General features: G+C 59.6%; 54 protein-coding genes and 4 pseudogenes (1 of these 58 only partly in view). 31 read left to right on the top strand and 27 right to left on the bottom strand.

Annotation, left to right across the window (positions count from 1 at the left end; genetic code table 11):
* Both DM373_RS17075 and radA read right to left on the bottom strand, forming a co-directional pair.
* On the bottom strand, positions 1–139 hold the beginning of the coding sequence (locus tag DM373_RS17075) for an RNA polymerase sigma factor (protein WP_110994689.1). Its footprint begins 365 nt before the window's first position; the window shows 139 of its 504 coding nt (coding positions 1–139); it begins with the start codon at positions 137–139; its stop codon lies off the left edge, out of view.
* 71 nt (positions 140–210) lie between these two features.
* Positions 211–1,578, bottom strand: coding sequence for a DNA repair protein RadA (gene radA / locus DM373_RS17070; protein ID WP_110994688.1), 1,368 nt, complete (start codon positions 1,576–1,578; stop codon positions 211–213).
* A 178-nt stretch (positions 1,579–1,756) separates the two neighbouring features.
* Between radA and mscL the strand changes: the two genes are divergently transcribed.
* Positions 1,757–2,176, top strand: coding sequence for a large-conductance mechanosensitive channel protein MscL (gene mscL, locus DM373_RS17065; RefSeq protein WP_110994687.1), 420 nt, complete (start codon positions 1,757–1,759; stop codon positions 2,174–2,176).
* A gap of 209 nt (positions 2,177–2,385) precedes the next feature.
* Here mscL and DM373_RS17060 read toward each other — a convergent pair whose 3' ends face one another.
* Positions 2,386–3,162 (bottom strand): ferredoxin--NADP reductase, encoded by a 777-nt coding sequence (locus DM373_RS17060; protein ID WP_110994686.1) that lies wholly within the window; start codon positions 3,160–3,162, stop codon positions 2,386–2,388.
* Positions 3,163–3,374: 212 nt separating this feature from the next.
* Between DM373_RS17060 and DM373_RS17055 the strand changes: the two genes are divergently transcribed.
* Together DM373_RS17055 and DM373_RS17050 are read left to right on the top strand one after the other, a co-directional pair.
* Positions 3,375–4,076: an autoinducer binding domain-containing protein gene (locus DM373_RS17055; RefSeq protein ID WP_110994685.1), complete on the top strand. Its 702-nt coding sequence runs from the start codon at positions 3,375–3,377 to the stop codon at positions 4,074–4,076.
* Positions 4,077–4,164: 88 nt separating this feature from the next.
* Entirely contained in the window at positions 4,165–5,289 is a 1,125-nt protein-coding gene (locus DM373_RS17050; protein WP_110994684.1) for a methyltransferase, read from the top strand.
* 170 nt (positions 5,290–5,459) lie between these two features.
* On the opposite strand, the gene DM373_RS17045 is transcribed toward DM373_RS17050, so the two are convergent.
* From DM373_RS17045 to DM373_RS17035, 3 genes are read right to left on the bottom strand one after another with little or no spacing between them, the layout of a single operon-like run.
* Entirely contained in the window at positions 5,460–5,600 is a 141-nt protein-coding gene (locus tag DM373_RS17045) for a DUF2474 domain-containing protein (protein WP_208642803.1), read from the bottom strand.
* 12 nt (positions 5,601–5,612) lie between these two features.
* Positions 5,613–6,620, bottom strand: a complete 1,008-nt coding sequence (cydB, locus tag DM373_RS17040; RefSeq protein WP_110994682.1) for a cytochrome d ubiquinol oxidase subunit II — start codon at positions 6,618–6,620, stop codon at positions 5,613–5,615.
* Between the two features lies 1 nt (position 6,621).
* Positions 6,622–8,058 (bottom strand): cytochrome ubiquinol oxidase subunit I, encoded by a 1,437-nt coding sequence (locus tag DM373_RS17035; RefSeq protein ID WP_110994681.1) that lies wholly within the window; start codon positions 8,056–8,058, stop codon positions 6,622–6,624.
* A 345-nt stretch (positions 8,059–8,403) separates the two neighbouring features.
* Between DM373_RS17035 and DM373_RS17030 the strand changes: the two genes are divergently transcribed.
* The 3 genes from DM373_RS17030 (at position 8,404) to trmA (ending at position 12,340) form a co-directional block, all read left to right on the top strand.
* Positions 8,404–9,624: an MFS transporter gene (locus tag DM373_RS17030; RefSeq protein WP_110994680.1), complete on the top strand. Its 1,221-nt coding sequence runs from the start codon at positions 8,404–8,406 to the stop codon at positions 9,622–9,624.
* Between the two features lie 338 nt (positions 9,625–9,962).
* Positions 9,963–11,258, top strand: coding sequence for an NCS2 family permease (locus tag DM373_RS17025; RefSeq protein WP_110994679.1), 1,296 nt, complete (start codon positions 9,963–9,965; stop codon positions 11,256–11,258).
* Positions 11,255–12,340, top strand: a complete 1,086-nt coding sequence (trmA, locus tag DM373_RS17020; protein WP_110994678.1) for a tRNA (uridine(54)-C5)-methyltransferase TrmA — start codon at positions 11,255–11,257, stop codon at positions 12,338–12,340. Before DM373_RS17025 ends, trmA begins: the two co-directional genes overlap by 4 nt.
* 84 nt (positions 12,341–12,424) lie before the next feature.
* Here trmA and pcaG read toward each other — a convergent pair whose 3' ends face one another.
* Together pcaG and pcaH are read right to left on the bottom strand one after the other, a co-directional pair.
* Positions 12,425–13,030, bottom strand: a complete 606-nt coding sequence (pcaG, locus tag DM373_RS17015; RefSeq protein ID WP_110994677.1) for a protocatechuate 3,4-dioxygenase subunit alpha — start codon at positions 13,028–13,030, stop codon at positions 12,425–12,427.
* A gap of 11 nt (positions 13,031–13,041) precedes the next feature.
* Positions 13,042–13,761: a protocatechuate 3,4-dioxygenase subunit beta gene (pcaH, locus tag DM373_RS17010; protein ID WP_110994676.1), complete on the bottom strand. Its 720-nt coding sequence runs from the start codon at positions 13,759–13,761 to the stop codon at positions 13,042–13,044.
* Between the two features lie 201 nt (positions 13,762–13,962).
* Between pcaH and ypfJ the strand changes: the two genes are divergently transcribed.
* Positions 13,963–14,853, top strand: a complete 891-nt coding sequence (ypfJ, locus tag DM373_RS17005; RefSeq protein WP_110994675.1) for a KPN_02809 family neutral zinc metallopeptidase — start codon at positions 13,963–13,965, stop codon at positions 14,851–14,853.
* Between the two features lie 277 nt (positions 14,854–15,130).
* Positions 15,131–17,050, top strand: coding sequence for a methyl-accepting chemotaxis protein (locus DM373_RS17000; protein WP_110994674.1), 1,920 nt, complete (start codon positions 15,131–15,133; stop codon positions 17,048–17,050).
* A 79-nt stretch (positions 17,051–17,129) separates the two neighbouring features.
* Here the strand turns inward: DM373_RS17000 and ggt are convergent, their stop codons facing one another.
* From ggt to mdaB, 3 genes are all read right to left on the bottom strand, one after another.
* Positions 17,130–18,797: a gamma-glutamyltransferase gene (gene ggt / locus DM373_RS16995; protein ID WP_110994673.1), complete on the bottom strand. Its 1,668-nt coding sequence runs from the start codon at positions 18,795–18,797 to the stop codon at positions 17,130–17,132.
* Positions 18,798–18,906: 109 nt separating this feature from the next.
* Positions 18,907–19,812, bottom strand: coding sequence for a LysR family transcriptional regulator (locus DM373_RS16990; protein WP_110994701.1), 906 nt, complete (start codon positions 19,810–19,812; stop codon positions 18,907–18,909).
* Positions 19,813–19,949: 137 nt separating this feature from the next.
* Positions 19,950–20,540: an NADPH:quinone oxidoreductase MdaB gene (gene mdaB, locus DM373_RS16985; RefSeq protein ID WP_110994672.1), complete on the bottom strand. Its 591-nt coding sequence runs from the start codon at positions 20,538–20,540 to the stop codon at positions 19,950–19,952.
* A 177-nt stretch (positions 20,541–20,717) separates the two neighbouring features.
* Between mdaB and DM373_RS16980 the strand changes: the two genes are divergently transcribed.
* On the top strand, positions 20,718–21,032 hold the full coding sequence (locus tag DM373_RS16980) for a putative quinol monooxygenase (RefSeq protein WP_110994671.1): 315 nt from the start codon (positions 20,718–20,720) through the stop codon (positions 21,030–21,032).
* Here the strand turns inward: DM373_RS16980 and DM373_RS16975 are convergent.
* A complete protein-coding gene (locus DM373_RS16975) occupies positions 21,022–21,786 on the bottom strand; it encodes a sulfite exporter TauE/SafE family protein (protein WP_110994670.1) in 765 nt (254 codons plus the stop codon). The genes DM373_RS16980 and DM373_RS16975 overlap by 11 nt on opposite strands.
* 77 nt (positions 21,787–21,863) lie before the next feature.
* Here DM373_RS16975 and DM373_RS16970 point away from each other — a divergent pair, with 77 nt between their 5' ends.
* A complete protein-coding gene (locus DM373_RS16970; RefSeq protein WP_110994669.1) occupies positions 21,864–22,748 on the top strand; it encodes a LysR substrate-binding domain-containing protein in 885 nt (294 codons plus the stop codon).
* A gap of 40 nt (positions 22,749–22,788) precedes the next feature.
* Here DM373_RS16970 and DM373_RS16965 read toward each other — a convergent pair whose 3' ends face one another.
* Positions 22,789–23,199 carry a type II toxin-antitoxin system HicB family antitoxin gene (locus DM373_RS16965; RefSeq protein ID WP_110994668.1) on the bottom strand — a complete coding sequence of 137 codons (411 nt, stop codon included), beginning with the start codon at positions 23,197–23,199 and terminating at the stop codon, positions 22,789–22,791.
* 311 nt (positions 23,200–23,510) lie between these two features.
* Between DM373_RS16965 and DM373_RS16960 the strand changes: the two genes are divergently transcribed.
* A complete protein-coding gene (locus DM373_RS16960) occupies positions 23,511–24,116 on the top strand; it encodes a CDP-alcohol phosphatidyltransferase family protein (protein ID WP_110994667.1) in 606 nt (201 codons plus the stop codon).
* Between the two features lie 80 nt (positions 24,117–24,196).
* Here the strand turns inward: DM373_RS16960 and DM373_RS16955 are convergent, their stop codons facing one another.
* Positions 24,197–24,670: a DUF2059 domain-containing protein gene (locus DM373_RS16955; protein ID WP_110994666.1), complete on the bottom strand. Its 474-nt coding sequence runs from the start codon at positions 24,668–24,670 to the stop codon at positions 24,197–24,199.
* A gap of 32 nt (positions 24,671–24,702) precedes the next feature.
* A complete protein-coding gene (locus DM373_RS16950) occupies positions 24,703–24,921 on the bottom strand; it encodes a hypothetical protein (RefSeq protein WP_110994700.1) in 219 nt (72 codons plus the stop codon).
* Between the two features lie 265 nt (positions 24,922–25,186).
* Here DM373_RS16950 and DM373_RS29505 point away from each other — a divergent pair.
* The 7 genes and pseudogenes from DM373_RS29505 to DM373_RS16915 all read left to right on the top strand — a co-directional run.
* Positions 25,187–25,270, top strand: a pseudogene (locus tag DM373_RS29505) (CDP-alcohol phosphatidyltransferase family protein); the annotation flags it as partial.
* Positions 25,271–25,299: 29 nt separating this feature from the next.
* On the top strand, positions 25,300–27,054 hold the full coding sequence (locus DM373_RS16940; protein WP_110994665.1) for a bifunctional alpha/beta hydrolase/class I SAM-dependent methyltransferase: 1,755 nt from the start codon (positions 25,300–25,302) through the stop codon (positions 27,052–27,054).
* The gene (locus DM373_RS16935; RefSeq protein ID WP_110994664.1) at positions 27,054–28,436 is read left to right on the top strand and encodes a phosphatase PAP2/dual specificity phosphatase family protein; all 1,383 of its coding nucleotides are present in this window, start codon (positions 27,054–27,056) and stop codon (positions 28,434–28,436) included. Before DM373_RS16940 ends, DM373_RS16935 begins: the two co-directional genes overlap by 1 nt.
* On the top strand, positions 28,433–28,852 hold the full coding sequence (locus DM373_RS16930; protein ID WP_110994663.1) for a hypothetical protein: 420 nt from the start codon (positions 28,433–28,435) through the stop codon (positions 28,850–28,852). Before DM373_RS16935 ends, DM373_RS16930 begins: the two co-directional genes overlap by 4 nt.
* A 10-nt stretch (positions 28,853–28,862) precedes the next feature.
* Positions 28,863–29,486 carry a lysophospholipid acyltransferase family protein gene (locus tag DM373_RS16925; protein ID WP_110994662.1) on the top strand — a complete coding sequence of 208 codons (624 nt, stop codon included), beginning with the start codon at positions 28,863–28,865 and terminating at the stop codon, positions 29,484–29,486.
* A gap of 1 nt (position 29,487) precedes the next feature.
* Positions 29,488–30,420 carry a phosphatidate cytidylyltransferase gene (locus tag DM373_RS16920; RefSeq protein WP_110994661.1) on the top strand — a complete coding sequence of 311 codons (933 nt, stop codon included), beginning with the start codon at positions 29,488–29,490 and terminating at the stop codon, positions 30,418–30,420.
* Positions 30,421–30,424: 4 nt separating this feature from the next.
* Positions 30,425–30,904, top strand: a complete 480-nt coding sequence (locus DM373_RS16915; protein ID WP_110994660.1) for an HIT family protein — start codon at positions 30,425–30,427, stop codon at positions 30,902–30,904.
* A gap of 38 nt (positions 30,905–30,942) precedes the next feature.
* On the opposite strand, the gene DM373_RS16910 is transcribed toward DM373_RS16915, so the two are convergent.
* Positions 30,943–31,218 carry a metal/formaldehyde-sensitive transcriptional repressor gene (locus DM373_RS16910; protein ID WP_110994659.1) on the bottom strand — a complete coding sequence of 92 codons (276 nt, stop codon included), beginning with the start codon at positions 31,216–31,218 and terminating at the stop codon, positions 30,943–30,945.
* 69 nt (positions 31,219–31,287) lie between these two features.
* Between DM373_RS16910 and dmeF the strand changes: the two genes are divergently transcribed.
* On the top strand, positions 31,288–32,211 hold the full coding sequence (gene dmeF / locus DM373_RS16905) for a CDF family Co(II)/Ni(II) efflux transporter DmeF (RefSeq protein ID WP_110994658.1): 924 nt from the start codon (positions 31,288–31,290) through the stop codon (positions 32,209–32,211).
* A 152-nt stretch (positions 32,212–32,363) separates the two neighbouring features.
* Positions 32,364–32,567: pseudogene (locus DM373_RS16900) on the top strand (cupin domain-containing protein); the annotation flags it as partial.
* Between the two features lie 139 nt (positions 32,568–32,706).
* On the opposite strand, the gene gmtX reads toward DM373_RS16900, so the two are convergent.
* Together gmtX and DM373_RS16890 are read right to left on the bottom strand one after the other, a co-directional pair.
* A complete protein-coding gene (gene gmtX / locus DM373_RS16895) occupies positions 32,707–33,339 on the bottom strand; it encodes a gamma-mobile-trio protein GmtX (protein WP_059183340.1) in 633 nt (210 codons plus the stop codon).
* A complete protein-coding gene (locus DM373_RS16890) occupies positions 33,329–36,973 on the bottom strand; it encodes a VPA1269 family protein (RefSeq protein WP_167409842.1) in 3,645 nt (1,214 codons plus the stop codon). The genes gmtX and DM373_RS16890 overlap by 11 nt, the downstream gene beginning before the upstream one ends.
* Positions 36,974–37,255: 282 nt before the next feature.
* Between DM373_RS16890 and DM373_RS16885 the strand changes: the two genes are divergently transcribed.
* Positions 37,256–37,600, top strand: coding sequence for a cupin domain-containing protein (locus DM373_RS16885; RefSeq protein WP_004577665.1), 345 nt, complete (start codon positions 37,256–37,258; stop codon positions 37,598–37,600).
* A 272-nt stretch (positions 37,601–37,872) separates the two neighbouring features.
* Here the strand turns inward: DM373_RS16885 and DM373_RS29245 are convergent.
* The 3 genes and pseudogenes from DM373_RS29245 to DM373_RS16875 form a co-directional block, all read right to left on the bottom strand.
* Positions 37,873–38,136: pseudogene (locus DM373_RS29245) on the bottom strand (hypothetical protein).
* Between the two features lie 225 nt (positions 38,137–38,361).
* On the bottom strand, positions 38,362–38,490 hold the full coding sequence (locus tag DM373_RS29435; RefSeq protein ID WP_003253468.1) for a hypothetical protein: 129 nt from the start codon (positions 38,488–38,490) through the stop codon (positions 38,362–38,364).
* 122 nt (positions 38,491–38,612) lie between these two features.
* The gene (locus DM373_RS16875) at positions 38,613–40,310 is read right to left on the bottom strand and encodes a phosphoethanolamine transferase (RefSeq protein WP_059183342.1); all 1,698 of its coding nucleotides are present in this window, start codon (positions 40,308–40,310) and stop codon (positions 38,613–38,615) included.
* A gap of 490 nt (positions 40,311–40,800) precedes the next feature.
* Between DM373_RS16875 and DM373_RS16870 the strand changes: the two genes are divergently transcribed.
* The 3 genes from DM373_RS16870 (at position 40,801) to DM373_RS16860 (ending at position 42,608) form a co-directional block, all read left to right on the top strand.
* The gene (locus DM373_RS16870) at positions 40,801–41,139 is read left to right on the top strand and encodes a zinc ribbon domain-containing protein (RefSeq protein ID WP_080635014.1); all 339 of its coding nucleotides are present in this window, start codon (positions 40,801–40,803) and stop codon (positions 41,137–41,139) included.
* 54 nt (positions 41,140–41,193) lie between these two features.
* On the top strand, positions 41,194–42,099 hold the full coding sequence (locus tag DM373_RS16865) for a cation diffusion facilitator family transporter (RefSeq protein WP_004577663.1): 906 nt from the start codon (positions 41,194–41,196) through the stop codon (positions 42,097–42,099).
* A 158-nt stretch (positions 42,100–42,257) separates the two neighbouring features.
* On the top strand, positions 42,258–42,608 hold the full coding sequence (locus DM373_RS16860) for a DUF3147 family protein (protein ID WP_004577662.1): 351 nt from the start codon (positions 42,258–42,260) through the stop codon (positions 42,606–42,608).
* Between the two features lie 32 nt (positions 42,609–42,640).
* Here the strand turns inward: DM373_RS16860 and DM373_RS16855 are convergent, their stop codons facing one another.
* Positions 42,641–42,967, bottom strand: a complete 327-nt coding sequence (locus DM373_RS16855; RefSeq protein WP_004577661.1) for a DUF2790 domain-containing protein — start codon at positions 42,965–42,967, stop codon at positions 42,641–42,643.
* A gap of 680 nt (positions 42,968–43,647) precedes the next feature.
* Between DM373_RS16855 and DM373_RS16850 the strand changes: the two genes are divergently transcribed.
* Both DM373_RS16850 and DM373_RS16845 read left to right on the top strand, forming a co-directional pair.
* Complete coding sequence (locus tag DM373_RS16850) at positions 43,648–44,322, top strand: heavy metal response regulator transcription factor (protein ID WP_059183343.1); 675 nt, start codon at positions 43,648–43,650, stop codon at positions 44,320–44,322.
* Positions 44,319–45,737: a heavy metal sensor histidine kinase gene (locus tag DM373_RS16845; protein ID WP_059183344.1), complete on the top strand. Its 1,419-nt coding sequence runs from the start codon at positions 44,319–44,321 to the stop codon at positions 45,735–45,737. The genes DM373_RS16850 and DM373_RS16845 overlap by 4 nt, the downstream gene beginning before the upstream one ends.
* A gap of 58 nt (positions 45,738–45,795) precedes the next feature.
* Here DM373_RS16845 and DM373_RS16840 read toward each other — a convergent pair whose 3' ends face one another.
* Positions 45,796–46,383 carry a hypothetical protein gene (locus tag DM373_RS16840; RefSeq protein ID WP_004576065.1) on the bottom strand — a complete coding sequence of 196 codons (588 nt, stop codon included), beginning with the start codon at positions 46,381–46,383 and terminating at the stop codon, positions 45,796–45,798.
* Between the two features lie 266 nt (positions 46,384–46,649).
* Between DM373_RS16840 and DM373_RS16835 the strand changes: the two genes are divergently transcribed.
* Complete coding sequence (locus tag DM373_RS16835; RefSeq protein WP_003253450.1) at positions 46,650–46,871, top strand: hypothetical protein; 222 nt, start codon at positions 46,650–46,652, stop codon at positions 46,869–46,871.
* Positions 46,872–46,953: 82 nt separating this feature from the next.
* Here the strand turns inward: DM373_RS16835 and DM373_RS16830 are convergent, their stop codons facing one another.
* Genes DM373_RS16830 through DM373_RS16820 form a run of 3 tightly spaced genes read right to left on the bottom strand, consistent with a single transcriptional unit; the run spans position 46,954 to position 49,770 of the window.
* A complete protein-coding gene (locus tag DM373_RS16830; protein WP_004576064.1) occupies positions 46,954–48,408 on the bottom strand; it encodes an ArnT family glycosyltransferase in 1,455 nt (484 codons plus the stop codon).
* Positions 48,402–49,385: a glycosyltransferase family 2 protein gene (locus DM373_RS16825; RefSeq protein ID WP_033726583.1), complete on the bottom strand. Its 984-nt coding sequence runs from the start codon at positions 49,383–49,385 to the stop codon at positions 48,402–48,404. Before DM373_RS16825 ends, DM373_RS16830 begins: the two co-directional genes overlap by 7 nt.
* Positions 49,351–49,770 carry a GtrA family protein gene (locus DM373_RS16820; RefSeq protein WP_004576062.1) on the bottom strand — a complete coding sequence of 140 codons (420 nt, stop codon included), beginning with the start codon at positions 49,768–49,770 and terminating at the stop codon, positions 49,351–49,353. The genes DM373_RS16825 and DM373_RS16820 overlap by 35 nt, the downstream gene beginning before the upstream one ends.
* A 257-nt stretch (positions 49,771–50,027) precedes the next feature.
* Between DM373_RS16820 and DM373_RS16815 the strand changes: the two genes are divergently transcribed.
* The 4 genes from DM373_RS16815 (at position 50,028) to DM373_RS16800 (ending at position 54,191) form a co-directional block, all read left to right on the top strand.
* Positions 50,028–50,996, top strand: a complete 969-nt coding sequence (locus DM373_RS16815) for a LysR family transcriptional regulator (protein ID WP_059184118.1) — start codon at positions 50,028–50,030, stop codon at positions 50,994–50,996.
* 210 nt (positions 50,997–51,206) lie between these two features.
* Positions 51,207–52,514 (top strand): OprO/OprP family phosphate-selective porin, encoded by a 1,308-nt coding sequence (locus tag DM373_RS16810; protein ID WP_009395904.1) that lies wholly within the window; start codon positions 51,207–51,209, stop codon positions 52,512–52,514.
* Between the two features lie 297 nt (positions 52,515–52,811).
* Positions 52,812–53,837 (top strand): hypothetical protein, encoded by a 1,026-nt coding sequence (locus DM373_RS16805; RefSeq protein WP_059183345.1) that lies wholly within the window; start codon positions 52,812–52,814, stop codon positions 53,835–53,837.
* Positions 53,838–53,966: 129 nt separating this feature from the next.
* Complete coding sequence (locus tag DM373_RS16800; protein ID WP_059183346.1) at positions 53,967–54,191, top strand: hypothetical protein; 225 nt, start codon at positions 53,967–53,969, stop codon at positions 54,189–54,191.
* A 444-nt stretch (positions 54,192–54,635) separates the two neighbouring features.
* Here DM373_RS16800 and DM373_RS16795 read toward each other — a convergent pair.
* Positions 54,636–54,981: pseudogene (locus DM373_RS16795) on the bottom strand (heavy metal translocating P-type ATPase); the annotation flags it as partial.

The following is a 54,981-nucleotide window of genomic DNA, read 5'->3' as shown; positions in this document are numbered from 1 at the left end:
GCTGCTGCTCGGCCAGGCGCAGGAAACTGTCCTGCACCAGGTCGGCGGCCAGCTGCGGGTCGCGCACCTTGCGCGAAAGCATGGCCTGCAGGTTTTTCGCGTGCTTGAGGAACAGCCGCTTGAGGTCGAACTCCGCCACACGCACTCCATACGATGGTCGCAAGGTGGCGGCATGCTACTAGCTATTGAGAATCACTTGCAAGAAGCCGACTATTCGAACAACGCATCCAGGGCCTGCTCCAGACGGGTCACGGCAATTACCTGCAACCCCGGCGGCGCCTCTTTCGGCGCATTGCCCTTGGGCACGATGGCCCGCTTGAAGCCATGCTTGGCGGCCTCCTTGAGGCGCTCCTGGCCGCTGGGTACCGGGCGTACCTCGCCAGACAAGCCGATCTCGCCGAACACCAGCAGGTCGTGGGCCAGCGGCCGGTTGCGCAGGCTCGACATCACCGCCGCCAGCAGCGCCAGGTCAGAGGCGGTCTCCAGCACCTTGACCCCGCCGACCACGTTGAGGAACACATCCTGGTCGTGGGTGGGGATGCTGCCGTGACGGTGCAGGACCGCCAACAGCATGGCCAGGCGGTTCTGGTCCAGGCCCAGGGTCACCCGCCGCGGGTTGGCCAGGTGGCTGTCATCGACCAGTGCCTGCACCTCCACCAGCATCGGCCGGGTGCCTTCCCAGGTAGCCATCACCACGCTGCCGGGCACCTCTTCCTGGGTACGGTTGAGGAAGATCGCCGAAGGGTTGGAGACTTCCTTGAGGCCGCGATCGGTCATGCCGAACACGCCCAGTTCGTTGACGGCGCCGAAGCGGTTCTTCACCGCCCGCAGCAGGCGCAGGCGCCCGTCCGACTCACCCTCGAAATACAGCACGGTGTCGACCATGTGCTCCAGCACGCGCGGGCCGGCCAGCGAACCCTCCTTGGTGACGTGGCCAACCAGGAAGATCGCCGTGCCGCTCTGCTTGGCATAGCGCACCAGCAGCGCCGCGCTTTCGCGGACCTGGGCCACGCCACCCGGGGCCGATTGCAGCTGCTCGGTGAAAATGGTCTGGATCGAGTCGATCACCATCACCCGCGGTTTCTCCTGGCGGGCGGTGGCGATGATCGCCTCGATGCAGGTTTCGGTCATGACCTTGAGCTGGTCCTGGGGCAGCCCCAGGCGCCGCGAGCGCATGGCCACCTGCTGCTGCGATTCTTCGCCGGTGACGTACAGCGCCGGCATCTGCGTGGCGATGTTGCACAGGGTTTGCAACAGGATGGTCGATTTGCCGATGCCCGGGTCGCCGCCGATCAACACCACCGAACCATCGACCAGGCCCCCTCCGAGCACCCGGTCAAGCTCGGTGCTGCTGGTGGTGAAGCGCGGGATCTCTTCGACACTGACTTCGGCGAGGGTCTTGATCTGCGCCTGCTGCCCGGCCCAGCCGGCCCGCCCGCTGGGGGCCGCCGCGCCGCCGCTTTCGATCATGGTCTCGACCAGGGTGTTCCAGGCGCCGCACTCGCCGCACTGGCCGGCCCATTTGGGGAAAGTTGCGCCACATTCGGTACAGCCATACAAACGCTTGGCCTTGGCCATGGGCGCAGTCTCCTGGAAAAAACCGCCATGATAGCCCAAGCCGGACGTGTCCCGAACGCACCGAAAGGCGACAAAACTATTCGCTCTAACCGCAGTCAGTAGCCCTGAATGCCACGCATGAAGCGTTTAAGTGGCTTACACTGCGTCTACCTCACCATTTGTTACAAGGAAATCGCACATGGGCATGCTCAGTGAGTTCAAGGCCTTCGCCGTCAAAGGAAATGTCGTGGACATGGCCGTCGGTATCATCATCGGCGCCGCCTTCGGCAAGATCGTCTCGTCGTTCGTCGGCGACGTGATCATGCCCCCCATCGGCCTGCTGATCGGTGGGGTGGACTTCAGTGACCTGGCCATTACCCTGAAGGCCGCCGAGGGTGACGTACCGGCCGTGGTGCTGGCCTACGGCAAGTTCATCCAGACCATCCTCGATTTCATCATCGTCGCCTTCGCCATCTTCATGGGTGTGAAAGCGATCAACCGCCTCAAGCGCGAAGAAGCCGTGGCACCGAGCGCACCACCGGTACCGAGCGCCGAAGAGAACCTGCTGACCGAGATCCGCGACCTGCTCAAGGCGCAGAACCAGAATCGCCAGCCCTGAGGCTGTGCATGAAAACGGCGCCCTCGGGCTAATGTCAGTCAGTTTGCGCTTCATCGCACTTATTGGGGCTGCTTTGCAGCCCTTCGCGGGTAAACCCGCTGCCACAGGGGCGGCGTATAACCTGTGGGAGCGGGTTTACCCGCGAAGGGTCGCATAGCGACCCCAATTGGCTTGACTGACCAGCATTAGCCCTCGGGCGCCGTTTTCGTTTACCAGTAGTTCTCCACCGCGACCTGGCCGGGCCGCTTGCTCAGGCTCAATTGCAAGTCGCGCGCCTTGAGCACCTTGCGCGTCTCATCGATCATGTCCGGGTTGCCGCACAGCATGATCCGCGAATGCTCCGGCGACAGTTCCAGCCCCGCCGCTCGCTCCAGTTCGCCGTTCTCGATCAGCGTGGTGATCCGCGCATTCAACGCCCCCGGATGCGATTCTCGGGTCACCACCGGAATGAACTGCAACTTGCCGGCGAACTCCGCCAGGTAGTCGCGTTGCTCAAGCCCGGCGATCTCCTGCACATACGCCAGCTCCTTCGCCTCGCGCACCGAGTACACCAGCTTGATGTTGTCGAAGCGCTCCCAGGCCTCGAAGTCCTGCAGGATCGACATGAACGGCGCGATACCGGTGCCGGTAGCCAACAGCCACAGGTCGCGGCCACCGGTAAAGCGGTCGAGGGTCAGGTAGCCGAATGCCTGGCGGTCGATCAGCAAGGTGTCGCCCGCGCCCAACCGGCTGAGCTCGCTGGTGAACTCACCGCCGGGCACCACGATGGAAAAGAAGTCGAGGAATTCGTCGTGGGGGGCGCTGACCATCGAGTAGGCGCGCCACACCACGCTGCCATCGGCCTTGGTCACGCCCAGGCGGGCGAACTGCCCGGAGCGGAAGCGAAAGCCTGGGTCACGGCTGACCCGCAGGCTGAACAGGTTCGGCGTCAGGGGCTGAACATCGAGCAGGGTCTGGCGGGTGAACTTGTCGGCGCTGGCGGTCATGACGGGCTCCATAAATCAGATGCGCCAAGTGTCTCGCAAAGCGCCGGGGATAAACACCACCGGATTGTAGGGCATCGCTTTTGGCTGACAAAAAGCTGCGCAAGAAACGTGACAGCTATAGCAAAAAAAACCAGCGCAGCACGAGGACTTTTCCTACACTTGGGCCGTGCAGTCCGGTAATTGGATCCATCGGATTTCTGGGAGCTCCACCAATGTCACAGTGGCAAAGCGAACAGCTTCAGCAGATGCTGGGAGAGCGCGACCCCGACAGATTGTTCCTCCAGGCAATCGAACTGGTTCAGGCACTCGGTATGCAATTCGTCAGCCTGGCGACCCACATGCATTTCGCGGGCAAAGCCCCTCAGGTGGATTTTCGCAGCAACTACCCGGACGAATGGCACCAGGCCTACCAGCAGCAGTTCATGAACAGCGACCCGGCTTGCTGCGAATGCCGCAAGACTACCCTGCCGCTGTTGTGGAACGACGACCTGTTCAAAGAGGTGCCGCAGCTGCGCGAGTCGGCCTGTGCTCACGGCCTGCGCCATGGCTGGACGCAATCGTTGTTCGATCAGTTGCACAACGAGAGCCAGCTGAGTGTCGCCCGGCCAGACGGCCAGATTCGCCCCATCGAACTCTATGAAAACGGCGCGCAGATCATGTGGTTGTGCCAGGTGCTGCATGCCGCCGTGAGCGAACGGCACATGGCCAGCGAGGAGCACCATGTGCCGCTGAGCAAGCGTGAGCTGGAAGTGATGAAGTGGTCATCGGAAGGCAAGATCGCCGAGGATGTCGCCAAGATACTCTCGCTATCCACCAGCACGGTGAACTTCCACATCCGTAGCGTGATCGCCAAGACCAACACCAGCAACAAGGTGGCGGCCATCGTCAGTGTCTTCCGCCAAGGCCTGCTGTAACCCCCCTCGAAGCGCAAAGCCCTGTAGAATCGCGTACCTCAAGCACGTCGCGCACCGCGACGGCCAGATTCGCGCCGAGCCGTACCTCATGCCCCTGTTCAACAGCCCCTTCGCCGACCTCGACCTGATTCGCCAGCCGGAACAGGCCAACGACCCGCTGCTGGCTTTCGACGCCGCCGACCAGTACCTGCTGGAACACCTGGCAGCCCAAGCACCGGCCGCAGGCTGCCGGGTGCTGGTGCTCAACGACAGCTTCGGCGCCCTGGCCGCCAGCCTGGCCGGCACCTTGGACGTCACCAGCAGCGGCGACTCGCACCTGGCGCGCATGGCGCTGGAGAAGAACCTGGCAGGCAACGGCAAGCCGTTCGATGCCGTGCCTTTCGTACCCGCCAACCAGCACTGGCAAGGGCCGTTCGATCGCGTGCTGGTGCGCGTACCGAAAACCCTGGCCCTGCTCGAAGAACAGCTGATCCGCCTGCAGGGCCACCTGGCCCCCGGTGCTCAGGTGATCGCCGGCGCCATGATCAAGCACCTGCCACGTGCAGCCGGCGACCTGATGGAAAAGTACATCGGCCCGGTCCAGGCCTCGCTGGCCCAGAAGAAGGCGCGCCTGCTCACCGCCACGCTCGCCGAGCGCCCGCTCGCCCAGTCCCCCTACCCTAGCCGCTACCGCCTCGACGCACCGGCACTGGAGCTGGTCAACCACGCCAACGTGTTCTGCCGCGAAGGCCTGGACATCGGCACCCGTGCCTTCCTGCCGCACCTGCCGCGCGACCTGGGCCGCGCCCGGGTGGCAGACCTGGGCTGCGGCAACGGCGTACTGGCCATCGCCAGCGCCCTGGCCAACCCTGACGCGCATTACACCCTGGTGGACGAGTCGTACATGGCGGTGCAATCGGCCCGCGACAACTGGCAGGCCGCGCTGGGCGATCGTGAAGTAGCCATTCAGGCGGCGGATGGCCTGGCGGGGCTTGCGAAGCAGTCGCTGGACGTGGTGCTGTGCAACCCGCCGTTCCACCAGCAGCAGGTGGTCGGCGATTTCCTCGCCTGGCGCATGTTCCAGCAGGCACGCGAGGCGCTGGAGGTGGGGGGAGCGTTGTACATCGTCGGCAACCGGCACCTGGGCTACCACAGCAAGCTGGCGCGGTTGTTCAGAGGTGTGGAACAAGTGGCGGCGACGCCGAAGTTCGTAGTGCTCAAGGCCCGCAAGTAAGTCAGCCCCACCAAGCGGGCTTGCACGTCCACTGTAGGAGCGGCCTTGTGTCGCGATAGGGCCGCAAAGCGGCCCCGGCGATTTCTGCATTAACGCTGAAATCCTGAGGCCGCTCTGCGGCCCTATCGCGGCACAAGGCCGCTCCTACAAGCAGACGTTTCGCTTCAGGCTCAGTGCGTGCTCAACCCCGCCGCATTCATGAACATCCGCATCCCGTAGGCGAACACCCCAAGCGCCGCGACACTCAGCGCCCAGATCAGCACCAGCCAGCCCAGGCGTTGCCATAAGGGTTTCTTCTGTTCGACATCCATCATGGCGCGCTCCTAGTGATAGCCGTCTTCATGGGTCACCTTGCCGCGGAACACGTAGTAGCTCCAGTAGGTGTACCCGAGGATGAACGGCAGGATGAACAGCGTGCCCACCAGCATGAAGCCCTGGCTCTGCGGCGGTGCGGCGGCATCCCAGATGCTGATCGACGGCGGGATGATGTTGGGCCACAGGCTGATCCCCAACCCGCTGTAGCCAAGGAAGATCAGCACCAGGGTGAGCAGGAACGGCGTGTAGTGCGCGTTGCGTGCAACCGCGCGCAGCAGCCCGTAGAAGGTCACCAGCACCAGTAGCGGCACCGGCATGAACCACACCAGGTTAGGCATGCTGAACCAGCGGTCGGCGATCTGCGGGTAGGCGATCGGAGTCCACAGGCTGACGATGCCGATCACCGCCAGCAGCACCAGCGCCAGGGGCCGCGCCATGTCGTGCATCTTCTGCTGCAGCGGCCCTTCGGTTTTCATGATCAGCCAGGTACAGCCCAGCAGGGTGTAGGCGACGATCAGGCCCAGGCCAGAGAACAGGGTGAACGGCGTCAGCCAGTCCAGGTAGCCGCCGACGAACTTGCGGTCGACCACCTTGAAGCCTTCGATGAAGGCGCCCAGGGCCACGCCCTGGAAGAAGGTGGCCACCAGCGAGCCCCAGATGAACGCCTTGTCCCAGATATGCCGCTTGTTGGCCCGCGCCTTGAAGCGGAACTCGAAGGCCACGCCGCGGAAGATCAGCCCCACCAGCATCAGGATCAGCGGCAGGTACAGCGCCTCCAGCACCACCGAATAGGCCAGCGGGAAGGCGCCGAACAGCGCAGCGCCCCCCAGCACCAACCAGGTTTCGTTGCCGTCCCATACCGGGGCGACGGTGTTCATCATCACATCACGGTCACGCTCGTCCTGGACGAACGGGAAGAGCATGCCGATCCCAAGGTCGAAACCGTCCATCACCACGTACATCATCACGCCGAAGATGATGATCACGGCCCAGATCAGCGGAAGATCGATACCCATCTCAGTTCCCCTCGCTCAGGCGGGTGGAGGTGGCCTCATGGCCATCATCGGCGGCGGACAGTGGCCGCGCCGGCGTACGTTGCTGGCCAGGGCCACCCGGGGTGTGCTCCTCGCCTTCGCCGGTTTTCGGCCCTTTGCGCACCAGCCGCATCATGTAGCCGATGCCGGTGCCGAACAGGGCGAAGTACACCACCACGAACATCACCAGGGTGAAACCGAGCTGAGCATAACTATGGTTGGACACACCGTCGGCGGTACGCATCAGCCCATAGACCACCCAGGGCTGGCGACCGATCTCGGTGGTGAACCAGCCAGCGAGGATGGCGATCAGCCCCGACGGGCCCATCCACAGGGTCAGGTAGAGGAACGGCCGCGAGCTGTACAGGGTGCCGCGCTTGCGCAGCCACACGCTCCACAGGCCAACGAAGATCATCAGCATGCCCAGGCCGACCATGACCCGGAACGACCAGAACACGATGGTCGAGTTGGGGCGGTCTTCGGGCGGGAACTCCTTCATTGCCGGTACTTGCTTGTCCAGGCTGTGGGTAAGAATCAGGCTGCCCAGGGCCGGGATCTCGATCTTGAAGCGGGTGGTTTCGGCTTGCATGTCCGGGATGCCGAACAGGATCAGCGGCGTCGGTTCACCGGGTTTGTTTTCCCAATGCCCCTCGATGGCCGCGATCTTCACCGGCTGGTGCTTGAGGGTGTTGAGGCCGTGGAAGTCACCGATCACCGCCTGGATCGGCGCGACCACCAGCGCCATCCACATGGCCATCGACAGCATCTTGCGCACCGCCGGGTTATCCCGGCCACGCAACAGGTGCCAGGCCGCCGAGGCGCCGACGAAGAACGCCGTGGCGACGAAGGCGGCGGTGGCCATGTGCATCAGGCGGTAGGGGAAGGACGGGTTGAAGATCACCGCGAACCAGTCCACCGGGATCACCTGGCCATTGACGATCTCATAGCCCTGGGGGGTCTGCATCCAGCTGTTGGACGCCAGGATCCAGAAGGTCGAGACCAAGGTGCCGAGCGCCACCATGCAGGTGGCGAAGAAGTGCAGGCCGCGGCCGACACGGTTCCAGCCGAACAGCATGACGCCAAGGAAGCCGGCCTCGAGGAAGAAGGCCGTCAGCACCTCGTAGGTCAGCAAGGGGCCGGTGATGGAACCTGCGAAGTCGGAGAACTGGCTCCAGTTGGTGCCGAACTGGTAGGCCATGACCAGGCCGGAGACCACGCCCATGCCAAAGTTGACGGCGAAGATCTTCGACCAGAAGTGGTAGAGGTCACGGTAGGTGTTGTTGCCGGTCTTGAGCCAAAGGCCTTCGAGAACCGCCAGGTAGCTCGCCAGGCCAATGGTGATGGCCGGGAACAGAATGTGAAAGGACACGGTAAAGGCAAACTGGATTCGGGCGAGCTCTAGGGCTTCTAATCCGAACATGGTGCTTCCTCTTCAGATAATCCGGCGTCCAGGCTTGTGGCCCTTGTCGCCCACTGCCCCCACAGTGATCGAGTGCGGCTCGTTGGAATTGTTCTGTTCGATCGCAGGGATTCCGGCCCGAGGGCCAAATTCGTTGCATCTGGAACGATTGATCCAGGTCAACGAATGTCTGGAAGCATAGTCCCGAATCAAGTCACAAGATGTGTGGTTGATTGCCGCGTGACCCGTTGTCCCACCCCCTTTTCCGGACGCTGAAAAACTGTCCATCGCGATATTCAGCAACTAAATGTTACAAACAGATGCTACTCTGCAGACCCCTCTATTGCCGAGGTTACAGGCCTGCCGATGTCCGACTCCGCCCCGCAGTTGCTGCGTCATCACCGCCCTTTCATGGCCTTCTGGCTGGCCCGCGTTTTCACTGCCAGCGGCTTCCAGATGCTCACCGTGGCCATCGGCTGGCACCTCTACCAATTGACGGGCAATGTGCTCGATCTGGGCCTGGTCGGGCTGGTGGAATTTGCCCCGCGCGTGCTGTTCATGCTGCACACCGGGCACGTTGCCGACCGCTATGACCGGCGCAAGGTCGCCGCGCTTTGCCAGGCCTTGCAGGCGCTGATCGCCCTGGCATTGGCCCTTGGCAGTGCCACCGACAACGTCAGCCGCGAGCTGATCTTCGTGCTGGCCTTCCTGCTGGGCGCCACCCGCTCGTTCGAGATGCCGGCCACCCAGGCACTGCTGCCCAACGTGGTGCCGCCGGGGCTGTTCCCGCGGGCGGTGGCGGCGTCGGCCTCGGCGACCCAGACGGCGACCATCGTCGCCCCGGCGGTGGGCGGTTTCCTGTATGCCTTCGGCAGTATCTGGGTGTATGCCCCGACCGTGGCCCTGTACGTCATCGCCTGCCTGCTCATGCTCAGCCTCGACGCCCGCCAGCAACCCCTCCAGCAAGGCCGCGCCAGCCTTGAGTCGCTTCTGGCCGGCATCCGCTTCATCCGCAGCCGCCCGGACATCCTCGGCGCCATTTCGCTGGACCTGTTCGCCGTACTGCTGGGCGGCGCCACCGCGCTGCTGCCGGTGTTCGCCAAGGACATCCTGCTCACCGGCGCCTGGGGCCTGGGCCTGCTGCGTTCGGCCCCGGCGGTGGGCGCGCTGCTGATGTCGCTGTGGCTGGCGCGCTTCCCGGTGGAACGCAAGGTGGGCCTGGTCATGTTCACGGCGGTGGGGGTGTTCGGCGTGGCGACCATCGCTTTCGGCTTGAGCACCTCGTTCTGGTTCTCCCTGGCGGTGCTGGTGGTGCTGGGCGCGGCCGACATGATCAGCATGGTCATCCGTGGCGCCTTCGTGCAGCTGGAGACCCCGGATGAAATGCGCGGCCGGGTGAGTGCGGTGAACGGGCTGTTCATCGGCGCCTCGAACCAGCTCGGCGAGTTCGAATCGGGGCTCACCGCGCACTGGTTTGGCACAGTGCCGGCGGTGGTGCTCGGGGGTGTGGGCACGCTGGTGGTGACCGGGGTGTGGATGAAACTGTTCCCGACCCTGACCCACCGGGATCGCTTGCACAACGGCTGATCCTTCGTGGGAGCGGGCTTGCCCCGCGATTGCGCCCGCACGGCCTGCGCCTCACGAGCCGACGAGATCGCGGGGCAAGCCCGCACCCACAGGAATTGCACAGCGCCAAGAGGCACACGATTCCTGTGGGAGCGGCGATGCGCCGATGCGATTTACCCGCAAAGAGGCCGGCACAGGCTACAGAAAGCCCTCCCCCCAATGGCCATAGGCCCCCGCCCCCCATGCTGGTATGATGCGCGGCTTTTTTGCCCCCCACGCAAAACCGCGGCATCCGGTACGGTCTGTGCTTTGCTGTTGGGGACGATACATTCACGGCGCGAGGCGCCCTGGGAGCAGGCATGCTGGAAAGGCTGTTTCAACTAAAGGCACACAACACCAACGTGCGCACCGAGATTCTCGCGGGCGTCACCACCTTCCTGGCCATGGCCTACATCCTGTTCGTCAACCCGAGCATCCTCGGCGAGACCGGCATGGACAAGGGCGCGATCTTCGTCGCCACCTGCCTGGCCGCGGCCATCGGCTCGGTGACCATGGGCATCATCGCCAACTACCCGATCGCCCTGGCGCCGGGCATGGGCCTTAACGCCTTCTTCACCTACACCGTGGTCCTGCACATGGGCCACACCTGGCAGGTGGCGCTGGGTGCGGTGTTCCTGTCCGCCGTGCTGTTCTTCCTGCTGTCGATCTTCCGCATCCGCGAATGGATCGTGAACAGCATCCCGCTGCCGCTGCGCTCGGCCATTGCCGCCGGTATCGGCCTGTTCCTGGCGCTGATCGCCCTGCATAACGCTGGCATCGTCGTCGATAACCAGGCCACCCTGGTGGGCCTGGGCGACCTCAAGAAACCAGCGCCAATCCTCGCCACCCTGGGCTTCTTCCTGATCGTTGCCCTCGAGGCGATGAAAGTGCGTGGCGCGGTGCTGATCGGCATCCTCGCGGTGACCGTGGCCTCGATCGCCATGAACGTCACCCCATTCGGTGGCGTGGTGTCGATGCCGCCGTCGCTGGCGCCGACCTTCCTGCAACTGGACATCAAGGGCGCCCTGGACGTCGGCCTGATCAGCGTGATCTTCGCCTTCCTGTTCGTCGACCTGTTCGACAACTCCGGCACCCTGATCGGCGTGGCCAAGCGCGCCGGCCTGATGGGCAAGGACGGCCACATGCCGAAAATGGGCCGCGCCCTGATCGCCGACAGCACCGCCGCCATGGCCGGCTCGCTGCTGGGCACCTCGACCACCACCAGCTACATCGAATCCGCCGCTGGCGTCAGTGCCGGTGGCCGCACTGGCCTGACCGCCATCGTGGTCGCCGTCCTGTTCCTGCTGGCGCTGTTCTTCGCCCCGTTGGCCGGCAGCGTGCCCGCCTTCGCCACCGCCCCGGCGCTGCTGTTCGTCGCCGTGCTGATGGCCTCGGGCCTGGCCGAAATCAACTGGGATGACGTTACCGAAGCCGCGCCGGTGGTGGTCACCGCCCTGGCCATGCCGCTGACCTACTCGATCGCCAACGGTATCGCCTTCGGCTTCATCGCCTGGACCGCCATCAAGCTGCTGTCCGGCCGTCGCCACGACCTGAACCCGGCACTGGTGATCCTGTCCATTCTGTTTGTCATCAAGCTGGGCTGGTTCAACGCATGAGTGCCGTTTTCGACCCTACGCAATACGACGCGCAGCTGGCGACCAAGGTCGCCCGCCTGCGCGAGCTGCTGGCGCCGTTCGGGGCGCCCGAGCCTGCGGTGTTCGACTCGCCGCGCGAGCACTACCGCCTGCGCGCGGAGTTTCGCCTGTGGCGCGAGGAGGGCCAGCGCCATTACGCGATGTTCGCCCCGGGCGAGAAGCACAAGGCGATCCTGATCGACGACTTCCCCATCGCCAGCCAGCGCATCAACGAATTGATGCCACGCCTGAAGGCCGCCTGGCAGGGCAATGAGGCGCTGAACAACCGCCTGTTCCAGGTGGAGTTCCTCACCACCCTGGCCGGCGATGCCATGGTCACCCTGTGCTATCACCGCCCGCTGGACGACGCCTGGGAAGCCGCTGCGCAGCAGTTGGCCGCCGAGCTGAATGTCAGCGTGATCGGCCGTTCCAAGGGCAAGCGCCTGGTGATCGGCCGTGACTACGCGGTAGAGAAACTGGACATCGCCGGCCGCACCTTCAGCTATCGCCAACCCGAAGGGGCGTTCACCCAGCCCAATGGCGCGGTGAACCAGAAGATGCTCGGCTGGGCCTTCGAGGCCATGGGCGAGCGCGACGACGACCTGCTGGAGCTGTACTGCGGCAACGGCAACTTCACCCTGCCGCTGGCCACCCGTGCCCGCCAGGTGCTGGCCACCGAGATCAGCAAGACCTCGGTCAACGCCGCACTGCACAACCTCGACGAGAATGGCGTGGACAACGTGCGCCTGGTGCGCCTGTCGGCCGAAGAGCTGACCCAGGCCCTGAACGAGGTCCGCCCGTTCCGCCGCCTGGAAGGCATCGACCTGAAAAGCTATGACTTCGGTACCGTGTTCGTCGACCCGCCGCGCGCCGGCATGGACCCGGACACCTGCGAGCTGACCCGGCGCTTCGAGCGCATCCTGTATATCTCGTGCAACCCCGAGACCCTGGCGCAGAACATCGCCCAGTTGCAGGACACCCACCGCATCGAATGCTGTGCGCTGTTCGACCAGTTCCCGTATACCCATCACATGGAAAGCGGCGTCCTGCTGGTTCGGCGCTGAAACCATCGCGGGGCAAGCCCGCTCCCACTGGCCTTGTGCAAGGCTTTCGTGGGAGCGGGCTTGCCCCGCGATGCGTTGCTCAGGTCAGAAGTCGAAGAACACCGTCTCCCCTTCCCCCTGAATACGGATATCGAAGCGATACGCCGTCTTCCCCTCCACTTCGCAGCGCCTGGCAATCAGCGTCTCGCGCCGCTGCGGCTGCTCGATCAGGTTGAGCACCGGGCACTTCGCGTTCGCCTCGCCCTCGTCATCGAAATACAACCGCGTGTGCAGGTGGATGTTGATCCCCCGGGCAAACAGGCTGATGTTGATGTGCGGCGCCATGGGCACGCCCGCGGCGTTGTTCACCACACCCGGCTTGACCGTGTGCAAGGTCCATTCACCAGCATCGAAGGTGGTGGCGGTGCGGCCGAAGCTGTTGAAGACGTTCTCCTGGTTGTAGTCGTCCTGGTACAGGCCGCTGGCGTCGGCCTGCCAGATTTCCAGGAACGAATCGCGCACCAGGTGGCCATTGCCGTCGTACACCTGGCCGATCAGCAGGATGTGCTCACCCGGGGCATCGGCCTTGGCCAGGCGGTTCCAGATTTCCTGGTCACGGGTCGGGTTGCCGGCCGCTTCCAGGGCCAGGCCGATGTGTACGTAGGGGCCGGCGGTCTGCGAGGGGGTTTCCGGCAGCAGTTCGATAGGCATGACGGTGATCCTCAGCGGTTTTCGAAGTGGGTCTGGCGCTGGCCGCGCAGGACGATGTCGAAGCGATAGGCCAGGCAATCCATAGGGTTGGCGTGGCTCATGTCGAGCCTGGCGATCAGCCGCTCGACTGCATCCGGGTTGGCGATCGACTTGACGATCGGGCACATCGGGATCAGCGGGTCACCCTCGAAATACAGCTGGGTGATCAGCTTGGTGGCGATCGACGGGCCGCTGACGGAGAAGTGGATATGCGCCGGGCGCCAGTCGTTGGGGCCATTGCGCCACGGGTACGGGCCGGGCTTGATGGTGCGGAAGCTGTAATAGCCGTCACGGTCGGTCAGGCAGCGGCCGACGCCGCCGAAGTTCGGGTCCAGCGGCGCCAGGTAGCGGTCGTTCTTGTGCCGGTAGCGGCCACCGGCGTTGGCCTGCCACATTTCCACCAGGGTGTTGGGCACCGGTTTGCCGTACTGGTCGACCACGCGGCCGGCGACGATGATCCGCTCGCCGATCGGCAGGCCACCGTTGTTGAAGTTCAGCAGCAGGTCGTGGTCATGCTCGCCGAAGCGCAGGTGGGAAAAGTCCGGGCCGGTGCTTTCGCTGATCGACTGCGGGATGCTCACCAACGCCTGGCGCGGCGAGCGAGCGATCGAAGTCTTGTAGTCGGGGGTGAAGGCCTTGGGGTGCCAGTTGCGATCACGGATCACGAAACGGCTGGTGTCCTGGGCAGGCATGCCGGTTACCTCTATTGGAATTATGGAGTCGCCTGGGCGTGGCAGGCGGACTTGCAGTTTCCGGCAGGTACGACGGGATGAATATTGAATTCAGCGGTCACAGGTATAACCATTTGGTTATGTGCCTGCGCTTAGCTCAACGGCCAGCGTGGCGCTGAACTAATCTTTTGACTTCATGTTTCAAAAACTGGAGAGCAGCACATGGAATGGCGAAAAGGCCGACGCAGCGACAACGTGGTCGATGCCCGCGGCGAAGGTGGCGGTGGCGGCGGCATGCGTTTCGGCGGCGGCAAGGGCCTGGGGCTCGGCGCCATCCTGTTGATCGTCGGCATCGGCTGGCTCACCGGGCAGGACCCGCTGCAGATCCTCGGCCAGCTGGCCGGGCAGATGGACCAGCAGCAACAGACCGCGCCGGCCAATGTCGGTAGCAAGGCACCACCCGCCAACGACGAGCAGGCAGCGTTCGTCGCCTCGATCCTCGGCGACACCGAAGACACCTGGAAAGCCTTGTTCGCCCAGGCTGGCAAACAGTACCGCGACCCGAAACTGGTGCTGTTCAGCGGCCAGGTCAACTCGGCCTGTGGTTTCGCCTCGGCGGCGGTCGGGCCGTTCTACTGCCCGGCCGACCAGCGCGTGTACCTGGACATGAGCTTCTTCCGCGAAATGGAAACCCGCTTTGCCGCCGCCGGCGACTTCGCCCAGGCCTATGTGATCGCCCACGAAATCGGCCATCACGTGCAGACCCTGCTCGGGGTCTCGGCCAAGGTCGACGCCGCTCGCCGCAGCGGCCAGCGCCTGGAGGGCGACAATGGCTTGCTGGTGCGCCAGGAGCTGCAGGCCGACTGCCTGGCCGGCGTCTGGGCCTACCAGGCGCAAAAGCGCCTGAACTGGTTGGAGCCGGGGGACGTGGAGGAAGCCTTGAACGCCGCCAATGCCATCGGCGACGACCGCCTGCAGCAGCAGGGCCAGGGGCGTGTGGTACCCGACTCGTTCACCCACGGCACCTCGCAACAGCGGGTGCGCTGGTTCAAGGCCGGGTTCGGCAATGGTGATGTGAACCAGTGCGATACTTTCAGCGCGCGTAGTCTTTGACCATCGCGGGGCAAGCCCGCTCCCACGCAGTCGACTGCAACAAGGTTTGGATTGGTGACCAACTTCTAGGGCGCAGTCCATTGCGTGGGAGCGGGCTTGCCCCGCGATCAGTTCGATAGAAAGCAAACGTTTTCAGGCAGTTACAAATCTGCTGAAAAAGCGTTTCAGCTTACCCCTGCCCTGCCGATAACCCCTGCACGAATCGGCAGGGCTCCCACAACAATAACGCCCAGCGATTGAGATCAAGTGAGCGAAATCATTTTCTGGGAGAGCGTGCATGAACAGCTGGTTCGCCAACATCAGCGTCAACCTCAAACTCGGCCTGGGCTTCGGCCTGGTGCTGGTACTGACCGGCCTGCTGGCCCTGACCGGCTGGAACAGCCTGGGCAGCCTGATCGACCGCAGCAACTGGATGGGCGACATCGGCCAGCTCAACAAAGACCTGACCGACCTGCGCATCGCCCGCCTGCAATACATGATCGCCAACGGCGACGACGCAGCGGCGGCCAACACCCAGGCCAAGCTGGACGCATTCAGCAAGCAGCAGGAATACCTGGCCAGCACCTTCAAGAGCCCCGAGAACGTCAAGCTGCTGCGCGAGCTGGGCCAGACCATCAGCGAGTACAAGGTCTCGCTGAACAAGATGCGCGCAGGCTACAAGGCCTCGCTGGCCGCCCGTGAAGTGATGACCGCCTCGGCCGTCAAGGCCGACGAAGCCATGGACACCCTGAGCCAGGATGTCATGGCACGCGCCGAGAGCGACAGCGTGCGCCTGGCCCAGTATCAGTTGATCAGCAAGGCACGCCAGCAACTGCTGCAGGTGCGCATCGACGTGCGTGGCTACATCGCCGACAACAGCGCCGCCAACGAGCAGGCCGCCCTGCGCCAGCTGGATGCCGCGCTGGCCGAGGCCAACAGCCTCAAGGGCCAGCTGCCCAACGAAGCGACGCGCCTTGGCCAGTTCGAGCAATCGGTGCTGAGCTACCGTGACGCCGTGCGCCAGTTCCGCGACGCCGTGGCCAGCATCGCCACCGCCCGCGCCGAAATGACCGTGCAGGGCGCCGACATCGTCAAGCGCAGCGACGCGCTGTACCAGATCCAGATTGAACGCCGCGACATCGAAAGCGCCCAGGCCCGCAGCATGCAAATCTCCGCCACGCTGCTGGCACTGCTGGTCGGCGTGCTGGCGGCAGTGATCATCACCCGTCAGATCACCCGCCCGCTGCGCGAAACCCTGCAGGCCGTGGAGCAGATCGCCGGCGGCGACCTCACCCAGAACCTGCGCGTAACCCGCCGCGACGAGCTCGGCGTGCTGCAACAGGGCATCGGCCGCATGGGCACCACCTTGCGTGAACTGATCACCGGTATCCGCGACGGCGTCACCCAGATCGCCAGCGCCGCCGAAGAGCTGTCGGCGGTGACCGAGCAGACCAGCGCCGGTGCCAACAGCCAGAAGGTCGAGACCGACCAGGTGGCCACCGCCATGCACGAAATGGCCGCCACCGTGCAGGAAGTGGCGCGCAATGCCGAACAAGCGGCCTTTGCCGCGACCAATGCCGACGGCGAAGCCCGCGGCGGCGACAAGGTGGTGGGTGAGGCGATCAGCCAGATCGAACGCCTGGCCCAGGAAGTCAAACGCTCCACCGACGCCATGACCCTGCTGCAGCAGGAAAGCCAGAAGATCGGCAGTGTGATGGATGTGATCAAGTCGGTGGCCGAGCAGACCAACCTGCTGGCCCTCAATGCCGCCATCGAAGCGGCCCGTGCCGGTGAAGCCGGGCGTGGCTTTGCGGTGGTCGCCGACGAAGTGCGCGGCCTGGCCCAGCGCACCCAGCAATCGACCGAAGAAATCGAAGGCCTGATCGCCAGCCTGCAGCACGGCACCCAGCAAGTCGCCGAAGCGATGAACGGCAGCCGCAGCCTGACCGACAGCAGTGTGGAGCTGGCGCGCAAGGCCGGTGGCTCGCTGGAGAACATCACCCGTACGGTGTCGAACATCCAGTCGATGAACCAGCAGATCGCCGCCGCCGCCGAGCAGCAGAGCGCCGTGGCCGAAGAGATCAGCCGCAGCATCCTGAATGTGCGTGATGTATCGGAGCAGACCGCAGCGGCCAGTGATGAAACCGCGGCCTCCAGCGTGGAGCTGGCGCGCCTGGGGGGTCACCTGCAGACACTGGTCAGCCAGTTCCGCGTCTGATCCACAAAAGCGTCGCGGGGCAAGCCCGCTCCCACAGGTCGTGGGAGCGGGCTTGCCCCGCGATCATTTCACCCCTGCCCTATTTGACGATCATCCCCACGCCCCGCCCACGCGGGTCGGAAGCAGTCTCCAGCTTCTCCCCGGTCACCCGGATCGCCTGGATATCGCCCATCTCCCAGCCCTGGTCTTCCAGCACATACCCCATCTTCTTCAGGTCATCGGCCACCTTGCCGGTGAGCGGCGCATAGCTGTCGAAGTAGATGGTGTCCTTGGGCAGCAACTGGTGATGCACCCGCTGCGCCGCCACCGATTTCTCCAGCGGCATGTGGTAGTCATACAGGTTGTTCATCACCTGGAAGATCGAGGTGAAGATCCGCGAACCGCCCGGCGTGCCCACCACCAGCACCACCTTGCCGTCACGGGTCACCAGGGTCGGGCTCATGGACGAGAGCATGCGCTTGCCCGGGGCGATGGCGTTGGCGTCACCGCCCACCACGCCGAAGGCGTTGGCCGCACCGGGCTTGGCGCTGAAGTCATCCATCTCGTCGTTGAGCAGGAAGCCTGCGCCCTTCACCACCACGCCGCTGCCGTAGTCGAGGTTGAGGGTGTAGGTGTTGCTCACCGCGTTGCCCTGCTTGTCGACGATGGAGAAGTGCGTGGTCTGGTGCGGCTCCAGGCCCGGCTTGACCTTGTCGGTCTCGGAGATCGCATTCGGGTTGACCTGCTCTGCGCGCTTGGCCAGGTAGTCCTTGGCGACTAGCTTGTCCACCGGCACCTGGGTGAAGGCGGGGTCACCCAGGTAGTCGGCGCGGTCGGCGAACACGCGCTTCTCGATTTCGGCCAGCAGGTGGATGTACTTGGCCGAGTTGTGCTCGACGCCCTTGAAGTCCGCCGCACGGTCTTCCTTGATGCCCAGCAGCTGGGCCAGGGCGACGCCGCCAGAACTCGGCGGCGGCGCGGTGTAGACCACGTTGCCGCGCCAGTCGATGGCCATCGGGTTGCGCCACAGCGCCTTGTAGTCCTTGAGGTCTTCCTTGGTGATCAGGCCCTTGTCGGCCTGCATCTGCGCCACCAGCAGGTCGGCGGTCTTGCCCTGGTAGAACTCGCTGACGCCCTTGTCGGCGATGCGTTCCAGGGTCTGCGCCAGCTCCGGCTGCTTGAACAGCTCACCCACCTTCATGCTGCCGAAGTAATCATTGAAGTTGGTGGCGGTCTTGAACAGGCCCTGGGCGTCGTCGCGGTACTGGTACTGCTTCTGGGCAATCTTGAAGCCGTTCTTCGCATAGCCGATCGCGGGGGTGAGCAGCTCGCTCCACTTGAGCTTGCCGAACTTCTGGTGCGCCTCCCATAGGCCCATCACCGTGCCCGGCACGCCGGCTGCACGCACGCCGACCAGGCTCAGGTTCTCGATCACCTCGCCCTTGTCATCCAGGTACATGGTCTTGGTGGCGGCCTTGGGGGCCACTTCGCGGTAGTCGAGGAAGTACGGTTTGCCGTCGACGAACAGGGTCATGAAACCACCGCCGCCGATGTTGCCGGCCTCGGGGTAGGTGACGGCGAGGGTGAAGGCGGTGGCGACGGCGGCGTCTACCGCGTTGCCGCCCTTCTTGAGGATATCGGCAGCCACCTGTGCGCCATATTGATCAGGCGCGGCCACCGCGCCGCCTTCCAGCGTCACGGCAAAAGCAGAGGAACAGCTCAGGATCGCGGCCCCGAGGGCCAATGGCTGGAACATGACAAGACGCATGGGCACTTCCTTGGTGTTGTTTTTGTTGATCAGTCATTAAGGCCGAAGCGCTCCGACTAAGCAAACACCGCAGGAAATTTCCGCCGCCGACGGGCAGCAGTTGTCGCATTCAGGCAACTGCGCAGGCGTACGCCGCCAGCTTGGCCTGGATGAAGTCAAGGAAGCACTGAATGCGCAGGGCCAGCTGGGTATTGCGGTAGTAGACCGCGTGGATCGGCTGGCGATAGCCGTTGTTGTGCTCCGCCAGCAGCACCTGCAAGCGGCCGGCGCGGATGTCTTCGTGGGTCATGAAGTGCGACAGGCTGACGATGCCTTCCCCGGCGATGGCCAACTGGCGCAGGGTCTCGCCGCTGGACGCGAGCAACTGCGGGCGGATCGCCCAGCGCTCGCCCTGGGCGTGGCGCAGCGGCCACTGGTTGAGCGACTCGGGGGCGCTGAAACCGAGCAGGCAATGCTCGGCGAGGTCCTCGACGTTCTGCGGGGTGCCGTGCCGGGCCAGGTACGCAGGGCTGGCGAGCACCTGTACCGGGCTGCAGCCCAGCGCCCGGGCATGCAGGCTGGAGTCGGCCAGCTCACCGATGCGGATAGCGACGTCGGTGCTCTGCTCCAGCAGGTCGATGATCAGGTCGTCGGTGTTCAGTTCAAGTTCGATACCGGGATACTGCTGACGGAACTCGCTGATCCAGGGCAGGATCGCGTGCAACATGAACGGCCCGGCAGCATTGATACGCAGGCGCCCGGAGGGGGTCTGGCGGTGCATCGTCAGGCGCTCTTCCATGTCGTCCATCTGCTCGAGGATCTGCCGCGAACGTTCGAGGAAGAAGCGCCCTTCTTCGGTCAGGTCCATGCGCCGGGTGGTGCGGTTGACCAGCGTGGTGCCCAGCTTGCCCTCCAGGCGCGACAAGGTGCGGCTGACCGCCGACGGGGTCTGGCCGATCTGCTCGGCAGCGGCGGAGATCGAGCCGCAATCGATGACGGCGACGAATACCTGGAGTTCTTCGGAGCGGGTTTTCACGCAGGTGGCCTTGGTGGGGGATCGCATTGATAGATAGCGTTTGGGCGGCAAGCGCGCAAGCCTGCATAACCATCGCGGGGCAAGCCCGCTCCCACGCAATCTTGTGGGAGTGGGCTTGCCCCGCGATCAGGCACCTATCACTCGGCCTTGCCGAACACCGCTTGCAGATGCTGCTCATACGCCGCCAGCGCCGCCGGCACATCCGGCCGCTTCATCACGTCCACCGCCAGGAAGGTCGGCAGCCCGGTCATGCCGAGGAACTGGTTGGCCTTGTGGAACGGGAAGTACACCGCGTCCACGCCCTTGCCTTCGAAAAAGTCTTCCGGGTCATCGAACGCCTGCTGGGGTGCGTTCCAGGTCAGCGACAGCATGTACTGCTTGCCGTGGATCAGCCCGCCGCTGCCGTACTTCTGCGAAGCGTCCGAGCGGGTACGGCCATCGCTGGCATACAGGCTGCCGTGGCCAGCGGTGAATACCTCGTCGAGGTACTGCTTCACGGTCCAGGGTGCGCCCATCCACCAGCCGGGCATCTGGTAGATGATCACATCGGCCCAAAGGAATTTTTCGACTTCTTCCTGGGCGTCGTAACCGCCGTCGATGAAGGTTTGCTTCAGGTCGAAACCGGCGCGGTCCAGGTGGGCCAGGGCGGCCTCGTGCAGGGTCTGGTTCAGGCGACCGTCGGAATGGGCGAATTGCTTGCCGCCGTTGAGCAGAAGAATATTTTTCATGGTGTGCCTCGAAGGGTCGGCATCGGCGACCGGGTCAATTGGATGGCGGCAGATTAGGCAGTCGCGGGCGGTGGATAAAGCCGGGGCACGGCAAAATACATTTGCCTGTAAATCATGAATTGGCAGCCAATTATTGCCTTAGAATCTGCTCACTTTCTCATCCACAGAGGCCTCACCATGAGCGAGCAGTTCGCTTTCATCCTCAAAGCCAAGACCCGCGCGGACATGTCCGATGCCTTCGAGCAGTTGTTCCGCCCCTACGTGGAACCGAGCCGCCAGGAGCCGGGCTGCATCGAGTACCACATGCTGCGCGACAAGGAAGACCCGAGCCTGTTCGTGTTCTTCGAGGTGTGGGCAGACAAAGCAGCACTGGACGTGCACTCGGCCCTGCCGCACATGGCTGAATTCTTTGAAAACCGCATGAAGTACCTGGAGCGCGACTTCGATCTGCAGATGATTGAAATGCTCAGCGCCTCCTCCGCTAACCGTTGACCAGCAGGTGCCCGCCGAGCAGCGCCAGGCCGATGAAGAAGCAGCGCTTGAACAGCGCGGCACTGATACGGCTGCTCAGCCAGGTACCGGCGAGCATGCCCAGCAACGCCGGGGCCAGCACCAGCAATGAGGCCCCCAGCGCCTGGCCGTCCAGTACCTCCTGGCCGGCCAGGCCGATGGCCAGCGCCAGGGTCGAGACGGTGAACGACAGGCCCAGGGCCTGGATCATCTCGTCGCGGCTCAGGCCGAGGCTTTGCAGGTAGGGCACGGCGGGTATCACGAACACCCCGGTGGCAGCCGTGACCACCCCCGTCACCAGCCCGCACAACGGGCCCAGCCAGCGCTCGTGATGCCGCGCCAGGCGCAGGCCCGGCCCGATCAGGCCATACAGCGCGTACACCACCAGCGCACCACCCAGGGCGTGGGCCGCCCAGGGGCCACTGTCGATGCCCAGCCAGCGACTGCCCAGCAAGGTGCCGACGAAGATCATCAGCAGCACCCCGCCCAAGCGCCGCATCAACGCCCGCAGATGCCCGCCTGCCGCCAGTTGCCACAGGTTGGTCAGCGTCGAGGGCACGATCAGCAGCGCCGCAGCCTGCGCCGGTGGCATAGCCAGCCCAAGCAGGCCCATGGCGATGGTCGGCAACCCCAGGCCGATGACCCCTTTGACCGCGCCGGCCAGCAGGAAAGTGAGCATCACCAGCAGCGTCAATGCCGGGCCGATGTTCTGGTAAAACGCGAGAAAGGTATTCATGGCGCCATCCTGACGTGGCCGCGCAGGCCTGAAAATTCGCCATATACTCAGCCAGACTTTTGCCAGGACAGAGGCTGATGCATTTCAACCTGACCGACCTTGCGCTGTTCCAGCACACCCTGGAGTGCGGCAACATCACCGCCGGCGCACGCCGTAGCCACCTGTCGCTGCCGGCCGCCAGCGCACGCATCCGCGCCATGGAAGCCTCGCTCGGCATCCCGTTGCTCGAACGCAATCGCCGTGGCGTGCAGCCGACACCCGCTGGCCAGGCCTTGCTGCAGCACGCACGGCTGATCGCCGCGCAGGTGGAGCGCTTGCAATACGACCTGGCCCAGTACGCCAAGGGCCAGCAGGGCCAGGTGCGCCTGCTGTGCAACACCGCGGCGCTGACCGAGTACCTGCCCGAGTTGCTGGCACAGTATCTGGTCGAGTACCCCGGGGTGAGCATCGACGTGCAGGAACAGCCGAGCCTGCGCATCGTCCAGGCCATTACCCAAGGCATGGCCGACCTGGGCATCGTCTCCACCGCTGCGCCCAGCGAGCACCTGCAGGCCCGAGCGTTTCGCGACGATCCGCTGGTGCTGGTGATGCCGGTGGGGCATGCACTGGCCGATGCAGCCACGCCCGATTTCGAGCAAAGCCTTGCATACGGGCATGTCGGCTTGGGCCCGAACAGCGCACTGGCCTTGCACCTTGAGGAACAGGCACTGCGGCTGGGGCGCAGGATGCTGGTGCGGGTACGCGCCGAGGGCTTCGATGGGGTGATCCGCATGGTGGCTGGCGGGGCGGGCGTGGGGGTGGTGCCATTGGCCTCGGTGCGGCGTTGGGAGGGGGTATTGCCCCTGCACTGGGTGGCGCTGCACGAGGCCTGGGCGAACCGGCGATTGCAGGTGTGCGCCCGGGATTTCGCCGCGCTGCCAGGCTATGCGGCGGCGCTGGTCGAGCATTTGCTGATGGCCTGATCTTCAGCGCGATCCCTGTAGGAGCGCGCCAACCCCGTGGCTAGCGGAAGGCGACCGCCAGCTCACGCAGCGCGGCCGAGGCGAGGAAGCCAGAGCGCGAGGCGTAACGATGATCGCGTTTCACCTTTTCGTCGATGCGCTGCAGCAGGTTCTCGGGCAACGTGGCATTGAAGCGCACCGCCTTGCCCAGGTACGGAGTGACATCAATGTCCACCAGGGCCCAGACGCCCCCGGCGTAGTCGGGGTTGGCCACATGCACATCCACCTCCTCGGCCTGCGGCAACGCCTCGCCGTCGGCCACCAGGCCTTCGAAATGCTGGGCCAGGGCTTCCTGCACATTCTCCAGCGCCTGGGAAACAGTGGCGCCAGCCGAGAAACAGCCAGGTACATCGGGCACGATCACGCCGTAGTCAGTGCCCTCATCCTTGTGCAGTACAACGGGAAATTTCATCGTCTGTCTCCAGTGATCCTGCGGGCCGCGAAGGGCCCCGCTCAACGCAAGCAGGCCTCATTTCAGGCCTGCCTGTCTCAATAGGCTGTATACGAAGGAACGCATTTGGGGCGAGGATTATGTGTAGCGCACACACCACCATAGGCTTCAACCACGCCAAATACACACCATGCACACCCTAGGCGACAAGCGGCACATTCCTGTTTTTTCGTAGGCCTGACGCACTTCACAGATGGGCGCTGTCAACTTGCCGCCACCCACGCGTCTTATTCACAATCGCCGCATCGCCGTACCACGACAGGGAATTCCACGTGCCATCGATCTACCAGCTCAAACCCCGCTTCCAGGCGCTGCTGCGCCCGACCGTCCAACGCCTGTTCGAACGTGGCGTCACCGCCAACCAGGTCACCGTCGCCGCTGGCGCAATCTCCGTGCTCATCGGCCTGCTGCTGGCCTGGCTGCCCCAGGTGGCGTGGCTGTTCATCCTGGTGCCGGTGTGGATGCTGCTGCGCATGGCACTGAATGCGGTCGACGGCATGCTCGCCCGGGAGTTCGGCCAGCAATCGAAGCTGGGCGCCTACCTCAACGAGCTGTGCGACGTGATCGCCGATGCCGCGCTGTACCTGCCTTTCGCCCTGCTGCCCGGCGTGTCGCCAGCATTGGTGGTGCTGGTGGTGCTGCTCGCGGTCATCAGCGAATACGCCGGGGTGATGGGCCCACTGGCCGGCGCGTCGCGGCGCTACGACGGGCCGATGGGCAAGAGCGACCGGGCCTTCGCTTTCGGCGTGCTGGGCACCGGGGTCGCCTTCGGGCTGCTGAGCGCAACCTGGATCAACGGCCTGCTGCTGGTCATCCTGCTGCTCTCGCTCTATACCCTGTACAACCGGGTTCGCCAGGGCCTGGCCGAATCTTGCTGAGTGCGCTGGAGCGAATTTCACTTACCTTCGCATCCATCAAAAAAAAGCCCGGTCTCCCGGGCTTTTCCTGCCTGCCTGGCTCACCCCTTGGCGCGATCCTTGAGATCATCCAAGGCGTCAACGATGCTATCGTCGCTATCAGCCATCGCTTCTTGCATGTCTTTCATCATGGTCTTCTGTATTTCGACAACTTTCAGCGCCAGTGCTCGCCCATCTTTGGAACCCAGGATAATCTGCATCGCTTGGTTGGGACGCTTCTGAGCCTGGATCATCAGTTCCAGCTCATCCTCGTCGAAATGATCGGCGTACACATCGATCATTGCCTGCTTCATATCCTGCTGCGATACGTTGTCACGTATCACACTGCGAACTTGCTCTTGCTCCAGCATCGGGTAGCGGGACGCATAGCCCGAGGTCGCCATCTCGACCAACAGCCCGTACTGCTGATCCGCACCGCTGATCTCGATCAGCTCCTTCGCTTTGTCCTCGCTCGAACCGCATGCGCTCAGCAATGCCGCGCAGCCGATGGCCACGAGCAACTTTCCGATCTTCATCGTTAACCTGTCCTTGGAATGCATTTAGTTGCTTATCGACGGCCGAAGGTGATGTACAAGACCACCGCGACCATGACGATACCCCCCAGCCACGCACCGAACGCCGGGAACATGGCTCCCGGCCATACAAGGCCACGGCCAAGGTTGTAGGCAAAACTAAAGTGCGAGTAGTAGCCAAACAACCAGGAATACAACGCGTAAACAAGGCCAATCAGTAGGTAACCGGAGATCAGCTTTCCTTTCAATGACATGAGTTTTCCCTTACTGCGTGAGTCGAGTTGTATTTTCGTTTCAAAAAGTATCATTGCTGTAATGGCAACTCAATATCACGCATGCCGACCTCGTCAATGACGTCGAAGACGTCAGCACAGGTTTCTCGCCTCCACTGTGACGCACCGCTCGTACAGGGCTTGCCGTGGATTGTCATGTTTCCTCACAATCCGCCCCTTGCCGTCTGACGAAAAAAGGACATTTCGAATGCCGTCGCGTGATCCGCCCCCCGTCTGTCTGCGCTGTAACAGTGGCCTGCTGGTCATCCTGCTGCTCTCGCTCTATACCCTGTACAACCGGGTTCGCCAGGGCCTGCCCGAAACCCGCTGAGCCTCCGCTGCCGGAAAAGGATATTCGCCATGCGCCAAGCGCAATCGCTGCATTTTTCCACCCATGACGGCGTCGAGCTGCACTACCGTCACTGGCCTGCCACGCGCAACGAACACCAGCCGCGCCGCGCCGTGGTGATGTTCCACCGCGGCCACGAGCACGGCGGGCGCCTGGCGCATCTGGCCGACGAGCTGGACCTGCCCGGCTATGACGTCTTCGCCTGGGACGCCCGTGGCCATGGCCAGTCGCCAGGCGCGCGCGGCGACAGCCCGAGCTTCGCCACCAGCGTGCGCGACGTGCAGACCTTCATCGAGCATATCCAGGCGCAACACGGCATCGCCGAGCCCGACCTGGTGGTGCTGGCGCAGAGCGTCGGTGCGGTGCTGATCGCCACCTGGGCCCATGACTACGCGCCCAAGGTGCGCTGCCTGGTGCTGGCCTCGCCAGCGTTCAAGGTCAAGCTCTACGTCCCCTTCGCCCGCCCCGGGCTGAAGCTGATGAAAGCCCTGCGCGGCAATTTCTTCGTCAACAGCTACGTCAAGCCGCGCCTGCTCACCCACGACCCGGAGCGGGTCATGTCCTACCTGGCCGACCCGCTGATCAGCCGGCCGATCTCGGTGACTATGCTGCTCGGCCTGTACGACGCCGCCGACCGCGTGGTGGCCGATGCCCAGGCGATCCAGGTGCCGACGCAACTGCTGGTATCGGGCTCGGACTTCGTGGTCGAACGCGCCCCGCAGGAACGTTTCTTCGAGCGCCTGGGCAGTGCGCGCAAAGAGATGCACATCCTGCCCGGTTTCTTTCACGACACCCTCGGCGAACGGGACCGTGCCCATGCCCTGGCGCGGATCAAGCGCTTCGTCGAGCATTGCTTCGATAACCCCGCCCCCGTGCCCTCGCTGCTCGATGCCGACAAGACCGGCGCCAGCTGCGCCGAGGCCGAAAGCCTGGCCGCACCGCTGCCGCGCAACTCGCCACGCGACCTGTACTGGCGCGCCACCCGCGCTGGCCTGCAACTGGGCAAGGGCCTTTCCGATGGCGTGAAGCTGGGCTTCGACACCGGGTTCGACTCAGGCTCGACCCTCGACTACGTCTACCGCAACCAGCCCACCGGCAAGGGCCGGCTGGGCGAGATGATCGACCAGAACTACCTCAACGCCATCGGCTGGCGCGGCATCCGTCAGCGCAAGCTCAACGTCGAGGAACTGCTGCGCCTGGCCATCGCCCAACTGCGTGAGCAACAGCGCCCGGTGCACATCGTCGATATCGCCGCCGGCCACGGCCGCTACATCCTCGAAGCGCTGCAAGGCTTGCAGCAGTTGCCCGACTCGATCCTGCTGCGCGACTACAGCGAGCTGAACGTGCAGCAAGGCAACGCGCTGATCAGCGAAAAGGGCCTGGGTGACATCGCCCGTTTCGTCCAGGGCGACGCCTTCGACCGCCAGAGCCTGGCCGGCCTCGACCCGCGCCCGACCCTTGCCGTGGTCTCGGGCCTGTATGAGCTGTTCCCCGGCAATGAGGCCGTGACCAACTCACTGGCGGGGCTGGCCGATGCCGTCGAAGAAGGCGGCTACCTGGTGTACACCGGCCAGCCCTGGCACCCGCAACTGGAGATGATCGCCCGGGCGCTGACCAGCCACCGTGGCGGCCAGGCCTGGGTGATGCGCCGGCGCAGCCAGGCGGAGATGGACCAGTTGGTGGCGGCGGCGGGTTTTCGCAAGATCACCCAGCGCATCGACGAGTGGGGCATTTTCAGTGTCAGCCTGGCGCAGCGGGTGCGTTGATGGCCCGTGAAGCAGGACTGATCCGACGTGGCGTGCTGTGGCTGTTGCTGCTCGGCCCGTTCTTCTTCCTCAGCTACGGCCTGGCCAACAGCTACACGGCAGGGCGCGAAGATGTCGGCAGCCTGGTGTTCGCCTGGGAACGGCACATGCCGTTATGGCCATGGACGATCATCCCGTACTGGTCGATCGACCTGTTGTACGGCTTGTCGTTCCTGTTGCCGCATACCCGGCGGGAGATGGACCGGCACGCCCTGGCGCTGCTGACCGCGCAACTGATCAGCGTCGGTTGCTTCCTGCTCTGGCCCTTGCGCTTCACCTTCGAGCGCCCGGAACTGTCGGGGCTGTTCGGCTGGCTGTTCGATGTGCTGATGGGCTTCGACAAGCCTTACAACCAGGCGCCGTCGCTGCATATCGCACTGCTGGTGATCATCTGGACGATGTTCGCCCGGCACACCCAGCAGCGTATGTGGCGTTGGCTGGTGCATGGCTGGATGGGGCTGATCGGGGTGTCGGTGCTGACCACCTGGCAGCATCACTTCATCGACCTGCCAACCGGCGCACTGGCCGGTTTGGTCTGCCTGTGGCTGTGGCCGCAGCAAGGCCCGCTGCCCTGGCAGCATGCCCAGCTGGCGCGCGACCCCAAGCGTTGGCGCCTGGCGTTGCGCTACGGGCTCGGCGCGATGCTGCTGGCCGTGCTGGCTTTCAAGCTCGGGCACGTCAGCTTGTGGCTGCTGTGGCCGGCGTTGTCGCTGCTGCTGGTGGCGCTGAACTATGGCCTGTTCGGTGCGGGCGGTTTCCAGAAAGGCGCGGATGGCCAGCTGTCGATTGCGGCGAGCGTGTTGCTGGCGCCCTATCTGCTGGCTGCGTGGGCCAACTCACGGTTGTGGACCCGGCGGCACCCGCAGGCGGATGAAGTGCTGGATGGGGTGTATCTGGGGCGGATGCCGGGGCACGGGGAGGCGTCGGCGTTTGCAGCGGTGGTCGACCTGTGTGCGGAGCTGGCCTGTACTGACGCCATCGCGGGGCAAGCCCGCTCCCACGCTCCATTGCCAAGCGCCGCTGGGACTTGCCCCACGATGGCCCTCGAACAGCCTGTGCAGTATTACCAAAGCCTGCCGAGCTTGGACCTGATCGCCCCGAGCCGGCAAACCCTGCAACAAGCCGCCGCCGCCATCGAACACCTGCGCCAGCATGGCCCGGTGCTGGTCTGCTGCGCCCTGGGCTATTCGCGCAGCGCCAGCGCGGTAGCTGCCTGGCTGATCGTCAGCGGCCGTTGCAGCGACGCCAGCCAGGCCGAAATGCTGATCCGCAAGGCACGCCCCAGGGTGGTCCTGCACAGCGCCCATCGCCATGCGTTGCAGCAATTGGAAACCCAGCCATGAACCTGCGCCTCGTCGCCAGCCTGCTCGCCCGCGGGCGCCAGCTGGAACGTCTGTCGGACGGCATAACCCTGCTGGCAATCGCCTGCAGCCTGGCGCCGCTGTTCGGCGTGGCGCTGGCTTCGCCGGCCCATGCACTGTGCGTGGCGCTGCTGGTCATCGGCCTGGCCCACAAGTACTGGGCGATACGTGTCGCCCTGGATGCCGAGCTGTTCACCCACCTGGCCGCCAGCAGCGACCTGCCCGCCGATACCCAGGCCCTGGACCGTGCCCTGCATGAACTACGCCTCAAACCCAGCGCCAGCGACAGCCGTCAATGGCCGGCACGCAGCCAGGCCGCCCTGGCCCTGCTGCGCCGCCAGGCCCTGTGCCTGGCCGTGCAAGTGCTGCTGGTACTGACCCTCCCCTTCACCGGATAAGACCGCCGCCATGCTCGCCAGCCTGACCGCCTTCGTCATCACCTCCGCCGCCCGCCTGATCACCGGCGCCCGCGCCCTGTGGCTGGGTTGCACGCCACAGCCGGTACAACGGCTGTACTTTGCCAACCACAGCAGCCACGGTGACTTCGTGCTGCTGTGGGCGGCACTGCCCGCCCCTCTGCGCCGCCACACCCGCCCCGTGGCGGGGGCCGACTACTGGTGCAAGCCCGGTATTCGCGACTTCCTCATCCGCCAGGTGTTCAACGCTGTGCTGATCGATCGCACGCGCACGCCGGCCGAGGGCAATCCGCTGCAACCGGTGCTCGACGCGTTCGCCCAGGGCGACTCGCTGATCTTCTTCCCGGAAGGCACGCGCAACCTCGGTGACGAACCGTTGTTGCCATTCAAGAGCGGCCTGTTCCACCTGGCCGCGGCCAACCCGCAGGTCGAGCTGGTGCCGGTGTGGATCGCCAACCTCAACCGGGTCATGCCCAAGGGCCGTGCCCTGCCGTTGCCGCTGCTGTGCACCTTGAGTTTCGGCGAGCCGCTGCACCTGCAGGCGGACGAAGGCAAGCACGCATTTCTCGAACGGGCCCGCGAGGCCCTGCTGAACCTGGCCCCGAAGGATGCCTGAGATGGATCACAACACCCTTTCGCTGTTCGCCGGCATCGGCGCCCTGTTGCTGCTGGCCAGCGCCATCGGGCGCCTGCTCAAGTGGCGCGCCGGCCCTGCCCCCCATGCGGTCATCGACAACCTCAACGCGCGCATCAATGCCTGGTGGGTGATGGTGCTGGTGATCGGCATCGCCTTCCTGTTCGGCAAGTACGGGGTGATCGTGCTGTTCTACGGCGTGTCGTTCTACGCCCTGCGCGAGTTCATGACCCTCACCCCGACCCGGCGCAGCGACTACCCGGCGCTGGTGGCGGCGTTCTACGTGGCGTTGCCGATGCAGTACCTGCTGATCGCCATGGACTGGTACGGGCTGTTCAGCATCTTCATCCCGGTGTACCTGTTCCTGCTGCTGCCGATCCTCGCCAGCTTCGGCGGCGACACCACGCGCTTTCTCGAGCGCGCCTCGAAGGTGCAATGGGGGCTGATGATCGCGGTGTACTGCGTATCGTCGGTGCCGGCGCTGATGACCCTCGATATCCCAGGCTTCGAAGGCCGCAACCTGCTGCTGATCGCCTGGCTGATCCTGGTGGTGCAGATCAGCGACGTGCTGCAGTACGTGTGCGGCAAGCTGTTCGGCAAACGCAAGGTGGCGCCCAACCTGTCGCCGTCGAAAACCGTCGAAGGCCTGGCCGGCGGCGTGGCGCTGGCCACCCTGGTGGGCGCGCTTTTGTGCTGGATCACCCCGTTCACCTTCTGGCAGGCGGCGCTGATGGCGCTGACCGTCAATGCCATGGGCTTCTTCGGCGGGCTAGTGATGTCGGCGATCAAGCGCGACCGCGGGGTGAAGGACTGGGGGCACATGATCGAAGGCCATGGCGGCATGCTCGACCGCATGGATTCGGTGTGTTTCGCAGCGCCGGTGTTCTTCCACTTCGTGCGCTACTGGTGGGCCTGAGTCGGTGCACATTCCCGGGGAATACATCGTCCACGAGAGCGAGCACTGGATCGTCAACCATCACCTGACGTCGCGCCTGCCCGGCTACCTGATGCTGGGCTCGCGGGCGCCGGTCGACAGCCTGGCCGACCTGCCCGACCAGGCGCTGGCGGACATGGGCCGGCTGATGGCCAGGCTGCAACGGGCCATGGAACAAGTGCTGGCGCCCAGGTGGTTGTACATCGGGCGCTTCGGGCATGTACCGGGTTGCCCGCTGCATTTTCACTTCATCCCGGTGTACGACTGGGTCGAGGCACTGTTCTGGGCTGATGAGCGCTACCGTGCGCTGCAACAGTTCGGCTCGCTGGAGCATGCCCTGTCGAAGACCGACGGGGCGGAACTGACGTTGTTCGTCTGGCGCGAGTTCGGCGAAAGCCCGACGCCACCCAAGGTACTGGGGAGGGGTATACCTGAGGTGATTGCCGCTGTGCGTGAGCGGTTGTAGCGCGTAACGCGAGACCAGCCCCGCGGTGTTGCCAAACGCTATTTCAGGTAGGAGCGCAACAGCGAAGCCACCTTGTCGGCCTCCTCCAGCCGCTCCTCGGCGCTCAGCCCTTCCGCCACCAGATGCTCGCGGATATGCCCTTCCATCATTTCGGCCATCAGCCCGTTCACTGCGCCGCGCACGGCGGCGATCTGCTGCAGGATCGCCAGGCAGTCCTTTTCCTGCTCCAGCGCGGTCTCCAGCGCGGCGGCCTGGCCTTTGATCTTGCGCACCCGGGTCAGCAGCTGCTTCTTGCTCTTGAGGGTATGTGCCATTCTGCTTCCATCACTACAGGTATACTGGGGTATAGTATATTTCACGCCTTTCCGGGAGCATGATAAACCATGACCACGCAAACCTCCGACCGCTGGCTGCACAGCCACCAGTTCCATACCAGCAACCTCGGTGCAGAGCGCAAGACACGGCTGGCAGTATGGCTGACTGCCGTGATGATGGTGGCGGAGATCGCCGGTGGCTGGTTCTTCAACTCCATGGCCCTGCTGGCCGACGGCTGGCACATGAGTTCCCATGCCCTCGCGCTCGGCCTGTCGCTGCTGGCCTACGCCGCTGCGCGGCGCTATGCGGGCGACCGTCGTTTTGCCTTCGGCACCTGGAAAATCGAGATTCTCGGCGGCTACTCCAGCGCCCTGTTGCTGCTTGGCGTGGCCGCACTGATGGCGTTCCAGTCGGTTGAACGGCTGCTGGCGCCAGGCGCCATCCATTACGACGAGGCGATCTTCATCGCCGTGATCGGCCTGGCGGTCAACCTGATCTGCGCCTGGTTACTGCGCGATGACCACACGCATCACCACGAGCATGCGCATGACCACGGCCATCACCACCACGACCTCAACCTGCGCTCGGCCTACCTGCATGTGATCGCCGACGCCGCCACTTCGGTTCTGGCGATCGTTGCCCTGGTGGCCGGCAAACTGTGGGGTGCCGGCTGGCTCGACCCGGTCATGGGCCTGGTCGGTGCACTGCTGGTGGCGCTATGGGCCAAAGGCCTGCTGCGCGATACTGGGCGGGTGCTGCTGGATGCCGAAATGGATGCGCCGGTGGTCGAAGAGATCCGCGAGGTGGTAGCGCAGTTGCCGGTGGCCGCCGCCATCACCGACCTGCATGTGTGGCGCGTCGGCAAGGACCAGTACGCCTGCATCGTCAGCCTGGCCACCGCCGGCGCACTGAGCGCCGACAGCGTGCGCCAGGCGCTTGAGGTGCATGAAGAGCTGGCACACATCACCGTCGAGGTGAATGCGCTGCGTTGAGCGTCGCTCAGGCCAGCGCCAGTGTGGTACACAGCCCCAGCCAGCAGGCCGGATAGCGCATCCAGACAGCCAGGCGTCGAGCACAGGCAACTGGCCGACGACGCCTGGCCCTATGGTGATGCGTTCTATCACTCATTGCCTGGAGCCACGCCATGTCCGATTTCATCACCGTCCTGCGCGAAACCTGCCCCACCCCGGTGGTCGACGCGACCAAGTGGAAGCGCATCGGCGGCGACCCGCACACCGTCAACCTCAACGCCTACCTGTCGGCCGACGGCAGCAAGATCATGGGCACCTGGATCTGCACCCCGGGCAAGTTCGAGGTCAACTACGAGAAGTGGGAGTTCTGCCACTTCCGTCCTTAGTGAAACCAAAAATATCCCAAAACCAACAAAAATACGTTATCGACTTGTTTTTCTTGATTTTTTTTTGGGAATAATTTTAGGATACCCCAGCATCCAGTTCCTAAATCGAAGCCACCGATAAGGCCCTTTGCTAACCTCCCCTCTCCAAGGTCAACACTTTCTCAATCGCATCTCTGAATCCCGGTTTTTGAATGATACGGCCCTTGGAGTCCGAGACCTCGCCACGAGGCCCGATTGTCTGTCCCATCTGACGCAGATTATCCTCATCGATTGCAAACCTCAGCGCCGATAATTCAACCTCCCTCAGCCGAAAGTATGTTTCAGGTGTTTTCCCTTCAACCGCACCTAAAAAAATGGGCGTCATGCCACTAGAAAGCTGTCGACGCATCTTTGATTTTAACGCCTTCAACTCCTTTACCAGCAAAGAAACATTTAACTTCAGCACCGGATCTTCGATACTCGAGACCCAAGATAATGCATCAGAGAATTGATGCGTTGGAGCTGGCATCGATGCTTGTTTCCAAGCATGGATTAGCAATCTGTAATGTTCCCCTGTAGGATTCACAATCGACTTTTCACTGGGTACTGCCAAGCCGCGAGCTTGTCCCATAGCCAGCAGAGCTCTGTATGAGAAGTCCTTTACCTCAAGGCTCGCAGCAATCTTACAAGCTTCGTTGATCGCCTCCAGACTTCGACGGCGTCGAGAGTCACTTGCTTCGGATGTCAACCTTTCAAATACCACTTCTGGAAGCTCACTCATCATTCTCGTCTCCATGCGCACCAGAGGTAAGCGATACGTAATTCGAAAAAATCGCCTTGATTTCGGATGTTATGGGAGTCAAACCGGCTTGATATTCATCAACATCCAATATCATTAACTTCCCTGAGATCAAATTATCGATTCTTTCCCAGGAATGCAGACGACTCATCAGCAACGAATTTAACTGATTGCATGCAGCAAGCTTTTGCGCATTTGTAAGCTTATACATTGCTGGCCGCAACCCGTTATTAGCTGCCATCCTGTCGATCATTTCTGAAATCAATGGCAAGGCACGAGATGGGTTCGCAGATCTGTAAATAGTTGCATTTTGACAGATTTCAGACAGCAGATGGTAGGTCGACTCTGAGGCCCTGAAGCTCATCTCCTTCAGGTCTTCCGAAACAACTAACTTAAGCTCTGCCTCACTATTTTCTGACTCAGTGTGATCGATTGCTTTTACGCAATCCATTACGTAGCGATTGACAGCCCCATAGTCACGTAACAACACTTCGAGTTTTGCTGCACTTTGTTGCTGTTGAGCGACTGAACGTTTACGGTCCAGCTCCCGATCAAATGGTAGATCTTTGATGCTCGCATCGTACCAGGCGCTTTCCAACTCATCCAGTTCAGCTGTATAAGCTTGATATCTACCGCTTTCATCATGAATTTCAAGAGCTATCTCATTCGCCAATGAAACCAATCCTCCTAAGAATGCTATCCCTGAAACAAAGAAACGACAACGAGGACAATTTTTCTGCCCTAGATACCCAGCTTCAACCGCGGCATATACATTCTCAATGAGATCACCACCTATATTGCAGGCGGCAGCCGACATCGGGCATATTCCCCAATCAAAAATTACGTTTGCAGATTTTGTCGATGACTTCTCGAAAAAAATCCTATTTCCGTCAGTTGCAATCAAATTCCTAGCTTGCGATTGCAAGCCATTGGCAAGCACGTCTCGCACCAAATTATCACAGGCGGTATATTCAGCACGCTTCTCGGCCTCTTGCATAGGCCTCCGCATTTGGTGTTCCTTAAGACTCACATAGTGAATGGTCATGACGAGCGCTGCATGCCCAACCAGCTTCGACACTATATGTATCGGCGCATCCCCGTCCGCTATATAGGCGGTGATGAGACTTACCCTCAAGCAGTGAGGAGTGTAGTCACTAAGATAACGAGGTCCGTACTGACTGTTTTTCCTGGCTAGATCTTCCCCACCCCGTTGAATGAGATAAAGTAGCTTAGGCAATGTGGTCTGGAAGGCCGTTGCCGTAGTAATAGGCTGACCCGTTTTATCTTGTCGAAAAAGAAAGCATTGGCTACCCCGAGATTTCAAAATCTCACTATTGATCTCTGCGTGTGTTTTTATCGAAGTCCATGGTGTGGGGTAATCAAGCGGTGAGTATTTTTCCTGCCAGTCCCTCAACACCAACAACCAATACGCCAAATCCTCTGGAATCCATTCGACTTCGTATCCTTGATCACGAGCACCAGTTTTATTAGTTGTGCAATAGAACTTTGGATATCCATTTATTCCTTTTTGAACTGCCGCCTGAGGTGTACTGCTCCTGGTGCCACGCAAAGCAAGATGCCCAGTATTCTTCCTCCACTCAATTGTACCAGTTTCCATGTCAACAACTCCGACCTCTCGGTCAGCCTCTCCGCTATCCAGCCACAGAATCTGTTGCCCCCGTAATGGAAACCTTAGCAAGGTATAAAGCGCTACAAACCGAACCGGAGACCATACCTGATACACAACTACTCTGCGCCGTTTCCCAGCAACAACCCGCTCAATTCGCTCAAGCTTTCGCCATACCGTATGAGGATCATCGACATCAATTTTCGATAATGGGACATCAAGCCAGTCTCCGCGGCTATCGAAGAACTCTTGGAGATGCTCTAACTGGCTTAGGGACACGCGTCGTGATAGAGACATCTCATAATCAGGAACGAGGTAGTTTCTAGCTCTCAAAATATACTCGTAACCAAGCGAGGGTTTATTCGTCTGACCTAGTTTAGAATAGCCTAACCCTTTGGCGAATCCGGCGAGGATGCTAGAAAACGGATTTCTGAAGTCGTTTAGCACGACGCTCTCATCCCCATCGACATCTGTACATTCTTCGTCGAGAACCCACTGAAAAAATGTCGAAATTGACGTGTGTACCTGCTGCTTCAGGGACTCTGCCTGAGACTCAATCAATGATATATACAGCGCAGCATTAAACTTATTAGCCCTTAATAATAAAAATTTTGGATCATCAGGTAAATTTAATTCGTGAAAGTATCCGTTTATCAGCACCCTCAACGCCATGCGACGTATTGCATAATTTGTTTGAAACCTCAAATGTTTCTCATATACATCACACAAGCATGGGTAGCTATCTGAATAATCAGGAGCTATTTCCAGCGAAAGAAAGTCTTGTATACTGATCCAGCCTTTGTGCTTGAAGGCTCGATAGGGAGCACTCGGCAGCCTAGGATCCTGCTTATATCCGTCTCTATACTCGGCATATGACTTAAAACCAAATTTTTCGGCAGCTTTTTTTGCTTCTTCATATGTTTTGTAATTCCTGTCGCGCTCAACCCCAAGGAAATTTGGCCATCCTGACCATGGAAGAAAGTGACTCTTAGGGTCGCACGGCAGACGAGGATCCAGTTTATATTTAGCTCTATAGTCAGACGCACTTATAATCCCCAACCGCTGAGCAGCGGCGCTAGCCTCGGCCAAATCACTATAAAAAAGCGGTTTAAAGAAACGAAACAAAAACTTCCAACTGACCCAGCCTTTAGAAGCGTACTCCGACCAAGGCGCACAGGGTAATTTTTCGTCTTCCTTACGCCTAACCAAATACTCATCTTTACTCGTAATGCCCAATTTATGCACCGCCTGCTCCATCTCTGAATAGGTGGGATAAAATTTAGATTTCTGCCTATCAAAAAAATCATACCAATTAGTCCAGCCGCGGCCAGAATAAGCCTTTTCAGGGCTAGATGGGAGCCTGGGATCTTCGTAGTATCTTTTCCGATAATCCGGAACACTCACAATCCCCAGCTTTTTTGTCGCTTGCTTAGCCTCTTCATAGCTCGCGTATATAGCAACCAGCTCATCTGAAAGGAACGGCCCCCACCCTTTCCAACCTGTTTTCGCGTAGACTTCATTTGGATTACTCCTCAGTTTTTTATCGGCTAAGTAACGGTTTTTATATTCTTTCGCGGTGTGTACACCTAGCTTTCTCGCTGCGCTTTTTGCTTCTTCATAGGTTGGATAAGCTTTCTCATAATCCTCTTGGAAGAAATGCCTCCAAGATTTGCATTCATCGTAAAACCGTACGGGATCGGAAGGCAGACGTGAGTCTTCCTTATAACGAGCCACGTATTCTAGCTGAGTTGAAATACCTAGAAACCTTGCTGCAATCTGTGCTTGCGACAACGATTCGTATAAGTCTGGCTTTGCCTTGCTCAGAAACACATACCAACAATCCCATCCTTTTCCCGCAAAGAAAATTGGGGGATTTGATGGTAATCCCGCATGCTCTTTGTATCGACTCCTATATTGACCGGCAGTGCATATATTAAGCGCGGCAATTATCTGGCGAGCTTCATCATAGCTACAATAAGATTCTTCTGGCATTTTTATTCTCATGCAATTTAGTTTATTGCAGCGACGCATGTATAGCGTAGTTCAATACATCACCACCTTCCACCGCCACCCTCAGATCGTTTTTGAATGGCCGGATAGAAACATCGACCATTTGAGCTGATAATCAGATATAAAAAACACTAACGCTCACCTTCATATGGAGTTAGCCTAGACAGAAATTCGCAAACGGGCATATTAGTGTCGGGTACAGACATCTCTCTTCTGACATACTTTGTGATGCTACAAAACATCATCACCACACGAACACATTCTATGAAAGACCTAATCGTTGTACTGCGCGACACCTCCCCTTTACCAGTTCTTGACGCATGCACCTGGGAACGGCTGTCGGGCGAGCCTCACACTGTCAATCTGAACTCGTACACCTCGGAAGATGGGTCGAAGATTATGGGTACATGGATATGCACGCCCGGTAAATGGCGCGTGGCCTATACCAAATGGGAGTACTGCGACTTCCAAGAAGGTTATTGCGTGATTACCCCCGATGGTAAGCAGCCAATTCACCTCAAAGCAGGCGACAAATTTATTATAGAGCCTGGCTTTTCCGGAACTTGGGAAGTAGTAGAGACCGTACGCAAATATTTCGTATTCTCTTAAATGTCAAATGGCAGCGCCGCGCCATCGCGTCGGCGCATGACCATGATCGCGGATTTGAAGGAGGTACAGACATCACGCCTTCGAATTCTGCCAAGCGGGACATAGATGCGGAAGACTTTGTGCGGTGCAACCTCACGACTGGCTCAGTGTTGAGTGAAGATGGCCCGGGAGGAACTGGGCGATCTGCTGGAGCTGACTCAAGCCTGAGGAGGCCTGCTGTAAACCACTTTTTTCACTGTAAACCACAGTGGCTTACAGTGAAAAAAAGTGGTTTACAACGTAGCTACGACACGCGCTCTGGCGACTCCCCAGGCCAACGCGCTCGTCATTGATTCGTTCGGCCGGGTGTCGAACGCTTCCTCATAAAGCGCGGTTCCCGACGGCGCGTACACACCGATAAACAGCTGCGTTGCGGCTTTCCGCGAAAGCTTTACCTGCACGTCGAGATAAAATCCGTCATTCAGGATCTCTTCGTGGGTCCGGTGATGAAGCGTAGGATCTGCCCAGCTTCAATAAACATCTCCGCGCAAACGCATGCAGCCCCCTGCAATCGATGGATAGCGATGGATTCCAAGCTAGCCAAAGCGAGGCGGTAATCAAGCCGATCTAAGCTTTTTGTGAGTCGCGCCCGACAAGTGACCACCTTGTAGTGACTTAAAACAACCCCAACCGATCACGCAAAGCAGAAGACTCACGACTACAGTCAGGAAGGTTTGCACGCAGCCTAAACAAAAAAGCAGCTCCCGAGAGCTGCTTTTCTCTTACTCCCCCTTTTTGTGCTTGTGAGGTTTCAGGTCCGGATGGTCCTTCTGCTTCTCAGGGGTGACTCGCTGCCTTTTGTCCGGAGTGCCATCTTCATTGGTGCGCTTAGGGCCTGGCTTGATGCTCATGCAAAACTTCCTTTTCCGCTTGGGTTGTTGGATGCAGCTATGTAATTAGTCCAGCTTCTCTCAGCTGTCAAAGCAGGCTTGTGCAGAGCCGCCTGGCCGATGATCCGGGCCATATCGAACATTTAAAGGCCTGAATAAGAGCCTCCGGCCAAGGGCTTGCAAGGGGCTGTGAAATCCAGCGCTGAGCGATACGAGGACGTCTGGACGTTCATCATGCCGAGCACGGTGTGGAACAGGTTGTCGTGGCTCAGCGGTGACGTGGTTTGAGCTTTCAAACAACCCACGTTGACCTTTTCGCTCTTCGCGAGCGAGTCAGACATCCAAAGTACCAACGGCACCTTTGTTTGCTCGTCAGGAGCCATCGCGTAAGGCAGCCCGTGCAGATAGAGCCCACCCTCCCCCAGCGATTCGCCGTGGTCCGAAACGTACATTAGCGCAGTGTCGAACTTGGTGTTGGCCGCCAGGATATCGATGAGATTTGCAGTCACATAATCGGTGTAGAGGATTGAGTTGTCGTAGGCATTGACCACCTCCTCCTGCTTACATTTGTCGAGCTCGTTGGTCTCGCACACCGGTGCGAATTTCTTGAATTGCGAGGGGTAGCGCTTGTAGTAGGCCGGGCCGTGACTGCCTTTGTAGTGGAGCACCAGGACAGCATCGCCTTCCTGGCGCTTGATGAAGTCTTGCATCTCCGTGAGCAGCACCCCGTCCTTACACTCCTCGCTGGTGCACAGTTGGGAATCCGCGTGAGAGGCAGCCTTGTGGTTGGGAATCCTGTCGCAGACCCCTTTGCACCCCGAGTTGTTGTCAGTCCACATGACACTGATGCCAGCGCGTTGAAGCACGTCGAGCAGCCCTTCTCGGCTCTTGGCCAAGCCATCTTTGTACTGGGCCTTACCCACGTCCAGGAACATGCATGGCAGCGAGACCGCGGTGGCGGTACCGCAGGAGCTCACGTTCGTGAAGCTAATGACATTTCGCTTTTCTAGTTCCGGATTCGTTTCACGGGAGTAGCCGTTGAGGGAGAAGTTGGCGGAGCGAGCGGTCTCTCCTACTGCCAGTACCAGCAGCCTGGGTTTACGAGCCGCACCCTGTCGATTAACTACCGCATCAGTACCAATGGCCGTCAGCGTTTTAGGTGAGGCCAGCTGACGCTTCAGGTACCCATGGCCAGCCGCAAACAAGTTGGTAGGTACCAGAATCAGCCGGATCTCCCGATTGTTGCGCAGCAAGGAGGCATACGACTGGTACTGACTCAACGCGATGCCAGATAAGGTCAACAGAGCGAGCGACAGAGCAATGAACCTGCTGACCAAAGCTTTGGCCCAAGGCTTACGCCGGAGGGGAACCCGGGCAATCAGGTAGACGGGCAACACCCCAACCATTGCGACCCAAAGACCGAGCTTCCAATTCAGCAGCTCGGTTGCCTCAGCGACGTCGGTCTCCACAACGTTGGTGAACATTGTGTAATCGACCACGATGCCGTAGGCATTCATGAAGTAACTCGCGAAAGACGCGCTGATCAGTACCAGACACAGCAAGGGTTTGGCCAGCCGCCCCCATGACAGCAAGCTCAGAACGGTAAACACCCATGCGAATACTATGACTGGGAGGCTAGCAGCTAGCAGCCAGTTCACTTCATCGGTTTTGAATACCAGCGTCCAGAGCACGTTCCAGAGCTCAGCGTTCGCGAATAGCAGCAACCAAAAAGTCACCAGGCCGATTAGCAAATTAGTACTGATGCCTTTCTGCCGCGCATTGCGAATAGCAAAGATCCATTTGCTTAACAGGGTGTGAACAATGGATTTGGAAGGTGTCATTATCAAACTCTGGAAGCTGCTTATCCATGGCGGTAGCTATGGAGTTAGCGGGAGCTACAAGGCAAGCCGTCGACAGATGCTGAGCGATTGCGCAATGTGCGGAGCGCCAGAGGCCTTGGGCCCCTACGCGTTGGGGACGCTTAGTATGTGTGAGGCATAGGGATAAAAAGAGAAATGAATCTCGCTGAGCGCATTATTTCCGGGACCTGATAACGACACGATGACCTCGGGATTACAATGCTGACAGAAATCCAATAACTGCTGCTTTGATTGTCAATGATCACGCTATGATCAAAATTAGGGGAATACCACCCACCAAAAACAATGCGCCGCTCAGCTAGATAAATTTAATTTCACGAACAAAACGGTTTCGTTTTGTCGTAGGCTAATTTTGAACTTTCAATTCAACTTACAAGTCTTTCTCGCGAGCAGAACATTATTTTCAACTTTTGCTCGTTAATATGTCACCCATCAATGAGGGGCGAATACCATGAGCTTTTTCAAAAACATCCTGGGCGGGCACCATGGTCGTGAAAACCACGGTGGAGGCAAGCACCACAGCGGGGGACATGGGGCCGAGCAATATGATCGCCATGGCCGGCAGCAGGGCTGCGACGGCGGCAATCAGGTGTATGACGGCGGGCGCCCTGCCACTCCAGCCCCCATCAAAGATCTGCAGGGCTGCAGGCAGTGCCGGACGGCCAACGATCCGTCAGCACGCTTTTGTCTAAACTGCGGAACACCGCTATCGAGTGGTTGCACCGCCTGCGGCTCGCTGCTGAGTGCAGGAGCAAGATTTTGCAGTCAGTGTGGCCAAGCGACGCTCTAAGGCTAGCTAGACAGGAAGGCCAACGAGACCACAACCCTGCGCAAGGAGAAATACGTGGGTTCAAATCACGACCATGGCAGCGCTGCAGTACGCGAGGGGCATCAGAAGAAGCTAATCATGGCGCTCGCCTTGACTGGCAGCTTCATGATTGCAGAAGTGATCGGCGCGTGGATTACCGGCAGCCTGGCGCTGCTGTCGGACGCATCTCACATGTTCACAGATACTGCCGCCTTGGCGATCTCACTGATTGCACTTCAGATAGCCAAGCGGCCGGCAGATCAGAAAAGAACCTTCGGCTATGCGCGCCTGGAAATTCTGGCTTCGACGTTCAACGCCGTGCTGCTCTTCCTGGTGGCGATGTACATCTTGTATGAGGCCTACCAGCGCTTCTTCATGCCGGCGGAGATCGCTACCGGAGCGATGATGTGGATCGCAATCGCCGGCCTGATCATCAACCTAATTTCGATGCGCCTTCTGGCATCTGCGAGCAACGAGAGCCTCAACGTCAAAGGAGCCTACCTCGAAGTTTGGAGCGACATGCTCGGCTCGCTAGGCGTAATCATCGCGGCACTCATCATCCGCTTCACCGGCTGGACTTGGGTCGACACGATTGTCGCTGTGGCAATCGGCCTCTGGGTTCTGCCGCGGACGTGGCAGTTGCTTCGCGAAAGCCTGGGAATCCTCATGGAGGGTGTGCCGAGGGGGCTCGACGTGACGGCAATCGAGGCTACCATCCTCGGCGTAGATGGCGTTACGGACGTTCATGACTTGCACGTCTGGGCCGTCAGCAGTGGCAGCAACGTGATGACGTCGCACGTAGTGATACGGGATTCTGCAGATGGGGATGCTGTGCTGGCGGCCGTCGTGGATGCTGTCAGCGATGCATTCGAAATCCATCACTGCACCATCCAGATCGAGCGGGCAGCTTTCCACGAAAGCGTTCCGTCGCCCTCACACTGATCGATCGGTAAAAACCAAACAAACACATCACCCTCCTGGCTGAGGGTGATGTCGTAGAAGACATGCGGTGAAGGATGGCGTAAACGGCAGGAGCACTTCGAGAGGGGTTGGTGAATGGCTTCGCCTGCCCCCGACCATAACCTCCAGAAGGTTCAGCGATGGCTTGGATCATCACGAAGTATCTACTCACTGCCGGATTAGTGATTCTCGTATCGGAGCTGGCAAAGCGCAGTGACAAGCTGGGCGGGCTGGTCGCCGCCCTGCTGCTGGTCACGGTCTTGACGCTGGTCTGGCTTTACCTGGAGAACCAGAGCATGGAGAAGATCTCCAATCATGCTTGGTACACCTTCTGGTACGTGCTGCCGACCCTGCCGATGTTCATCGCTTTTCCAGTGCTGCTGCCCAAACTGGGATTCTGGCCAACGCTTATCAGCAGTATCGTCATCACCATGGTGAGCTTTGGGGGCTTTGCCCTGCTGCTCCGTCGATTTGGCATTGAGCTGTTATAAGTCACGAGCCAGGACTGCAATTCAGGGGCCGTTCAACGACTATTGATGCACTCACCTTTGACCAGGTAGCGAACCATATGTAGTTCGCCCTTTGAGTCTTCGTAGGTCATCATGCTTCTCACGTTACCGCAGTACCGCACGCTGGGCGATACATACACCAACTTACTAACGTCAAGGTCCATGCCATAGGCGTAGTCTTCAAGCTGAGGCATGGGCTTTTTTACGCGCTGAGCATAATCCGCAGTAGCCTCTCTAGCAGATCGCTCAATGCGTTGATTGATCTCCATACCGCTTTGGGCATTGGCTGTTAGTGATGTAAAGAGCATAAACACGGCGATCGCTGATACAGTAGTGTTCATAAGAAGTCCCTTAATAAAAAAGCGCCCGTAGGGGGGCGCTAAAATTCACCTACCAAAGGAGCGTATGGTTTACAGGTGAATGCACTGGCGTGAACAACTGCCCGTCGCTCTTGCCAAGCTGCTTTGAAATGAGACAATTTCCAAAGCAGCAATGCCTCTTACGCTGCCGTTAAACTAGCAAAGGAGGCTAACACCAAGATGATCGCGCAATTACAATTTGGACATGTAATAGATTGTAAGATAATTATTCGAGAGAATACTGAGCCCTCGCGTGAACTAATTCACAGAAAGGCGCAGGGGTTTGGGGCCGTCCATGGGGACTGCCTGCATGGCACTCGATCCAAGGCCAGTACCAGTCCCGCCAGCTAGCGGCAGAAATGCTGCCTGTCCTGGCCGATTCCACCCGTCAGGCGAAGCTGTCGTACACCGTTGCAGGCCCCAGAATCCGCTAAGCTCAAGGGTGGAGCCTGCATGACTGTCAGAAATCTTGCGGCTACATTACAAATTTGTAGGATTTCGCCGCGACCAGCTTCTTCGCGTTAAGATTCAAGCGTCCTCAGGTGACCCGGCGTATGGACAGAGGTAGCGACTACCACATGCCATACCCCCAGCCAAACTTTCGAACAGCCTGCAACCATGGCGGATTAGGCCAACTCCTTCCTCACACCTTGAGATAAGTTATGCGCGTTCTAGTTGTGGAAGACGAAATTAAAACTGCCGAATATCTTCAGCAGGGCCTATCCGAAAGCGGGTATGTCGTAGATATCGTGCACAACGGTGTAGATGCCCTGCACTTGTTCAACACTAATGTCTATTCGTTGGTCCTGCTGGACGTGAACCTCCCAGGTATCGACGGCTGGGATCTGCTGGAAACCATCCGCAAGAGCAGCCGGGTCCGCATCATCATGCTGACCGCCCGCGGACGCATCAATGACAAGCTCAAGGGCTTGGACGGCGGCGCGGATGACTACCTTGTTAAGCCATTCGAATTCCCTGAGCTGCTTGCACGCATCCGTTCGCTGCAACGCCGTGGTGATGAGTTAGTAGAGAAGAGCTCGCTGAAAATTGCCGACCTAGAACTCGACTCCGTCCGCCATCGCGTTTTCCGCGGTGGCACACGAATCGATCTCACCACCAAGGAATTTGCGCTTTTGCACCTGCTCATGAGCCGAACGGGCGAAGCGCTGACTCGCTCTCAGATCATCTCGTTGGTCTGGGATATGAATTTCGACTGCGACACCAATGTCATCGATGTAGCCATCCGGCGCTTGCGCTCGAAGATCGATGACCCGTTTGAAACCAAGCTCATTCACACGCTTCGTGGCGTTGGGTACGTTTTTGAGGAACGCGCATGAGGCCATTCAGCCTGGCTGCAAAGCTGGGACTAAAAGTTGGATTGATGAGCGCAGCGCTGCTGCTGATGTTCGCTACCTTCGGTTACATGATGGTTGGGCAAGCACTGGATAGAAATGCTCGCATCGATCTCGGCGTCAAAATGGAGGCAATGGCGCACAGCCTTTCCGAAATCACTGATATTGCCGATGTCAGTTCAGATTCGCACAAGCTGGTGGATTTGGTCACAGGCCAGAACAACCTCTACGTAAGCATCTACAGGTCCGCAGAGAGTGAAGATCCTTTACTCACCATCGGTTCCAAACAGATCAATCGAGAGGTTCATAGGTTCCAGGCTGCGGCGCAGACCACGGAATATGAGTGGAGCGACTATAACGGACGCCCCCTGCTCAGTGCTTCTCAGGCCATGACTCTGGGCGATGGTACGGAGGTCGGCGTCTACATGACTGCTGATCAGTCATCCAATGAAGCCCTACTCGATGCGTTGTTAACCTGGGGCCTAATGATGTCCCCTGTCATCCTCGCGTTGATCCTGGCCATTGGTTGGTGGACCGTGCGCAGAGGCCTGCTGCCACTGACCAAGTTCCTCAAGATCGCGTCGAAGATCTCAACCGAGAGCCTCGACCATCGCCTTCCAACTGATGGGATGCCTGCAGAACTCAAGAAGCTCGCCGACGGTATCAACATCATGCTGGCTCGCCTGGATGATGGGGTTCAGCAGCTCTCGCAGTTTTCTGACGACCTTGCTCACGAACTTCGGGCACCGCTCTCCAACCTAATGGGCAAGGCCCAGGTTGCCTTGACCAGAGAACGATCGCTTTCCGAGTACCGGGAGGTTCTAGAGTCGTGCACAGAAGAGCTGGACCGCATGAGCCGCATGGTTTCCGACATGCTGTTCTTGGCCCAGGTCAGTCATCCAGCATCCATGGTGGAGTTCGAACCCGTTTCCTTGGTGGACGAGGTTCAGCGAGTGTGCGATCTCTTCAGCATTTCGGCAGAAGAAGGCGAGATCCAGCTGCAGATCTCTGGCAGTGATGACGTGGTGCGCGGGAACCGCCTGATGGTTCAACGTGCCGTCTCGAATCTGGTCTCGAACGCGATCCGTTACTGCCCTCGCGGCCGCACGGTCTACGTGAAGGTGCAGCATAGTGCGAGCGGTACGACGTTGAGTGTCGGCAACCCCGGCCGCGGTATTGCCAAGGAACACCATGCGCACTTGTTTGAGCGGTTCTACCGTGTGGACAAGAGCCGAGCACGGAGCGAAGGCGGTACCGGTCTTGGCTTGGCCATTGTGCAGTCGATCATGAGCCTGCACCAAGGGTCGGCGAGCGTGGAGGTGACCGAAGAAAACTTCACGTGGTTCCACCTTCACTTTCCCGCAGCCCAGCAAATGCAGCCGGCAATGACCGCCGCTTAAATTGCGCAGACACGATTAGGCCCGTCAATCGACAGGCCTTTTTGTTTGCCTCAATGCATCAGTGCCGGAGGACCACAGGGTCCATGGGCGACCGCAGAATCACCGACTTGATGATCTTCTGCTCGTCAGGATTGGCATTCTTCCACAGGTGGGAGAAGTACTGAGCATTCACTTTCTCTTGAGCACTTACGCTGCCGGCGGCATCGATCAGGCGCATTGTCGAGTAGACACAGATCAGCGCCAGAATGAAGAACGCCGTGGCAACCACCATCACATAACGCTTGGCCAGCACCGGTGCACGCTTGAGCTCCTGGATAGAGGCGTCCGCGGCCTTTGTCGCTGCTGTAAGCTCCGAAATCAGTGGCTGGATGGCGGTTTCGACTCCGCGGCATGCAGCTGAATATGCTGATGCAGCGGCGCGCAAGGCAACTTCTTCCGCATTCGACCAAGCCTTCTCCGCCTTTCGCACCTCCTCCTGAATCTGCCGGCCGACAGCGTCCACCTGTTCCACCAGTTCGTTCGACCTCTCCAGAACAGCGCTGGAGGTGCGCGTCTGCGAGGTCAGCTCGTCGAGTTGGACAGTGAGTTTTTCAGTGCAGCGGCGAAAGTCACCGATAGCAACTGCCCAGGGCTCTATGTCATTCATGGCTATCTCCTAGGGCGGCCAACAACGCCGCGCTGAATTAACGCGCTAGATATCAAAATTGTAATTTAAGACAAAATTCGAAGTCGCCCTCGACAGTGCCGAGATAGACATGATCCTTCCAGATTTGACGATTTAACGCATCCTATCTGCAGCCAAAATTACGGAATTGTAATTATTGACTCACCTTGTCGTTAGCTTCGCGTTCCTAAACTACAAACCAACAAAGGCCGCTAATCAGGTAGGCCTAGTATGAACCGAGGTTCACAATGAAATTTGTCAAGTCTATCGCTATTGGCAGCCTGCTGCTGGGTCTCATGGGTACCGCTTACGCTGAAGGCGGCTTCGAGCGAGCGAAACAGTTCAACGAGAACTTCCGAACCGAACAGGCTCGCCTATGGAGCGATGACTCTTCGGACCAGAACAAACAACAAGTCGCTCAAGAGCAAAAGAAAGAAAGCAAGGATGGTAAGGAACAAGCCGACAATTAATCGGCGGTTAAATAGGACTTCAAATGACGAAAGTAATCGACAAAAAAGCCAGGGTAAAACCTGGCTTTTTTGTGCTTGGAATTTAGCCTTCGTTCTTGCGAGGCGTTTCCGCATTGCTTTCTCCGGCCAGACCCTCGGCACCTTGTGCGGTACGCTTCCAATGGCACAGCAGGAGCTGGCTGGCGTTCGCTTCGGTAATCGATGTGCAAGCTAGATCAGCGGGCAGACCATCCTTGCTGTCTCGCAAGCGCCTGGACAGATAGAACGAGCCATCCTGCGGCCACTTGGCAGGATCCTTGATGTTCTCGGACTTCCCGCTGCTGTAAAACTCCGACGAGTATGAGCGGCGGCCAGGATAGATCAGGGGAGCGGAATGAGCAGACTGCACATTGAGCCAGGCTTGAACCACATCTCGCTGATTCTGAGGTCGCTCCTCTAGTACCCCGGCGTAGATGATGCCCGCACCGATGATTGGCAACACCAATGCGCTCGCAGCGGCAGCCCAGGTGGTCTTCGGGCCAACTTCGCTGACCCGTGCAGACAGCAGCAAGGCCCACGCTGGCAGCGCGGGTAGCAGGTAGGTCCACAGAATGTTGCCTGCAAATGTGAAGAAGACCGGTGTCGCCAAGGCCCACAGCCAGAGGTAGGCTTCGAAGCGCTGCATCGATCCACGCTTGCGGATCAACAGTGGTAGGAACAAGGCCCATGGCAGTAGCGACAATCCGAGCTGGATCCAGATGCTGCCGTACGGCTTGGCATGAGCACTACCATAGAGGTCCCCTGCCCAGTTACTGACGACGTAGCGGCTCCAGTGCTCACCAACGAAGAAGTACTCCATGAAGCCGGGCGTTTTCATTTCGGCCGCGACATACCACGGCACGGATATACCGAACATGAGCACAAGGCCGCTAATCCAGGGAAGCCTCAGTACCCGTCCCCATTCCTTGTAGATAACGAACCAGGCGAATGCCGGCGCCCCCATAAGCACAAGGGTCAGCGGCCCTTTGGCAAGCAAGCCCAGCCCGAGACCTGCGAACATCAGGTAGGCATCCGCCTTGCTGGCGCACTTCATCCAACGCCAGAAACCGTAGCTGGCCAGCAGAATCGAGAACGACAAAACAGGGTCAGTCAGCACAACACCGCTGGAGACCAGGCCAAGTGTGGTGCTGGAAAAAATAATGGCAGCCCAGATGCCGGCGTTACGAGAAATCTGCTGCGTACCGAGTTTGATGATGATGAAACAGCTTGCCAGGTGTAGTAGCCACGCTGGGAAACGCGCAGCGAACTCGTTAACGCCGAAGACCGTCATGCTCGCGGCCTGAGTCCAGAAGGACAACGGAGGCTTGCCCCAGAATGGTACCCCGTAGTCGAACATGGGCGTGATCCAGTCATTCAACTCGACCATCTTGCGAGCCATTTCAGCGTAGCGGGCCTCAGATGTGTCCATCAGCGGGTAGATGCCCAGCCCCACCAAGCGCAATAGCAAAATCGAACCCAGGATCAACCACAGCGTCCTCTCGTTCTTCAGATTCAGCATTTCTTACCCTCGATCGAAGCCATCGAAGGGTGGAGTGACACGGGATCTACCTTGTTGCTGTGCTTCAGGAAATAGAGAGGCCGGCGCTTCACTTCCGCGAGTGTCACGCCCAGGTACTCTCCCACCATGGCGACACCGACGCACATGAATGAAGCCATTCCGACGATCAGGTGATGGATGTCGAAACTGCCTGCCACAAGCGACGCGAGCATGTAGCAGATGCTGGAGACGAATAGTCCGAAACTGATGAGGCTGAAAATGCGCAGCGGTTTGCGAGAGAAGCTGACGATGCTCTCGATGGCCAGATTGAACAGGCCAGATGCATTCCACTTGGTGCTCCCGGCATGGCGAACAGTGCGATTGTAGGGCAGTTCGATAGTACGAAAGCCTACCCAGCCGATCATGCCTTTGAGAATCCTGGAGCGTTCGTCCAGCGCCCGCAGTGCTGCCAGCGGCGCAGGCCCAATCAATCGGAAATCGCTGACATCGGCCGGCATGTCCACCTTCTCCACCAGGCGCTGCATGACCCAGTAGTAAGCCCGGGCACTCATGCGCTTGAACCACGAATCACCGATTCTCAAGTTGCGCTGCATGTTCACTACGTCGTAGCCGCGTTGCCAGTAGTCCACCATGGCCGCGATGAGCTCTGGTGGATCCTGCAGGTCGACATCAATGAAAATCAGCGCACTGCCACGGGCATGATCTATCCCGGCACTCAGTGCAGCCTCTTTACCGAAGTTGCGACTCAGGGACAGGCAACGTACAGATGACCCATCCTGATAGTGGCGAAGAATGTCGGCTGTCCGGTCACTACTGCCGTCGTCGACATAGAGGATTTCGCAGGAGACGGGTAAGCGCTTAACCACGCGGGTGATTCGCTGGTGGAACTCGGGGATGGTTTCCTCTTCCTGGAAGCAAGGGACCACGATGGTTAACAAGGGATCAGGGCGCTCGGGAAAGCGATGTAATGTCTGCATGATTGAATGTCCAAAAACGATGTGCAATGAATCCAAGTGCAGTGAGGCTTAAGGTCACTAGGACTTGGGAGATAAGCGGTGACAGATTCGACTTGATGAGGAACCACATACCCACGCCATTGCCGAAGTTTGTGGCTAACGCGACCAGTGCAAACCTGACAGGCTGAAACTTACGAGAGCCATCTGCCACAAAACAGAGCGCCCTATTTCCAATAAAGCTTGCGATTGCGCCAACCATGCCGCCACAGATACTGGCCAGCAACGGAGTAGCAAATTCTGTCGTAACCAGCACTAGGAACACCACGTAATGGATTCCCGTTGCTATGAAGCCGATCCCCAGATAACGAATTAGTAAGGTAATAAGAGGTGGGTTTTGATTTTCCATGGCCAAAGCCTATGGAGGCAAAGGTGAAAAAACAGTGAACTAAATGTAAATGCTTAATTAGCTGAATCTATATATGATAAGTAATGAGTTGGCGCACTAGACTAGCACGCTACAATATCAGAGGGATTGCCTGAGGATTACGCTTTTGAAATAAAGGCCTGCCAATAACGCACGCATGACCTGTGCATTACAATGTTGTCAAGATAAGGAAATGTCAGACGACATTGAGCTAGATTCCCCGAATGAAGGGGGATCGAATGGTTACACAAAATGAAACATATACAAGCAGCGTTGTTTCTTACAGTCCTGACATATTGGATGATCTGCCAATTGATGATCAGCTGGCCGTAGAGTTTTTCGCAACAGCACGTTGTGCCAGTTTCAAACAGGCTGCCCGAGGGCTCAATGTGCCAGTGGTAGGCCTTCGCAAACGCTTGGAGAAACTGGAAGAGCACATTGGTGCTCCCGTGTTTGTCTACAAGCACAACAAGCTTGCTCTGACCCGGACAGGCGAGAGGGTCAGCCAGTACCTGTGCCAACTCTTCGGCCCTGAAGGCCTGGGCAAGTCTGGTGAGAAGGAGGACTCCAGGCTTACCATCGCGATCACAGAGCCAGTGCTGAGCGACATCGTGAACCGCGATCTAGTCGCCTACGTACGCGATCATGCCGAAATGCGGCTGGAAATCCATTCAGAGTGCACAACGCAGATGCTTTCTGAGTGTGAAGTCGATGTGGGTATCGCTTTCGTGAGCCCAGATGATGAGGGCGCTTTTGATCGCCATCCTACGTATAGGTTTGAACGGCTCGGCCGGATTGGGCACGCGCTGTTCATTTCCAGCCGCTACTCAAGGAGCGTCACCCTTCCTGTGGAGAGCTTGGATTTGCACAACTTCATGCTCGTTGTCCCTTGGGATGAAGAGATCTTGGCGGGCTCACGAAAGTGGGCATCGATAATGTCTGAGCATCAGGGCGGTACCACTCGGGTCAAGAGCTACAACCTATCACGAGGCCTTGTCGTTGGTGGTGCGTGTATTGGAGTGCTGCCCGACTACAGCCGAAAACTGGAGAGAAATATCCTACCCGTGCCGGGTTTCCTGGACGACCTGGAGGAGAAAGATGTCTATCTTGTTATCAAATCGAAATTGATACGTAATCCCCAGGTTTTGGAAATTCGAAGATTGATCAAGAAGAGCTTCTTTGATAAGAAAGACTGGCTTGTTCGGTAACAGTTTTGTTAGGTTTGAAACTCTCCCGTTAACACTTAAGAAACACAACTGTCATATTCGCTTGCAATCTAGTCAGAGTGCTTAGAACAAAGGCATCTTGTTACAGCAGGTGACAACCGTGGCCTGCTCCCATCTGCAAGATCAATTTAGGCCGGCGCAGGGCGAAACACAACGTCGGTACCTAAGCACTTAACATACGAGAGGCAAGCAATGATCCGTTCTTCGAACATGCGGGAAAAGCTGTTGGCTGCCGCAATAATAGGCACATTTTCCTCGCAAGCATTCTCCGGAACAGTAACCACTGACGGAGCTGACATCGTTCTGAAGACCAAGGGCGGTCTTGAAGTATCGACTTCTGACAAGGAATTCAGTTTCAAACTGGGCGGCCGAGTTCAGGCCGATTACGGCCGGTTCGATGGTGTCTTCACCAAGAATGGCGATACCGCTGACGCAGGGTACTTCCGTCGCGCCTACCTTGAGCTCGGCGGCGTGCTGTACCGCGATTGGAAGTATCAGCTCAACTACGACCTTTCCCGCAACACGGGCAACGACTCCGACGGCTACTTCGACGAAGCCAGCCTGACCTACACCGGCTTCAAGCCGGTCCAACTGCGGTTCGGCCGTTTCTATACCGACTTCGGTCTTGAGAAAGCCACAAGTTCGAAGTGGACCACCGCCATGGAGCGGAACCTCTCGTACGACCTGGCGGACTGGATCAACGACAACGCCGGCATGGGTGTACAAGCCACCAGCACCATCGCTGACATGGCTTATGTCTCCGGTAGCGTGTTCAGTGAAACCAACAACAACTCGGATGGCGACAGCACCAAGCGCTACAACGTACGTGGCGTGTTCGCACCACTGCACAGTGATGGCAACGTCCTGCACGTCGGTGCTCAGTACGCTTACCGCGACCTCAAAAACAGTGCGGTCGATACCCGGATTCGTTCGCGTCTGGGCGTTCGCGGTGTAGATACCAATGGCGGCGGCGATGCCGGCACCAACGGTAACCGCATGCTGTTTGGCGGTGCCGCCGCACAAGATGGCCTGTGGAAGGACGATTCGGTCTGGGGTCTCGAAGGTGCCTGGGCCACCGGCCCGTTCTCGGTGCAAGCGGAATACCTTCGCCGCAAGCTGAAAGCTGACCAGGCCAACAACGACATGAAGGCCTCCGGTTACTACGCCCAGATGGCTTACACCCTGACCGGCGAGCCGCGTATCTACAAGCTCGACGGTGCCAAGTTCGACACTATCAAACCAGAGAACAAGGAACTGGGGGCCTGGGAAGTCTTCTACCGCTTTGACGATATCAAGGTCGAAGACGGCAACCTGGTCACCGCAGCGGACCAATCAAACGAGCGCAAGGCCAAGAGCCACACTGTGGGTGTGAACTGGTACGTCAACGAGGCGGTGAAAGTCAGTGCCAACTACATCAACGTGCGTACCGACAATAACGAGAACACCGTGGGCGACGACAGCGGCAATGCCATCGTGACCCGTCTGCAATACGTCTTCTGATCCCTCTCATCAGTCTGACGTGAGAAAGCCGGAAGCGCTGTATGTGCTTCCGGCTTTCCTGTTTCTGACGTGATCAAGCATGGAGCGCCCTCCTCCTACCTGCTTTTGCTTACCGATGACCTCTCTTGCCAACGCTCGGCGAATCTGGTGTGATTGCCGCGTCGGGCTTTGCATGGTGGCCGTGCAAGCAAATCAAACCTGACTCCTACTCATGATTGAACCTGATTCGACGTCCAGCTTCGCGTCTAACGGCCCTACAAGCGCAGCTACCCCAACGTCGCTCTTTAGGGGATAGTCATGTCTGCCAAAAAGCTGCTTCAACCTCTCGCTGCTCAGCTGCACGCCTCGTTTTCGGCTTCTGGCCGCCTGTATTCTCACCAGGACATCCACCAGCTGTTCCACGCGGCCATCGGCTCCGTTGCACCGCAAGTAGCCTCCCAAGACAAGCTCCCAATCCAGGTCAGTCGTGACAACGACACACGGCAGTACAACCTCTACGCGGCGGTCGAGCGTGCGAAAAAGTGCTTGGGATTGACCGATCTTCAAGCAGTCGGTGTGGCAGAAGAGGTCATCGAGGTGCTACGAACCGCGGGAATCGGCGTGAACCAGGTTCGCCTGCTTCTTGACCCCACCTTCACCTCGAAGACTCGCAAAAAGGCCTTCAAAGCCCTCTGCAAGAATCTGGATCTGAACGAGCTCGGCGATCGGTTCGTCCCCAAGACGGCCACGTTGGCCATCGCTGCTGGTATTGCGCCGCCTCCCAACATGTCGTGGAAGGATCGCTTCGCCTTGGCTGCAAATTCCCCTATGCGCGGGCCAAGCGAGCTCATCAGCATGGTGAACCGAGATGAGTGTTATTTGTGGGTATTCCCACCGACTGACCATCATGCGACGGCTCCAGCGACGCATGACCGTTTCTTTGGTGAAAAGACCCATCCGAGCGCAGAAATGGGCATGGGTTTCAGCATCATCGATTCCGGCTGGACCCGCCCCAAGTACCCGCTCGCCAGGCAGTCACAAGAGACCTTCATCCAGTATTCGCTTTCTGCGCCGATGTGGTCCTGGCGCGCACAAAGTGACACCTGGCGCCTGGGAAACATCCTGCGCTCCAGGATCCTTGACGGAGCTCCTTGGCATAACGAGCCTCTGAGCGATGTGTTGCCAGAGGGTTTGAAGTCTCTGCCGCGGATCTATGGGTGCGAAACCTGCCGAACGCTGTTCATCGAGAAACACAGCGGCTATCCGGATGTACCCACTCAGTGCCAGTGCGGGGATGCGAGCAGCACCGATGACCAAAACGAGCCACCTGCTCTCAATAGCTGATTTTCTTTCGGTGGCGGGGCTTTGCCCTCCCCTGAAGGGATTGGCTATGGGAGCGGGATTCGCTCAGCCCAAACCTGAAGGTGCCGCCACCTAACCGAGCGATATGAGCTGAATGCTCGCGGAGTAGATATGCAGAACAGTAAAAACAAACAAGACACCCTGGCGGCGATCAATGCGCTTGTCGAGATTGCGTATGATCAGGGATTTTCGGACGGACACGGAGTCGGCAATCAAGTCGGTTTTGTAGGCGGTGTGATGAGCCTCAAAGCTGCCTTGGCCTGCGGTTTACGGCATGGCTCACCTGAGTGTGGTAAGGCCCTTGAAAGCCTCAAGCGTATCGGTATCGACGAGTGAGTGAATAGCACCGGTCGTGCGCTATCTGCGCCCGCCCGGTGCTTCTACTCCAGGATCAGCTGGCCCACTAATCAAGGCAGCCTTTCTCGCTATTGCAGAGCCTTCATTCAGAATTTCATTTTGAATCCTGATATGGCTGGGCACAAAGCCCAATGACTCAGAGAAGCGATGCGCGTCAGGGCGAGCGCGGTCGCAGGTGAGCTTTACTATGACGCAGCCAAGTTCGCGAGCTTGTTCAAATGCCCACGAATAGGTTACGACCCAAACCACTTCACGCATATCTTCATGCACCCTCGCCGCTTTAATTTGGGCACGTCACGAGCCTAGGTAGAAAATGTTAGGCGTGTAGGGCAATTGCAGGGTAACCGCTCATCATTTTTGCTATACCACTCCCTTGCGATTGAATTGCGCTCTAAGATCTCAGGCCGTTCAGCAATGGGCCATTCACTTTTTCAAGAGCCGCAGACCATTTAGTACCACCAGCAAACTGACCCCCACGTCCGCAAAAACTGCCATCCACATCGTGGCGAGCCCCATCAGGGTGAAGGTCAAAAACAGTGCTTTGATCCCTAGCGCGAAGTAGATGTTTTGCTTGAGGATGCTGACAGTATCCCGCGACAGTTGCACGAATGCAGGGACCTTGCGCAGGTCGTCATCCATCAGCGCGACATCTGCCGTCTCAATCGCGGTACCGGTACCTGCTGCGCCCATGGCGAAGCCGATCTGGGATTTAGCCAACGCCGGCGAGTCGTTAATACCGTCACCTACCATGCCCACTATATGATTGGCC

Source organism: Pseudomonas sichuanensis (genome assembly GCF_003231305.1).
GTDB lineage: Bacteria > Pseudomonadota > Gammaproteobacteria > Pseudomonadales > Pseudomonadaceae > Aquipseudomonas > Aquipseudomonas sichuanensis.
The sequence above is the reverse complement of the archived record's forward strand: the minus strand, read 5'-3'. Positions and strand labels throughout refer to the sequence as shown.

What these genes read in the sequence shown, in the direction of transcription:
- mscL (WP_110994687.1), top strand. Translation starts at nt 1,757, where the DNA reads ATGGGCATGCTCAGTGAGTTCAAGGCCTTCGCCGTCAAAGGAAATGTC.
- trmA (WP_110994678.1), top strand. Translation starts at nt 11,255, where the DNA reads ATGAGTGCCGTTTTCGACCCTACGCAATACGACGCGCAGCTGGCGACC.
- DM373_RS17000 (WP_110994674.1), top strand. Translation starts at nt 15,131, where the DNA reads ATGAACAGCTGGTTCGCCAACATCAGCGTCAACCTCAAACTCGGCCTG.
- DM373_RS17025 (WP_110994679.1), top strand. Translation starts at nt 9,963, where the DNA reads ATGCTGGAAAGGCTGTTTCAACTAAAGGCACACAACACCAACGTGCGC.
- DM373_RS17060 (WP_110994686.1), bottom strand. Translation starts at nt 3,162, where the DNA reads ATGACCGCCAGCGCCGACAAGTTCACCCGCCAGACCCTGCTCGATGTT.
- DM373_RS16845 (WP_059183344.1), top strand. Translation starts at nt 44,319, where the DNA reads ATGAGGCCATTCAGCCTGGCTGCAAAGCTGGGACTAAAAGTTGGATTG.
- radA (WP_110994688.1), bottom strand. Translation starts at nt 1,578, where the DNA reads ATGGCCAAGGCCAAGCGTTTGTATGGCTGTACCGAATGTGGCGCAACT.
- DM373_RS16850 (WP_059183343.1), top strand. Translation starts at nt 43,648, where the DNA reads ATGCGCGTTCTAGTTGTGGAAGACGAAATTAAAACTGCCGAATATCTT.
- gmtX (WP_059183340.1), bottom strand. Translation starts at nt 33,339, where the DNA reads ATGATGAGTGAGCTTCCAGAAGTGGTATTTGAAAGGTTGACATCCGAA.
- DM373_RS16920 (WP_110994661.1), top strand. Translation starts at nt 29,488, where the DNA reads ATGGATCACAACACCCTTTCGCTGTTCGCCGGCATCGGCGCCCTGTTG.
- dmeF (WP_110994658.1), top strand. Translation starts at nt 31,288, where the DNA reads ATGACCACGCAAACCTCCGACCGCTGGCTGCACAGCCACCAGTTCCAT.
- ggt (WP_110994673.1), bottom strand. Translation starts at nt 18,797, where the DNA reads ATGCGTCTTGTCATGTTCCAGCCATTGGCCCTCGGGGCCGCGATCCTG.
- DM373_RS17050 (WP_110994684.1), top strand. Translation starts at nt 4,165, where the DNA reads ATGCCCCTGTTCAACAGCCCCTTCGCCGACCTCGACCTGATTCGCCAG.
- DM373_RS16975 (WP_110994670.1), bottom strand. Translation starts at nt 21,786, where the DNA reads ATGAATACCTTTCTCGCGTTTTACCAGAACATCGGCCCGGCATTGACG.
- DM373_RS29435 (WP_003253468.1), bottom strand. Translation starts at nt 38,490, where the DNA reads ATGAGCATCAAGCCAGGCCCTAAGCGCACCAATGAAGATGGCACTCCG.
- ypfJ (WP_110994675.1), top strand. Translation starts at nt 13,963, where the DNA reads ATGGAATGGCGAAAAGGCCGACGCAGCGACAACGTGGTCGATGCCCGC.
- DM373_RS16935 (WP_110994664.1), top strand. Translation starts at nt 27,054, where the DNA reads ATGGCCCGTGAAGCAGGACTGATCCGACGTGGCGTGCTGTGGCTGTTG.
- DM373_RS16950 (WP_110994700.1), bottom strand. Translation starts at nt 24,921, where the DNA reads ATGTCATTGAAAGGAAAGCTGATCTCCGGTTACCTACTGATTGGCCTT.
- pcaG (WP_110994677.1), bottom strand. Translation starts at nt 13,030, where the DNA reads ATGCCTATCGAACTGCTGCCGGAAACCCCCTCGCAGACCGCCGGCCCC.
- DM373_RS17035 (WP_110994681.1), bottom strand. Translation starts at nt 8,058, where the DNA reads ATGTTCGGATTAGAAGCCCTAGAGCTCGCCCGAATCCAGTTTGCCTTT.
- DM373_RS16855 (WP_004577661.1), bottom strand. Translation starts at nt 42,967, where the DNA reads ATGAACACTACTGTATCAGCGATCGCCGTGTTTATGCTCTTTACATCA.
- DM373_RS16980 (WP_110994671.1), top strand. Translation starts at nt 20,718, where the DNA reads ATGAGCGAGCAGTTCGCTTTCATCCTCAAAGCCAAGACCCGCGCGGAC.
- DM373_RS16860 (WP_004577662.1), top strand. Translation starts at nt 42,258, where the DNA reads ATGGCTTGGATCATCACGAAGTATCTACTCACTGCCGGATTAGTGATT.
- DM373_RS16955 (WP_110994666.1), bottom strand. Translation starts at nt 24,670, where the DNA reads ATGAAGATCGGAAAGTTGCTCGTGGCCATCGGCTGCGCGGCATTGCTG.
- DM373_RS16840 (WP_004576065.1), bottom strand. Translation starts at nt 46,383, where the DNA reads ATGAATGACATAGAGCCCTGGGCAGTTGCTATCGGTGACTTTCGCCGC.
- mdaB (WP_110994672.1), bottom strand. Translation starts at nt 20,540, where the DNA reads ATGAAAAATATTCTTCTGCTCAACGGCGGCAAGCAATTCGCCCATTCC.
- DM373_RS16825 (WP_033726583.1), bottom strand. Translation starts at nt 49,385, where the DNA reads ATGCAGACATTACATCGCTTTCCCGAGCGCCCTGATCCCTTGTTAACC.
- DM373_RS16830 (WP_004576064.1), bottom strand. Translation starts at nt 48,408, where the DNA reads ATGCTGAATCTGAAGAACGAGAGGACGCTGTGGTTGATCCTGGGTTCG.
- DM373_RS16890 (WP_167409842.1), bottom strand. Translation starts at nt 36,973, where the DNA reads ATGCCAGAAGAATCTTATTGTAGCTATGATGAAGCTCGCCAGATAATT.
- DM373_RS16965 (WP_110994668.1), bottom strand. Translation starts at nt 23,199, where the DNA reads ATGAAATTTCCCGTTGTACTGCACAAGGATGAGGGCACTGACTACGGC.
- DM373_RS16835 (WP_003253450.1), top strand. Translation starts at nt 46,650, where the DNA reads ATGAAATTTGTCAAGTCTATCGCTATTGGCAGCCTGCTGCTGGGTCTC.
- DM373_RS16805 (WP_059183345.1), top strand. Translation starts at nt 52,812, where the DNA reads ATGTCTGCCAAAAAGCTGCTTCAACCTCTCGCTGCTCAGCTGCACGCC.
- DM373_RS16910 (WP_110994659.1), bottom strand. Translation starts at nt 31,218, where the DNA reads ATGGCACATACCCTCAAGAGCAAGAAGCAGCTGCTGACCCGGGTGCGC.
- DM373_RS16970 (WP_110994669.1), top strand. Translation starts at nt 21,864, where the DNA reads ATGCATTTCAACCTGACCGACCTTGCGCTGTTCCAGCACACCCTGGAG.
- DM373_RS16930 (WP_110994663.1), top strand. Translation starts at nt 28,433, where the DNA reads ATGAACCTGCGCCTCGTCGCCAGCCTGCTCGCCCGCGGGCGCCAGCTG.
- DM373_RS16810 (WP_009395904.1), top strand. Translation starts at nt 51,207, where the DNA reads ATGATCCGTTCTTCGAACATGCGGGAAAAGCTGTTGGCTGCCGCAATA.
- DM373_RS17030 (WP_110994680.1), top strand. Translation starts at nt 8,404, where the DNA reads ATGTCCGACTCCGCCCCGCAGTTGCTGCGTCATCACCGCCCTTTCATG.
- DM373_RS16885 (WP_004577665.1), top strand. Translation starts at nt 37,256, where the DNA reads ATGAAAGACCTAATCGTTGTACTGCGCGACACCTCCCCTTTACCAGTT.
- pcaH (WP_110994676.1), bottom strand. Translation starts at nt 13,761, where the DNA reads ATGCCTGCCCAGGACACCAGCCGTTTCGTGATCCGTGATCGCAACTGG.
- DM373_RS16940 (WP_110994665.1), top strand. Translation starts at nt 25,300, where the DNA reads ATGCGCCAAGCGCAATCGCTGCATTTTTCCACCCATGACGGCGTCGAG.
- DM373_RS16870 (WP_080635014.1), top strand. Translation starts at nt 40,801, where the DNA reads ATGAGCTTTTTCAAAAACATCCTGGGCGGGCACCATGGTCGTGAAAAC.
- DM373_RS16875 (WP_059183342.1), bottom strand. Translation starts at nt 40,310, where the DNA reads ATGACACCTTCCAAATCCATTGTTCACACCCTGTTAAGCAAATGGATC.
- DM373_RS16800 (WP_059183346.1), top strand. Translation starts at nt 53,967, where the DNA reads ATGCAGAACAGTAAAAACAAACAAGACACCCTGGCGGCGATCAATGCG.
- DM373_RS17045 (WP_208642803.1), bottom strand. Translation starts at nt 5,600, where the DNA reads ATGGATGTCGAACAGAAGAAACCCTTATGGCAACGCCTGGGCTGGCTG.
- cydB (WP_110994682.1), bottom strand. Translation starts at nt 6,620, where the DNA reads ATGGGTATCGATCTTCCGCTGATCTGGGCCGTGATCATCATCTTCGGC.
- DM373_RS17055 (WP_110994685.1), top strand. Translation starts at nt 3,375, where the DNA reads ATGTCACAGTGGCAAAGCGAACAGCTTCAGCAGATGCTGGGAGAGCGC.
- DM373_RS16820 (WP_004576062.1), bottom strand. Translation starts at nt 49,770, where the DNA reads ATGGAAAATCAAAACCCACCTCTTATTACCTTACTAATTCGTTATCTG.
- DM373_RS16815 (WP_059184118.1), top strand. Translation starts at nt 50,028, where the DNA reads ATGGTTACACAAAATGAAACATATACAAGCAGCGTTGTTTCTTACAGT.
- DM373_RS16925 (WP_110994662.1), top strand. Translation starts at nt 28,863, where the DNA reads ATGCTCGCCAGCCTGACCGCCTTCGTCATCACCTCCGCCGCCCGCCTG.